This window comes from Pseudomonas sp. TE3644 (assembly GCF_056278815.1).
In genome coordinates this window covers 6,552,501-6,610,171 of the sequence record NZ_JBWBQF010000001.1, presented here as the reverse complement: position 1 = coordinate 6,610,171, position 57,671 = coordinate 6,552,501, and the positions used below count along the sequence as shown (strand labels likewise).

At 63.4% G+C, this 57,671-nt stretch carries 40 protein-coding genes, 1 tRNA gene, 3 rRNA genes and 1 pseudogene (2 of these 45 cut by a window edge); 17 read left to right on the top strand and 28 right to left on the bottom strand.

Going from position 1 to position 57,671, the window contains the following annotated elements:
* Positions 1-104, top strand: the 3' portion of a protein-coding gene (gene uraH, locus ACZ9GA_RS29410) for a hydroxyisourate hydrolase (protein ID WP_457358790.1). Its footprint begins 307 nt before the window's first position; only the last 104 of its 411 coding nucleotides appear in the window; its start codon lies beyond the left edge, outside the window; its stop codon occupies positions 102-104.
* Between the two features lie 101 nt (positions 105-205).
* On the opposite strand, the gene ACZ9GA_RS29405 is transcribed toward uraH, so the two are convergent.
* Positions 206-895, bottom strand: coding sequence for a Crp/Fnr family transcriptional regulator (locus ACZ9GA_RS29405; protein WP_457358792.1), 690 nt, complete (start codon positions 893-895; stop codon positions 206-208).
* 91 nt (positions 896-986) lie between these two features.
* On the opposite strand from ACZ9GA_RS29405, the gene ACZ9GA_RS29400 reads away from it, so the two are divergent.
* The gene (locus tag ACZ9GA_RS29400) at positions 987-1,508 is read left to right on the top strand and encodes an Mpo1 family 2-hydroxy fatty acid dioxygenase (RefSeq protein WP_457358793.1); all 522 of its coding nucleotides are present in this window, start codon (positions 987-989) and stop codon (positions 1,506-1,508) included.
* 65 nt (positions 1,509-1,573) lie between these two features.
* On the opposite strand, the gene ACZ9GA_RS29395 is transcribed toward ACZ9GA_RS29400, so the two are convergent.
* The 6 genes from ACZ9GA_RS29395 to dibA form a co-directional block, all read right to left on the bottom strand.
* Positions 1,574-2,563, bottom strand: a complete 990-nt coding sequence (locus ACZ9GA_RS29395; RefSeq protein WP_027980027.1) for a sulfate/molybdate ABC transporter ATP-binding protein — start codon at positions 2,561-2,563, stop codon at positions 1,574-1,576.
* 3 nt (positions 2,564-2,566) lie between these two features.
* The gene (cysW, locus tag ACZ9GA_RS29390; RefSeq protein ID WP_457358795.1) at positions 2,567-3,436 is read right to left on the bottom strand and encodes a sulfate ABC transporter permease subunit CysW; all 870 of its coding nucleotides are present in this window, start codon (positions 3,434-3,436) and stop codon (positions 2,567-2,569) included.
* Between the two features lie 14 nt (positions 3,437-3,450).
* The gene (cysT, locus tag ACZ9GA_RS29385; protein WP_457358797.1) at positions 3,451-4,269 is read right to left on the bottom strand and encodes a sulfate ABC transporter permease subunit CysT; all 819 of its coding nucleotides are present in this window, start codon (positions 4,267-4,269) and stop codon (positions 3,451-3,453) included.
* 135 nt (positions 4,270-4,404) lie between these two features.
* The gene (locus ACZ9GA_RS29380; RefSeq protein WP_457358798.1) at positions 4,405-5,418 is read right to left on the bottom strand and encodes a sulfate ABC transporter substrate-binding protein; all 1,014 of its coding nucleotides are present in this window, start codon (positions 5,416-5,418) and stop codon (positions 4,405-4,407) included.
* Positions 5,419-5,475: 57 nt separating this feature from the next.
* Positions 5,476-5,658, bottom strand: coding sequence for a sulfur starvation response protein OscA (gene oscA, locus ACZ9GA_RS29375; RefSeq protein ID WP_007941032.1), 183 nt, complete (start codon positions 5,656-5,658; stop codon positions 5,476-5,478).
* Positions 5,659-5,885: 227 nt separating this feature from the next.
* Positions 5,886-7,778, bottom strand: coding sequence for a phosphodiesterase DibA (dibA, locus tag ACZ9GA_RS29370; RefSeq protein ID WP_457358800.1), 1,893 nt, complete (start codon positions 7,776-7,778; stop codon positions 5,886-5,888).
* Between the two features lie 147 nt (positions 7,779-7,925).
* On the opposite strand from dibA, the gene desA reads away from it, so the two are divergent.
* Both desA and ACZ9GA_RS29360 read left to right on the top strand, forming a co-directional pair.
* On the top strand, positions 7,926-9,110 hold the full coding sequence (gene desA, locus ACZ9GA_RS29365; RefSeq protein WP_457358802.1) for a delta-9 fatty acid desaturase DesA: 1,185 nt from the start codon (positions 7,926-7,928) through the stop codon (positions 9,108-9,110).
* A gap of 148 nt (positions 9,111-9,258) precedes the next feature.
* Positions 9,259-10,248, top strand: coding sequence for a GGDEF domain-containing protein (locus ACZ9GA_RS29360; protein WP_457363626.1), 990 nt, complete (start codon positions 9,259-9,261; stop codon positions 10,246-10,248).
* A gap of 96 nt (positions 10,249-10,344) precedes the next feature.
* Here the strand turns inward: ACZ9GA_RS29360 and ACZ9GA_RS29355 are convergent, their stop codons facing one another.
* From ACZ9GA_RS29355 to gabD, 3 genes are all read right to left on the bottom strand, one after another.
* Positions 10,345-11,553, bottom strand: coding sequence for an HDOD domain-containing protein (locus ACZ9GA_RS29355; RefSeq protein WP_457358804.1), 1,209 nt, complete (start codon positions 11,551-11,553; stop codon positions 10,345-10,347).
* A gap of 257 nt (positions 11,554-11,810) precedes the next feature.
* Positions 11,811-13,091 carry a 4-aminobutyrate--2-oxoglutarate transaminase gene (gabT, locus tag ACZ9GA_RS29350; RefSeq protein WP_457358806.1) on the bottom strand — a complete coding sequence of 427 codons (1,281 nt, stop codon included), beginning with the start codon at positions 13,089-13,091 and terminating at the stop codon, positions 11,811-11,813.
* A gap of 183 nt (positions 13,092-13,274) precedes the next feature.
* The gene (gene gabD, locus ACZ9GA_RS29345) at positions 13,275-14,717 is read right to left on the bottom strand and encodes an NADP-dependent succinate-semialdehyde dehydrogenase (RefSeq protein ID WP_457358807.1); all 1,443 of its coding nucleotides are present in this window, start codon (positions 14,715-14,717) and stop codon (positions 13,275-13,277) included.
* Positions 14,718-15,066: 349 nt separating this feature from the next.
* Between gabD and ACZ9GA_RS29340 the strand changes: the two genes are divergently transcribed.
* Positions 15,067-15,143: transfer RNA gene (locus ACZ9GA_RS29340), tRNA-Arg, on the top strand.
* A 390-nt stretch (positions 15,144-15,533) separates the two neighbouring features.
* Here the strand turns inward: ACZ9GA_RS29340 and ACZ9GA_RS29335 are convergent.
* The 15 genes and pseudogenes from ACZ9GA_RS29335 to tssA form a co-directional block, all read right to left on the bottom strand.
* A complete protein-coding gene (locus ACZ9GA_RS29335) occupies positions 15,534-17,921 on the bottom strand; it encodes a hypothetical protein (protein ID WP_457358809.1) in 2,388 nt (795 codons plus the stop codon).
* Positions 17,908-19,110: a DUF3142 domain-containing protein gene (locus ACZ9GA_RS29330; RefSeq protein ID WP_457358811.1), complete on the bottom strand. Its 1,203-nt coding sequence runs from the start codon at positions 19,108-19,110 to the stop codon at positions 17,908-17,910. Before ACZ9GA_RS29330 ends, ACZ9GA_RS29335 begins: the two co-directional genes overlap by 14 nt.
* A 158-nt stretch (positions 19,111-19,268) precedes the next feature.
* Positions 19,269-20,294 carry a tetratricopeptide repeat protein gene (locus tag ACZ9GA_RS29325; protein ID WP_457358812.1) on the bottom strand — a complete coding sequence of 342 codons (1,026 nt, stop codon included), beginning with the start codon at positions 20,292-20,294 and terminating at the stop codon, positions 19,269-19,271.
* Between the two features lie 64 nt (positions 20,295-20,358).
* The gene (locus ACZ9GA_RS29320; protein ID WP_457358814.1) at positions 20,359-20,823 is read right to left on the bottom strand and encodes a hypothetical protein; all 465 of its coding nucleotides are present in this window, start codon (positions 20,821-20,823) and stop codon (positions 20,359-20,361) included.
* Positions 20,824-21,194: 371 nt separating this feature from the next.
* Positions 21,195-25,224, bottom strand: a pseudogene (locus tag ACZ9GA_RS29315) (RHS repeat-associated core domain-containing protein); the annotation flags it as partial.
* A 12-nt stretch (positions 25,225-25,236) separates the two neighbouring features.
* A complete protein-coding gene (locus ACZ9GA_RS29310; RefSeq protein WP_457358818.1) occupies positions 25,237-25,671 on the bottom strand; it encodes a DcrB-related protein in 435 nt (144 codons plus the stop codon).
* Positions 25,671-27,614 (bottom strand): type VI secretion system Vgr family protein, encoded by a 1,944-nt coding sequence (locus ACZ9GA_RS29305; RefSeq protein ID WP_457358820.1) that lies wholly within the window; start codon positions 27,612-27,614, stop codon positions 25,671-25,673. The genes ACZ9GA_RS29310 and ACZ9GA_RS29305 overlap by 1 nt, the downstream gene beginning before the upstream one ends.
* Before the next feature lie 2 nt (positions 27,615-27,616).
* A complete protein-coding gene (gene tssH, locus ACZ9GA_RS29300) occupies positions 27,617-30,283 on the bottom strand; it encodes a type VI secretion system ATPase TssH (RefSeq protein WP_457358821.1) in 2,667 nt (888 codons plus the stop codon).
* A complete protein-coding gene (gene tssG / locus ACZ9GA_RS29295; protein ID WP_457358823.1) occupies positions 30,276-31,316 on the bottom strand; it encodes a type VI secretion system baseplate subunit TssG in 1,041 nt (346 codons plus the stop codon). Before tssG ends, tssH begins: the two co-directional genes overlap by 8 nt.
* Positions 31,280-33,139, bottom strand: a complete 1,860-nt coding sequence (tssF, locus tag ACZ9GA_RS29290) for a type VI secretion system baseplate subunit TssF (RefSeq protein WP_457358825.1) — start codon at positions 33,137-33,139, stop codon at positions 31,280-31,282. The genes tssG and tssF overlap by 37 nt, the downstream gene beginning before the upstream one ends.
* A complete protein-coding gene (tssE, locus tag ACZ9GA_RS29285; protein ID WP_457358827.1) occupies positions 33,136-33,657 on the bottom strand; it encodes a type VI secretion system baseplate subunit TssE in 522 nt (173 codons plus the stop codon). Before tssE ends, tssF begins: the two co-directional genes overlap by 4 nt.
* A gap of 68 nt (positions 33,658-33,725) precedes the next feature.
* On the bottom strand, positions 33,726-34,214 hold the full coding sequence (locus tag ACZ9GA_RS29280) for an Hcp family type VI secretion system effector (RefSeq protein WP_457358828.1): 489 nt from the start codon (positions 34,212-34,214) through the stop codon (positions 33,726-33,728).
* Between the two features lie 70 nt (positions 34,215-34,284).
* The gene (tssC, locus tag ACZ9GA_RS29275; RefSeq protein ID WP_457358830.1) at positions 34,285-35,778 is read right to left on the bottom strand and encodes a type VI secretion system contractile sheath large subunit; all 1,494 of its coding nucleotides are present in this window, start codon (positions 35,776-35,778) and stop codon (positions 34,285-34,287) included.
* Positions 35,779-35,792: 14 nt separating this feature from the next.
* Positions 35,793-36,308, bottom strand: a complete 516-nt coding sequence (gene tssB, locus ACZ9GA_RS29270) for a type VI secretion system contractile sheath small subunit (protein ID WP_027980003.1) — start codon at positions 36,306-36,308, stop codon at positions 35,793-35,795.
* Positions 36,309-36,395: 87 nt separating this feature from the next.
* Positions 36,396-37,409: a type VI secretion system protein TssA gene (gene tssA, locus ACZ9GA_RS29265; protein WP_457363627.1), complete on the bottom strand. Its 1,014-nt coding sequence runs from the start codon at positions 37,407-37,409 to the stop codon at positions 36,396-36,398.
* Between the two features lie 333 nt (positions 37,410-37,742).
* Between tssA and tagH the strand changes: the two genes are divergently transcribed.
* From tagH to tagQ, 12 genes are all read left to right on the top strand, one after another.
* On the top strand, positions 37,743-39,032 hold the full coding sequence (tagH, locus tag ACZ9GA_RS29260; RefSeq protein WP_457358832.1) for a type VI secretion system-associated FHA domain protein TagH: 1,290 nt from the start codon (positions 37,743-37,745) through the stop codon (positions 39,030-39,032).
* Positions 39,033-39,079: 47 nt separating this feature from the next.
* The gene (gene tssJ / locus ACZ9GA_RS29255; protein ID WP_457358834.1) at positions 39,080-39,562 is read left to right on the top strand and encodes a type VI secretion system lipoprotein TssJ; all 483 of its coding nucleotides are present in this window, start codon (positions 39,080-39,082) and stop codon (positions 39,560-39,562) included.
* A gap of 14 nt (positions 39,563-39,576) precedes the next feature.
* Positions 39,577-40,911 (top strand): type VI secretion system baseplate subunit TssK, encoded by a 1,335-nt coding sequence (gene tssK, locus ACZ9GA_RS29250; protein WP_457358836.1) that lies wholly within the window; start codon positions 39,577-39,579, stop codon positions 40,909-40,911.
* Between the two features lie 6 nt (positions 40,912-40,917).
* Positions 40,918-42,198, top strand: a complete 1,281-nt coding sequence (locus tag ACZ9GA_RS29245; protein WP_457358838.1) for a DotU family type VI secretion system protein — start codon at positions 40,918-40,920, stop codon at positions 42,196-42,198.
* Complete coding sequence (gene tssM / locus ACZ9GA_RS29240) at positions 42,195-45,695, top strand: type VI secretion system membrane subunit TssM (protein ID WP_457358840.1); 3,501 nt, start codon at positions 42,195-42,197, stop codon at positions 45,693-45,695. Before ACZ9GA_RS29245 ends, tssM begins: the two co-directional genes overlap by 4 nt.
* Complete coding sequence (gene tagF, locus ACZ9GA_RS29235) at positions 45,692-46,345, top strand: type VI secretion system-associated protein TagF (RefSeq protein WP_457358841.1); 654 nt, start codon at positions 45,692-45,694, stop codon at positions 46,343-46,345. Before tssM ends, tagF begins: the two co-directional genes overlap by 4 nt.
* Positions 46,345-47,073, top strand: a complete 729-nt coding sequence (locus tag ACZ9GA_RS29230; RefSeq protein WP_457358843.1) for a PP2C family protein-serine/threonine phosphatase — start codon at positions 46,345-46,347, stop codon at positions 47,071-47,073. The genes tagF and ACZ9GA_RS29230 overlap by 1 nt, the downstream gene beginning before the upstream one ends.
* Before the next feature lie 14 nt (positions 47,074-47,087).
* Positions 47,088-49,970 (top strand): serine/threonine-protein kinase, encoded by a 2,883-nt coding sequence (locus ACZ9GA_RS29225; protein ID WP_457358844.1) that lies wholly within the window; start codon positions 47,088-47,090, stop codon positions 49,968-49,970.
* Positions 49,970-50,671, top strand: a complete 702-nt coding sequence (locus tag ACZ9GA_RS29220) for an ABC transporter ATP-binding protein (RefSeq protein WP_457363628.1) — start codon at positions 49,970-49,972, stop codon at positions 50,669-50,671. The genes ACZ9GA_RS29225 and ACZ9GA_RS29220 overlap by 1 nt, the downstream gene beginning before the upstream one ends.
* Complete coding sequence (locus ACZ9GA_RS29215; protein ID WP_457358845.1) at positions 50,671-51,852, top strand: ABC transporter permease; 1,182 nt, start codon at positions 50,671-50,673, stop codon at positions 51,850-51,852. Before ACZ9GA_RS29220 ends, ACZ9GA_RS29215 begins: the two co-directional genes overlap by 1 nt.
* Positions 51,845-53,548, top strand: coding sequence for a formylglycine-generating enzyme family protein (locus tag ACZ9GA_RS29210; protein WP_457358847.1), 1,704 nt, complete (start codon positions 51,845-51,847; stop codon positions 53,546-53,548). The genes ACZ9GA_RS29215 and ACZ9GA_RS29210 overlap by 8 nt, the downstream gene beginning before the upstream one ends.
* Before the next feature lie 87 nt (positions 53,549-53,635).
* Positions 53,636-54,550 (top strand): type VI secretion system-associated lipoprotein TagQ, encoded by a 915-nt coding sequence (tagQ, locus tag ACZ9GA_RS29205; RefSeq protein WP_457358849.1) that lies wholly within the window; start codon positions 53,636-53,638, stop codon positions 54,548-54,550.
* A 279-nt stretch (positions 54,551-54,829) separates the two neighbouring features.
* On the opposite strand, the gene rrf (ACZ9GA_RS29200) is transcribed toward tagQ, so the two are convergent.
* The 3 genes from rrf (ACZ9GA_RS29200) to ACZ9GA_RS29190 all read right to left on the bottom strand — a co-directional run.
* Positions 54,830-54,945 (bottom strand): 5S ribosomal RNA (gene rrf, locus ACZ9GA_RS29200).
* A gap of 112 nt (positions 54,946-55,057) precedes the next feature.
* Positions 55,058-55,173, bottom strand: a 5S ribosomal RNA gene (gene rrf / locus ACZ9GA_RS29195).
* Positions 55,174-55,313: 140 nt separating this feature from the next.
* A 23S ribosomal RNA gene (locus ACZ9GA_RS29190) occupies positions 55,314-57,671 on the bottom strand; it runs 534 nt beyond the window's last position.

Genomic DNA, 57,671 nt, shown 5'->3' with positions numbered 1-57,671 from the left:
TCCCGGAGATCCCGGTGATTTTCCAGGTGAAGCAGACGGACCAGCATTACCACATTCCGCTGCTGCTGAGCCCTTATGGCTTCAGCACTTACCGCGGTTCGTAAAAAGCGCCCCTACCCTCTGTAGCAGCGGCCGCCAGGCCGCGTCACAGGCACCGCGGTGTAGCTGATAGTCCGCGTGGGCCCGACGCCGCCTTCGGCAGCTGCTACAGGGTTGCGGCGTGCTTGAGGGCGTTGAGGTCGAGGATTTCGATTTCGCCGTAGCTGAGCCGTAGCACTCCCTGCAGCTCAAGCTCTTTCAGGATCTGGTTGGTGGTCTGCCGCGACAGCGACAACATCATCGCCAACTGCTCCTGCCCCAGCCGAATAATCCGCCGCGCGCCCTCCACCTCGCCATACCCCTGGGCAATCATCAACAGCCGATGCGCCAGCCGTGGCGCCGCCGCCAGCAGGCTTTGCTGCTCCAGCATGACAAACGCCAACCGCAGCTTCTGGCTCATCAGCAAGGCAACGTCGCGCCACCAGCCAGGTGTTGCTGCCAACAGCGCCAGCAGCGCCCCCTGGGGCACCCACACCAGCACGCAGTCGTCCTCGGCGTAGGCATCGTGGGTACGCGGCTGGCCGTCGAACAGGGCGATCTCGCCGAACCACTGCGGCGCTTCCACCAGCGCCAGCAACGCCTCCTTGCCCTGGGCATTCACCGCGCCGATGCGCATCGAACCTTCCACCACGGCGTACAACCCACACGGCGCATCGCCGCGCTGGAACAGGCAGGCGCCGGCCGGCACCCGGCGCAGGCGGGCGGCTGCCAGCACACTATCCTGAAGGGAGGGTGGCAATTGCGCGAACCAGTGCCCGGTCAGCAGGCGCGGGCGCCAGGCGTTGACGTCGTTCATGAAGCCTCTCGTGCGGGTTTGTCGGCTAGCCGACAGAGCATGGGCCAGCGAAAGCGCATGATCAATCATCACCCAACCTGAGGGCACAACAATGAAAAACCTCGTGCAGCACCTGAGCCAATACGCCGCCTACCACCGCGACCCGCGAAATATCGCCAGCCATTTCGTTGGCATCCCGCTGATTGTGGTGGCGGTCACGGTGCTGCTGTCGCGGCCCGGAAGCTGGGTAGCCGGTTTGTGGGTAAGCCCTGCGCTATTCGCGGCATTGGCATCGGCGTGGTTTTACCTGCGCCTGGATCGGCGGTTTGGGGTGGTGATGACGGTGTTGCTGGGGCTGTGCCTGTGGGCCGGGCAGGCACTGGCGGTGCAGACGACGGCGGTGTGGCTGAGTGCAGGGTTGGGATTGTTTGTGGTGGGGTGGGCGATTCAGTTCGTCGGGCATTACTGGGAGGGGCGCAAGCCGGCGTTTGTGGATGATGTGATGGGGTTGATTGTGGGGCCGTTGTTTGTGGTGGCGGAGATGGGGTTTCTAATGGGAATGCGACAAGAGCTGAACCAGCAGATTGAACTCAATGTGGGAGCGGGCTCTGCCCGCGAAAAGGGCACCGCGTAACAACAGACTCTACGCGGTGATCTTTTCGCGGGCAGAGCCCGCTCCCACAGACTGATTCAATCCTTTCAGATCGCGGCTACCTTCTGCCAGACCTTGGGCTTGAAGAACAGCGTTTCGCCCTTCGCCAGGTTGGTCAGGCTGTCGTGGTCTTTCACCACTTCAGCTTCGATCAGGTCAGGCTGGCCTTCCACTTTCAGGGTGACCCGGGTGGTGGCGCCCAGCGGACGAATGTCGCGTACTTCGGCGGCATGGTGGCCTTCCACCTCCGAACGTGACAACGACACCTCGTGCGGCCGGAACAGCACGTGGTTGTCCTCGCCCAGGTGCAGGCGGTTGGAATCACCGAGGAAGTGGTAAACGAAATCGCTGGCCGGGTTCTCGTACACCTGGCCCGGCGAGCCGATCTGCTCGATCACGCCCTTGTTCATCACCACGATGCGATCAGCCACTTCCATGGCCTCTTCCTGGTCGTGGGTCACGAATACCGAGGTCAGGTTGATGTCTTCGTGCAGGCGCGCCAGCCAGCGGCGCAGTTCTTTGCGCACCTTGGCGTCGAGGGCGCCGAACGGCTCGTCCAGCAGCAGTACCTTGGGCTCCACCGCTAGGGCGCGGGCCAGGGCGATACGCTGGCGCTGGCCACCGGACAGCTGCTCGGGGTAGCGGTCGGCCAGCCAGTCCAGTTGCACCATGTTCAGCAACTCGTGGACCTTCTCGGCAATGCGTGTCTCGTTGGGGCGCTCGCCCTTGGGCTTCATGCGCAGGCCGAAGGCGACGTTGTCGAACACGGTCATGTGGCGGAACAGGGCGTAGTGCTGGAACACGAAACCCACGTTGCGGTTGCGCACATCGGTGCCCGACACGTCTTCGCCATGGAAAACGATGCTGCCATCGTCCGGGGTTTCCAGCCCGGCGATGATGCGCAACAGGGTGGTCTTGCCACAACCGGACGGGCCCAGCAGGGCCACCAACTCGCCACTCTGGATGTCCAGATTGATGGAGTTCAGGGCCTGGAAGGCGTTGAAGCGCTTGCTGACATTACGAACTTCGATCGACATGAATTATTCCTCCGCAGCGCTGTTGCGCAGGCGGTTAATACGGTTCTCGCTCCACTGCTTGAGCAGCAGGATGAAGAGCGCCATGACCAGCAGAAGGCTCGCGACCGCGAAGGCGGCGACGTGGTTGTATTCGTTGTAGAGGATCTCGACGTGCAGCGGCAGGGTGTTGGTGACGCCACGGATGTGCCCCGACACCACCGACACCGCGCCGAACTCGCCCATGGCCCGGGCGGTACACAGCACCACGCCATAGATCAGGCCCCATTTGATGTTGGGCACGGTGACGTGCCAGAACATCTGCCAGCCGTTGGCGCCCAGCAGGCGCGCGGCTTCCTCTTCCTGGGTGCCCTGCTCCTGCATCAGCGGGATCAGTTCGCGGGCGACGAAGGGCACGGTGACGAAGATGGTGGCCAGCACGATGCCCGGCAGGGCGAAGACGATCTGGATGTCATGGTCGGCCAGCCACGGGCCGAACAGGCCCTGGGCGCCAAACATCAGCACGTAGACCAGGCCGGCAATGACCGGCGACACCGAGAACGGCAAGTCGATCAGCGTCACCAGGATGGCCTTGCCACGGAACGAGTATTTGCTCACGCACCAGGCGGCACTGACGCCGAACACCACGTTGAGCGGTACCGAGATCACCACGGCGATCACCGTGAGTTTCAGCGCCGACAGCGCGTCGGGTTCCAGGATCGCGGTGAAGAACTCGCCCACGCCCTTGCTCAGCCCTTGGGACACCACGATGAACAGCGGCAACAGCAGAAACACGGCAAACACCAGCCAGCCCAGGCTGATCAGCACCGTGCGCGACCAGGCGCTGCCACGGCGGGCGGCGTTGGCGCTGGTAGCAGCAATTGAAGATGCAGACATATTCAGCGCCTCCTTCAAGGGGTTTCGATGCGCCGCTGCAACAAGTTGATCAGCAGCAACAGAATGAAGGAAACCACCAGCATCATCACGCCGATGGCGGTGGCGCCGGTGTAGTCGTACTGGTCCAGCTTGACCATGATCAGCAGCGGCAGGATCTCGGTTTTCATCGGCATGTTGCCGGCGATGAAGATCACAGAACCGTACTCGCCCACGCCACGGGCGAACGCCAGGGCGAAGCCGGTGAGCCAGGCGGGCAGCAGCGCCGGCGCCAGGATGTAGCGGAACACCTGCAGCGGCTTGGCGCCCAGGCAGGCGGCGGCCTCTTCGACTTCACGGGGGATGTCGGCCAGCACCGGCTGCACCGTGCGCACCACGAACGGCAGGGTCACGAAGGTCAGCGCCAGGGTGATGCCCAGGGGGGTGTAGGCGATCTTGAAGCCCAGGCTTTCGGCGAACTGGCCGACCAGGCCGTTGGGGGTGTACAGCGCCGTCAGGGCAATGCCCGCCACGGCGGTGGGCAGCGCGAACGGCAGGTCGATCATGGCATCGATGATCTTGCGGCCGGGGAAGGTGTAGCGCACCAGTACCCAGGCCAGCAGCGTGCCGATGATGCCGTTGATGATGGCGGCGCACAGGGCGGTGCCGAAGCTCAGCTTGAGGGCCGCCAAGGTGCGCGGCGAGCTGACGATGGCCCAGAACTGGTCGAAGGTAAGCTGGGCGGCGTGGACAAACATTACCGCCAGCGGGATCAGCACAATCAGGCTGAGGTACACCAAGGTGTAGCCCAGCGTCAGCCCGAAGCCGGGTATGACGGGGGAGATACGACGCGACATAAGTGTCCTTGGTACAAGGTTTTAAACGTCATTGGCCCCTTCGCGGGCAGAGCCCGCTCCCACGCCAGATCCTGTGCACAGGTCCATTGTGGGAGCGGGCTCTGCCCGCGAAGAGGCCAGTTAGCTATCAGATCCTTACTGCGCCTGGTAGATCTGGTCGAACACGCCGCCGTCATTGAAGAACTTGGGCTGCGCGGTTTTCCAGCCGCCGAAGTCCTTGTCGATGGTGGCCAGGCTCTTCACTTCCTGGAACTGCTTGGAATACTGGGCAGCCACTTCCTTGTCACGCGGACGGTAGAAGTTCTTGGCGGCGATTTCCTGGCCTTCCTTGCTGTACAGGTGCTCCAGGTACGCCTTGGCGATGGCTTCGTTGCCTTTCTTCTCGGCGTTCTTATCAACCACAGCCACCGGCGGCTCGGCGAGGATCGACACGGACGGCACGACGATGTCGAACTTGTCCTTGCCGCCGTCTTCCTTCAGTGCCAGATAGGCTTCGTTTTCCCAGGCCAGCAACACGTCGCCCTGGCCGTTGTTGACGAAGGTGATGGTCGAACCGCGGGCGCCGGTGTCCAGCACGGGCACGTGCTTGAACAGGGTCTGCACGTAGGCTTTGGCCTTGCCTTCGTCACCGCCGTTGGCTTTCAGGCCGTAGGCCCAGGCCGCCAGGAAGTTCCAGCGCGCGCCACCCGAGGTTTTCGGGTTGGGGGTGATCACCGAAACGCCGTCCTTGATCAGGTCGTTCCAGTCATGGATGCCCTTGGGGTTGCCCTTGCGCACCAGGAACACGATGGTCGAGGTGTAGGGGGTGCTGGCGTCCGGCAGTTTGGTTTGCCAGTTGTCCGGCAGGGTCTTGCCCAGCTTGGCGATTTCGTCGATGTCGCCGGCCAGGGCCAGGGTCACCACGTCGGCACGCAGGCCGTCGATCACGGCGCGGCCTTGCTTGCCCGAGCCACCGTGGGACTGCTTGATGTCGACCTTGTCGTCGGGGTGGGCTTTTTTCCAGAAGTTCACGAACTCGGCGTTGTAGTCCTGGTACAGCTCACGCGTCGGGTCGTAGGAAACGTTAAGCAGCTCATAGTCCTTGGCGACCGCAGAGCCTGCAAACAGCGCGCTGGCGAGCGCCGCCAGAGCGTAATGACGGATAGACATGGTGAAGCTCCTGGATGACTCTTGATTATTATATTGGCGTTTTTATAGCAGAATCATTTAGCTGGGCTTGTTGCCCGGATTCTGCAGGCGGAATTTTTCCTTCCGCTCGATTTGCACCACTTGGGCGTTGTGGACAGTGATTTCCACGGCCCCGAAGCGCAGGTCACGCAGCGCGCTCTGGATTTCGCGCAGAATGGTTGCTTCGTCCTGACCGTCGACGCTACGCAGAGATGCGCTCATGATCATGCTCCTTGAAGTGAGAGTTGCCTTGAGCGCCATAGTAGATAGGCCGGGTTATACTTAAAAATACTATTTAAGAATGCCCATATAACCAAAAAACCGACCCCCCCCACATTACCGTAGCAGCTGCCGAAGGCTGCGTCAGACGGCACGCGGTGTACCTGACTCAACGCGGCGCTTGGGACGCGGCCTACGGCCGCTGCTACAGGACGGTGTAGGAGGCGGCGTCAGCCGAAAGACAGATCAGCAGCAGGCATGGGGCGGCCATACCAGTAACCCTGCCCCAGCTCACAACCCTGCTCGCGCAGAAACTGCGCCTGCTCCGGCTGCTCGATGCCTTCGGCATGGATCTGCATGCCCATGCTGCGCCCCAGGGCAATGATCACCCGCACAATCGCTGCATCGTCTTCATCCAGCGGCAAGCCCGCCACAAAGCCCTGGTCGATCTTGAGCTTCTGCACCGGCAGGCGCTTGAGGCGCAGCAGCGATGAATAACCGGTGCCGAAGTCATCGATGGACAGGCGCAGGCCCAGCTCACGCAGGCGGTGCATCTGCTCCAGCGCCGACTCGGGGTCTTCCATCACCGCACTCTCGGTGACTTCCAGTTCCAGCCGCGCCGGGTTTAAACCAGTATCAGCGAGGATGCGCGCCACCTGCTGGTACAGCTCGCGGTGGCCGAACAGGCGGCTGGAAACGTTGACGGCGATGAAGTCCAGCTCATGGCCCTGGGCTTGCCATGCGCACATCTGCCGACAGGATTGGGTCATCACCCAGGCGTCGATGTCGGCGATCAGGCCGGTGCGCTCGGCGATCGGGATGAATTCGCCCGGCGGGATCAGACCGCGCTCGGGGTGCAGCCAGCGCACCAGCGCCTCGACGCCCACCAGCTGGCCGCTGGCCAGGTCGTGCACCGGCTGGTAGTACACGCGCAATTCTTCCTGGGCCAGGGCGCGCTGCAGTTCGGCGGTCATCTCCACGCGTTGTTGGGCGTGGGCGGTCAGTTCTTCGGTGTACAGCGCATAACCGCCACGGCCGTTGCCCTTGGCCTTGAACAGGGCCGAGTCCGCGTTGCGCAGCAGCTGCTCGGCGCCCGGCGCGTCACTTGGAAACAGGCTGATGCCAACGCTGGCGCTGATGAACAGGGTGTGGCCTTCGAGCAGGAACGGGCCCTTGAGGCCGTCGATGATGGCCTGCGCCACGGTCGCCGCGTGCGCCGCCTGGGGCGAGTCTTCCAGCAACACTGCGAACTCGTCGCCGCCCATGCGCGCCAGGGTCACGCCCGGTTCCAGCAGGCCTTGCAGGCGTTGCACCACAGCCTTGATCAGCTGGTCGCCGATGCTGTGGCCCAGGCTGTCGTTGATGCTCTGGAAGTGGTCCAGGTCCAGCAACAACAGCGCGCAACCGCGCTTGTTGGCCTGGGCGGCGGCCAGGGCCTGTTCGGCACGGTCGTGGAACAGCAGGCGGTTGGGCAGTTCGGTCAGCGGGTCGTGCTGGATCAGGTGGGCGCGCTCGCGCTCTGAATGCTTGCTGGCGCTGATGTCGGAGAACACCGCCACGTAATGGCTGGTGTGGCCGGCGTCATTGCAGATGGTGCGGATGGTCTGCCACTGCGGGTAGATCTCACCGCTTTTGCGCCGGTTCCAGATCTCGCCGCTCCAGCGCCCCTGGTGATCGAGGGTATGGAACATCTGCCGGTAGAAATCGGCATCGTGACGCCCGGATTTGAATTTGCTGGGGTTGTGGCCCAGCACTTCGTCCTCACGGTAGCCGGTGATGTCCATGAACGCGCGGTTGACGTGCACGATGTTGCCCAGCCGGTTGGTCACCAACACACCTTCCAAAGTGCTGTCGAACACCGCCGCGGCCATGCGCAGGCGCTCGCGCTGGATACGGCCCTGGTCACCCAGGCCAAAGCAGCGCAGCAGACGGGCGCGGGCCAGGAAAATCAGCAGCGCGGTGGCGGCAACCCAGACATAACCGTTGATCAGCTGCCAACGCAGCACTTGCGTCGAATCATCGAAAAGGCTGCTCAATATTTGATCAGCCAGCACCAGCCATACCACCGAGGCCAGCAGGTAGAGCAAGGCCGCGCGCAAGGCGCCGCGAGAAGATCCAGGCATAAAATTGGCGAAGCCCACGCGAAAAGTCGGGATTATAGAGCAGAAACATTCAGCCACTCTTATCTAAAAGCCGGACTGGTTTTATCTGCCAGCATGCCGATAATGCGGCATGCTGTTACTTTTTCTTTGACGAGGGCCCTGCAGCCTATGTGGTACAACGGTTTTCTCGACCTGTCAGCCTGGCAACTGGTGGCGGTCACCCTGTTGATGACCCATGTGACGATTGTCAGTGTCACCATCTACCTACACCGCTATTCCTCCCACCGTTCGCTGGAACTCAACGGCGGCCTCAAACACTTTTTCCGCTTCTGGCTGTGGCTGACCACGGCGCAGAACACCCGCGAGTGGACCGCCATCCACCGCAAGCACCACGCCAAATGCGAAACCGTGGACGACCCGCACAGCCCGGTGATCAAGGGCCTGGGCACGGTACTGGGCCGCGGCGCCGAGCTGTACCGCGCCGAGGCGCAAAACGCCGAGACCCTGCGCATCTATGGCAAGAACTGCCCCGAGGACTGGATCGAGCGCAACCTGTACTCGCGCTATCGCCTGCTGGGCGTGTTCCTGATGCTGGGCATCGACCTGGCCTGCTTCGGCGCCATCGGCCTGACCGTGTGGGCCATCCAGATGATGTGGATTCCGTTCTGGGCCGCCGGCGTGGTCAACGGCCTGGGCCATGCTGTGGGCTACCGCAACTTCGAATGCCGTGATGCAGCCACCAACCTGGTGCCCTGGGGCATCATCATTGGCGGCGAAGAACTGCACAACAATCACCACACCTACCCCAACTCGGCCAAGCTGTCGGTGCGCAAGTGGGAGTTCGACATGGGCTGGATGTGGATTCGCATCCTGTCGTTCCTGCGCCTGGCCAAGGTGCAGCGCATCGCGCCCATCGCCCACCGCGTGGAAGGCAAGGGCCATCTGGACATGGACACAGCCATGGCCATCCTCAACAACCGTTTCCAGATCATGGCCCAGTACCGCAAGCTGGTGATCGCGCCCCTGGTCACCCAGGAGCTGGCCCGCGTCGATGCCTCGGTGCGCCACCAATTCCGCCGCGCCAAGCGCCTGCTGTCGCGGGAAACCAGCCTGCTGGATGACCGCCACCATGTGCGCATCCAGACCATGCTGGAGCACAGCCAAGCGCTGAAGGTGATCTACGAGAAACGCCTGGCGCTGCAACAGATCTGGGCGCGCACCAGTTCCAACGGCCACGACATGCTGGCCGCCATGAAAGACTGGATTCACGAAGCCGAAGCCAGCGGTATCCAGTCGCTGCGCGACTTCGCCGCCCAGCTCAAAACCTACTCGCTGCGCCCCGCCACCGCCTGACGCCGTCCATCGGCACGCTTTCGCAAGGGGCGTGCCGTTTGGAACTTCATTACAAATTATTAATCCTACGAGTGATCGCCTACGCGGCGGGACCTTGCGCGTGCGCACGCCAGGGCCCGGCCCCCGTGACATTCGAGATTTCGTGATGATGGTCAACAAACTACCGCAGTCACCTGCCTTTGCCCCCATGCCGGCTGCCGCCGAGACGCTGCTGGCGCTGATGCACGCCCAGGGCGAAGTGGCACGGCTGAGTGAACGTGAACAGCTGTTCAGCTCGCTGCTGGTCAGCGTCAATGCGGTGTTGTGGGCCTTCGACTGGGAAGCCCAGCGCATGATCTACGTCAGCCCCGCCTACGAGCGCATCTTCGGGCGCTCGGCCGGGCTGCTGCTGGCCGACTACAACGAATGGCGCGACAGCATCTACCCCGACGACCTGGACTACGCCGAGCGCAGCCTGGCCGAGGTGCTGGAAAAGGGCGCCGTGGAAGACCGCGAGTACCGCATCATCAGCGCCGACGGCCAAGTGCGCTGGCTCAGCGACAAGTGCTTTATCAACCAGCAGACCAGCCCGGACCAGCGTGTGATCGTGGTCGGCATTGCCGAAGACATCACCGAGAAGAAACACCTGGAAGGTGAGCTGCAACGGTTGGCGACCATTGACGTGCTGACCCAGAGCAGCAACCGTCGGCACTTCTTCGAGTGCGCCCACCGCGAGTTCGAACAGGCGCGCCTGCAAAGCTCGAACTTCTCGTTTCTGTTGCTCGATATCGATGACTTCAAGGTGATCAACGACACCTACGGGCACCAGGAAGGTGACGTGGTGCTGCAACGCATCGCCGAGACGGGGCGTTCGGTGTTGCGCCGGGGCGATCTGTTTGGGCGCATTGGTGGCGAGGAGTTTGCGGCCGTGTTCCCCGGTTGCTCGCCGGAAGTGGCGCGGCAGATTGCCGAGCGCTTGCAGCGCGAGATTCAGCGATTGAGTTTCAACCATGAAGGTGAGGTGTACGGGGTGACTGTCAGCCAGGGGCTGACGGGGCTCACCGAGGGTGATGATTTGCTGGATACGCTGTTTGCGCGGGCGGATGCTGCGATGTATCAGGCCAAGCGGCAGGGCAAGAATCAGATTGTTCTAGGCTGACTGTAGCCGCTGCCGCCAGGCTGCGCTGGCCGGTGTTAGCCCTGAAGATCTGCAGGGCGGTACCGGCCAGCGCAGCCTGGCGGCAGCGGCTACAGGTCAGTTGCGACGCAGGCGGGTAAGCTCAGGCAGGGTCATTTTCAGCAAACGCGCAGTCTTGCCATTGGCAATCGGCTCCAGGCTTTCCCCCGGATCAAGCCGCGCCAGCTGCCCCGCCAGGTTCATGGCCAGGGTATCGCGCCCATACACCCCACCCCCCAGTTGATAGATCGCCGCGATCAATTCCCGCAGCTCCAGCGGCAACCGCCAGCGGGTGCGCAGGGCTGAACCATACGCCGCGCCGAATTCCTTCAGCGCCTTGTCCACCGCGCCCTCCTCCAGCAAGCCACCGGCCAGCCGCCATTCCTGCAACGCCCTCAGCAACGCCAGGTCGCCCAGACAATGCAGCAGCCCTGCGCAATAGCAGCGCTCCTGATCCACGTCCAGGTTGCGCGCCAGGGTGCGGGCGTATTCGGCGGCATGCAGGGAATGGCTCCAGAAGCGCTCGGCATGGCCCGACAGCTCCGGGTCCGACAACCGCGCGCTGCGCTTGAGGGTCAGGCCCAGGATCAGGTTCATGCTTTGCTTGGCGCCCAGCTTGGTCAGGGCTTGCATCAGCGTTTGTGCTGGCGCGTCGCGGTGGTGCGCGGCGCTGTTGGCCGCGGCGATCAGCACCGCAGTGATCTGCGGATCGGTGCGTACCTCTTCTTCCAGCTGGCGCAGGTTGAGGCCCTGGGGGTTGAGCGCACGCTTGACCGCCACCTGTACGTCGGTCAGCAACGGCCCGCCGTCGGAGTGCTGGCGGCGCTCTTCCAGGTAAGCCTCCAGGCGGATGCCCGGGGCCAGGGCCGGTATTTCGCACACCACGTTCTGGCCGACCTCCAGCAGCAACGCGTGCAAGCGCTCCTTGAGCGAGTCCAGGTTCAACGGTTTGGACAAATAGGCCGTAGGGTGCAGGGGCACGGCTTCGCGCACGCTGGCAACATCGCTGCGGTCGCTGATGAGGATGAAGGGGATGGTCTTGCGCTGGCTTTTCTGCCGCACGGCACGCAGCAGGTCCAGGCCGTCGAAGCCCGGCAGTTCGCGGGCGGCGATCACCAGGTCGGGATTGCGCATGAGCAATTGCCGGGCGTCCTGGCCGTCGGTGCATACGTCCAAGTGAGCGTCGCAGCGTACGCTCAGCAACATTTGCGTCAGCAGGTCCCGGGTCCAGGGGTCTGCTTCGGCGATCAATACCCGTGGAATTGCCGGGCTATCCTGCGCACTCATGGCTCTTACTCCGAAGGCATTGGTTACAGGTTATCCAGACATTGGGCTGTGCGCTTGGTTTCAGCGAAAAAAACGTGCTGTGGATCACATTTTCTGCTGACCCTGTAGCCGCTGCCGCCAGGCTGCGCTGGCCCTTCCATACACCCGAGAATGCTCGATTGGAATACCGGCCAGCGCAGCCTGGCGGCAGCGGCTACAGGGATGGCAGCGGAAAAAAAAACCCGCCGAGGCGGGTTTTTCTGTGTATCGAGGGGGACTTACGCCAGTTCGGCGAAGCACTCTTCGATGATGGCCAGGCCCTTGTCCATCTGCTCGTCAGGCGCGGTCAGCGGAACCAGGATGCGCAGCACGTTACCGTAGGTGCCGCACGACAGCAGGATCAGGCCCTTGTCGCGAGCCTTGGCAACCACCGAGGCAACGGCAGCAGCGTTAGGCTTGTGGTTGTCGGCGCCTTCGAACACTTCAACAGCAATCATGGCGCCCAGCGCACGCACGTCACCGATGATCGGGTGCTTGGCCTGGATGGCACGCAGGCCGGTCACCAGGCGCTCGCCCACGGCCTTGCTGCGGTCCAGCAGGTTTTCTTCTTCGAACACTTCCATCACGGCCAGGGCCGCGGCGCAGGCGATCGGGCTGCCGGCATAAGTGCCGCCCAGGCCGCCCGGGGCGATGGCGTCCATGTACTCGGCCTTGCCGCACACACCGGCCAGCGGGAAGCCGCCAGCGATGGATTTGGCGAAGGTGGTCAGGTCAGGCGCGACGCCCATCTGTTCCATGGCGAAGAAGGTGCCGGTACGGCCAGCGCCAGTCTGTACTTCGTCGGCGATCAGCAGGATGCCGTGCTGGTCGCACAGGGCGCGCAGGCGCACCATGAACTCTTTCGGCGCGACGTAGAAACCGCCTTCGCCCTGCACCGGTTCCAGGATGATGGCTGCGATGTCACGCGGCTCGGCGTCGTTCTTGAACACGCGCTCGATGCTGGCGATCGAATCGTCGACGCTCACACCGTGCAGTTCGTTCGGGTACAGGGCGCGGAACACGCCGCCTGGCATCAGGCCCATGCCGGCCGAGTAAGGCACGACTTTACCGGTCAGGCCCAGGGTCATCATGGTGCGGCCGTGGTAGGCGCCGGTGAAGGCGATCACGCCAGCACGGCCGGTGGCGGCACGGGCGATCTTGACGGCGTTCTCGACCGCTTCCGAACCGGTGGTCACCAGCAGGGTCTTCTTGGCGAAGTCGCCAGGCACGCGAGCGTTGATTTTCTCGCACACTTCCACGTATGGCTCGTAGGCCAGCACCTGGAAGCAGGTATGGGTGAGCTTGTGCAGCTGAGCTTCGACGGCGGCGATGATTTTCGGGTGCACGTGACCGGTGTTCAGCACGGCGATACCGCCGGCGAAGTCGATGAACTCGCGACCTTCAACGTCGGTGACGGTAGCGTTCTTGGCCGACTCGGCGAAGATCGGGTGGATCTGGCCAACGCCACGTGGAACGGCTGCCTGGCGGCGTTGCATCAAGGATTCGTTAGTCTTGCTCATGGTTTCCTCATTCACCGCTCATCGGGCGGCGTGGTTCAAGGATCAAGCGGCGGGGGTCAACGGCGACAGCATACGATGATCGACTGTCACGGCCTCCCGGCCACGAAAAGGGGTTGCTTGGGTGCTGCATAAAGCCGCCGGGACGTCGCTCTCGCGCCCCGGCGGCTGCAATACCGCTGCTTATCAGACCGAAATGCAGAGGTATTTGATTTCCAGGTAGTCTTCGATGCCGTACTTGGAGCCTTCACGGCCCAGGCCCGAAGCCTTGATGCCGCCGAACGGCGCCACTTCGTTGGAGATCAGGCCGGTGTTGATACCCACCATGCCGTATTCCAGGGCTTCGGCAACGCGGAACACGCGGCTCATGTCACGGGCGTAGAAGTACGACGCCAGGCCGAACTCGGTGTCGTTGGACATGGCGATCACTTCGGCTTCGTCCTGGAAGCGGAACAGTGGCGCCAGCGGGCCGAAGGTTTCTTCCTTGGCCACGGCAGCGGTCTTCGGCACGTTGACCAGTACGGTCGGCTCGAAGAAGTTGCCTTCCATCGCGTTGCCGCCGGTCAGCACGGTAGCGCCTTTGCTCAGGGCGTCGGCGATGTGTTCCTTGACCTTGGCCACGGCTTTTTCATCGATCAGCGGGCCAGTGGTGGTGCCTTCTTCCAGACCGTTGCCGATCTTCAGCTTGTTGACGGCCACTTTCAGCTTCTCGGCGAACGCGTCGTACACGCCGTCCTGCACGTAGATGCGGTTGGCACACACGCAGGTCTGGCCGTTGTTGCGGTACTTGGAGATGATCGCGCCTTCGACGGCCTTATCCAGGTCGGCGTCGTCGAACACGATGAACGGCGCGTTGCCGCCCAGTTCCAGGGACACTTTCTTGATGTCCTTGGCGCATTCGGACATCAGCTGGCGACCGATTTCGGTCGAGCCGGTGAACGACAGTTTGCGCACGATCGGGTTGCCGGTCAGCTCGCTGCCGATGTCGCCGGCGCTGCCGGTGACTACGCTGAACACGCCTTTAGGGATGCCGGCGCGCTCGGCCAGTTCGGCCAGTGCCAGGGCGGAGTACGGGGTCTGCGAAGCAGGCTTGAGCACCATGGTGCAGCCAGCGGCCAGGGCCGGGCCGGCTTTACGGGTGATCATGGCAGCCGGGAAGTTCCACGGGGTGATGGCCGCGGTAACGCCGATTGGCTGCTTGATGACGATCAGGCGCTTGTCTGGCTGGTGGCCAGGGATGGTGTCACCGTAGACGCGCTTGGCTTCTTCGGCGAACCACTCGATGAACGAGGCGGCGTAGCCGATTTCGCCCTTGGCTTCGGCCAATGGCTTGCCTTGTTCCAGGGTCATCAGGCGCGCCAGGTCGTCCTGGTTTTCGATCATCAGTTCGAACCAGCGGCGCAGCTTGTTGGAGCGCTCCTTGGCGGTCAGTGCACGCCAGGCCGGCAGCGCCTTGTCGGCGGCTTCGATGGCGCGGCGGGTTTCTGCGGCGCCCATCTTAGGCACGGTACCCAGGACTTCTCCCGTGGCCGGGTTGGTGACCTTGATGGTCTGGCCGTTGTCCGCGTCAGCCCAAACACCGTCGAGGTAGGCTTGTTGGCGGAACAACTGAGCGTCTTTAAGCTGCATGTCGGCTTCCTTAACAGCACCGTGCATACACGGGGCAAATTGTTGATGTTGGTTAGGCGTTCCTGGTGGAACTGCCGTCAGGAAATCATACGCCGGGCAAAACACCAAATGCGCACAGGATATTACCCGTGCGAGCGCAGCACCGGACTGAGGAGCGTTTGAAATCTCAAACGAATCCTAGGAGCAATGGGGGTAAAGGACAATAGGCTGTTCGGAAAAAAGAACAAAATTCCCCCAGACGGTGCAGTTTTCAGACTGACGTAGGGGCTGCACCGCAAACTGTGCGAAATCATCCACACATCACCGCATAGACGCCCACCCCTCAGATGGGTATCATGGCGCCCGCGTTGCACTTGTAGCTCAGCTGGATAGAGTACTGCCCTCCGAAGGCAGGGGTCGTGGGTTCGAATCCCGCCAAGTGCGCCATATAAAAGAAAAGCCCCGGGGTTAGCGCCCCGGGGCTTTTTGCGTTTCGGGCCTCAACAGCACCCGCACCTGTAGCAGCTGCCGCCAGGCTGCGTCGCGCCGCGCACGCGGCGCTCGATCCAGAGGGCGCCTATACCCCATCGCCTGGCGCCTGGCCGCCTCAACGTGTCCTTCAGTGAGCATCGTCGGAGAAAGCATCATGGCTGGAAGGCGCGCGTCATGACCTTTCTGGCGCTCTGGAGACCGAGCGCCGCCCGCGCGGCGCGACGCAGCCTGGCGGCAGCTGCTACATTTGTTGCAACGTGCCATTGGCTGTCGGATAGGCGTCGCCAGCCTTGTTTGCCCGCTTTGGATCAGCTGGGCGCCTGTCTTTTCTTCAGCCACTTCATCTCAGGCCTTTTTGCGCCGAACTCGCCAGCCAATCAGCCCTGCACCACCGAGCACCAGCACGGCGATCACGGCGTAGCGATACTGCCGCAACCACGACCGTGCATCCCGCCACGCATGCACATACGGGAAGCGCGCCGCGGCATCGAAGTCCGGCTCCACGCACTGGTGGCCGAAGTCCTCGGCAAAGGCCACGGCTGCGCCTTCTTTGACGTAGCGCAGGTACACCTTCTCCGCTCGCGCCTGGTCGTTCTGCACGAAGTGCGTGGCCTGGCACAGCACGGCCGCAAACGCCTGAGAGCGTGCAGGCACGTTGTCCGCCGCTTTCAGCGCATGCTCCACGGCCACATAGCGGTAGTGGAAACGCTGTGGAAGTGGCTCGGTGGCGGCATAGCGCTGACGCTCACCGTCGCTGACCAGCGGGCCCGGCAGATCGGAGACGGCGCGCTGCTCGGCGGTATCGCGTGGCAGCGGCTTGCCGTCGGCACCGTTGCGAGGATAGCTGTAGCGGCCTGCGCCATAGGTGAACGCGCCGCCGAACTCAGCGAAGTCCGGGGCCTGTTCGTAGCCCATGATTTCCATGCCGTGCTGCCGCGCCAGCGTGGCGGCCGCATACCAGGCGCGGGCGCGGGTGGTGTCGCGCCAGCCGTGCTCGGCGTCCTCCAGGGCATCGCCGTAGGCCTTGGCCCAACCGCGCGCGGTGGTGGTGGCGAGGTAGTTTTTTTCGGCTGCCTCATCGTAGGCGGTATCGACATTGCGCGGGTCGCTGTCCTCCGGGAAGTAAGGCAGGGCCTGCTGTACACGGCCTTCACGCACCAGGCGCCGTGCAAGCAGCGAACGCAAGCGGTCGCCTTGGGTGAAATGCGGGTAAGCGTTCTGCGTGCTCCAGGTGGAAAACTCCTGCTGGCTGAAGTCCTTGAACCCGGCCGGCGTGACCGGTGCAGCGGAGGCGGACACATGCTGGTCGACGTACGCCTTGAGTTCATCGACGGTCAGCACGCGCTCGGCCACGTAGGCCATATCGCCGTAGTAATCACCGCCGCTGTATTGGCTGCCGCCGGCCGCAATCTGCGCCGCCATGTAGAACTGATCCAGCGCCTGCACGTAATCGCCACGCGACAGGGTCAGCACGCCCTGCTCACCCTTGATCTGCGCGCCCACCACCGGCTCGACGCTGTTATCCAGCGTGGGGAACGACTGGGACGCCTGCGCGTAGGCCTGCGCGGCGGCGGGTGTATTGCCCTGGCGCAGGGCGAGCTTGGCCCGCACCCAGCCGGCCAAAGCGCTGGACTGCTTGTCGACCAGGGCCTGGGCCATGCTGTAATCACCCACGCGGTAGGCCAGCGCGGCCAGGCGGTCGGCGCCTTGCACTTGCTGTAGATCTTTTTTGCGGATCGCCTCGACCAGCGTCTTCAGCACAGCATTGCTGGTGTAGTCGGCGGGGGTGTCGGCGTTTTCGCCCAGCACATCACTGGCTCGCCCGATGGCGTAGGCCACCAGCAGCCGTTGACTCAGCGGATCAGCGATCACCGACGCGGCAGTATCGCCATCGCTGAGCAGCCACTCGGCGAGGATGCGCAACGACTGCAGGCCGATATCCGAGCCACGCGCGGCTTGCTCGGCATACAGCGCGATGGCGCGCTGCAAGTTGGCGGGCGTGATGCCGGTGGGGCATTCAGTGCCATTGGTGAAGTCCGTGTAATCGCAGCGTTGCTGGGCGTTTACCAGGTACAGGCGGGCTTCTTCACCGTAACTGCTGACCGCCAGGCCCCAAGGATCTGGAGCGCCAGCGATTGCCAGGGTGCGGGCTTGTTTGAACGCCTCGGCTGCGGCGGCTTGCTCGCCACGCTCCGCATGCAATCGACCCAACGCATAAGCCGCCCACACCGAGCGGGCCGCGCCCTGCTCGGCAGGCAGGTCCAGCACCGCCTGGAAACGCTGTGCGGCCAGGGCCTGCAATTCATCCACACAACCTTGGGCCTCTGCCGCACAGTGCTGCGCCGCCTTCAGGTCCACCGCACCGGTGGTGTACAGCCGCAAGGCAGGCGGCAGCGCGCTGCCCAAGGCGTACGCCGCGCCATCGCTGTCGGCCTGACGCATCGCTTGCAGGGCGGCCCATTGCGCTGCGGGCAACGAAGCCTGATCAGGCTTGTCCGGGGTGACGGGTTCGCCATAAGGGTTGTTGTCGCGCTCACTGGCCTTGAGCGCATCCGCAGGTGTAATCCAATGCGTCACCTCGAAGGCGAACGAATTGCCCGGCGGTGACGCCAACGCCTGCGCACGATCATCCAGCACCTGCAGCGGAAAGAACGGCCCGCAGGCCATCACGGCCACGGTGCCGGTCGACAGGGCGACGGCAATGACCGTCGCCAGTTTTTTACGATTCCACATGCAGCGATTCCTTTCCTTGTTCACAACGAAGCCAACCGATAGGGCGCTGCCGGCCAGGCCGAAGCAGCCCGGGTTCGCGCGCCTGGAACACCAACCCATCGGCATTGCGCTCCATGAAATAACCATTGATGGCGTCTGCTGCCGCGCAGCGCCCCGAGACTTTTATCGTGGCCGGCGGCGTGCCGTCGCCCACACCGGTATTGGCCAGCACCAGATCGAACAACTGCGGGTCATTGGTGCTGCGCAGTTGCGCGGAGATGACCGGGTCGATCGGCGCATGCGTGAGCACCGCGCGCCAGGTTGCCGGGCTCCAGGCGCGGGCGTCCTGTTCGGTGGGCAGGCGAAACCAGACGATGCCAGCCAGGTCCTGGGGCGGGTCAGCAGCAAGCTGACGGGTGAAATCCTGAAGGTTTTGCGGATCGGCCATCAGCTCGTGAGACTCCATGCCAGTGACCAGCATGGCGCGCTCGCTCTCGATGCTGATCACGCGTCCGTCACGGTCCCAGGCCACGCGGCTGCCGTAGGCGGGCAACGCCACGCGCCAGGGTTTGTGCATATGGTCGGCGAAAGTGTCGAGCCAGGTGCGCGCTGCCTGCGGGTCGAACAACCCTACCCTGGGGTTCTGCACGGCGTGCACCTGGAGCACCGCTTCGTCGACCTGGGCCAGCACGGCGTCCAATGCGTTGCTGTTCAGCCAGGTGGGCAAGGCGGTGATCGACAGATGCTCGTTGCCGTGCAGCGTGGCGCGCAGGTTGGCCAGCCAGTGCGCGTAGGCTGGGAGCCGGGCAGTGGCGCAGTCGTGGTCGATTTCTATCCCGGCCAGGGGGACACCGCTGGCGCGCCATGGCTGCAGGGTACTTTCGACTTGTTGCAGCAGGACCTTTTCATCGAATCTGGCGAGCTGGCCGTCGATGCGTATGACGGCGATGATCGGTTTGCCGCTGGCCTTCAGTGCAGCCCAGTCCGGTGCCGTGGTTTGCCACTGCCCGTTGGCATCGGCCTGCGCGGCCAGCACGCGCCAGTGGCTGATGATGTCGGCGTTGGACTGCACGGCAGCCACTAACGCGGGCGTCCACTGGCGTTGCCAGATATAGGCGTCGTTGGGCAATACCACCGGCGGGCGCGAACAGCCCTGGGCGATGGTAAGCAGCAGCGTGGCCAGGGCCAGGCGAACGAGGGATAGGGGCATGATGGGGAGAGGCGAATGCCGTGTCGCGGGGTGGGGAGTTTACCGCATGCGCTGGGTGCACGGTCAGCCCCGTAGCCGCTGCCGACAGGCTGCGCTGGCCCTCATGTGCGCTGGAGATATGCAGTGAGGCATAGGGCCAGCGCAGCCTTCGGCAGCGGCTACGGGTTCGCTGTCAGGCAGGGTGCCGATGCATCGTCCTTCACACCGCGGGACAACAGCCGATCAATGGACGCTTGGGCCTCGGCCTCACCTGCCTGCAATGCTGCCCGGTAGCACGCCAAAGCGCGTGGCGGGTTCATCGCAATCAGGTCGCCCGCCCCGAGCGCCTCGGCTAGATCGTGAAGCCCTCTCGCGCTTCCGGACATTGCCGCCGCTTCCAGCACACCCTGCGCTTTCTGCGGCGCAACGCATGCACCTTCACGCGGCGTATCGCCCCCATTGCAGTAGAAAGTGGCCAGCACCAATGTCGCATCCGGGATGGTCTTGGCCGCCGCCTTGAAAAGCCGCTCCGTCTCGGCATAGCCCGGATACGCCGCCATGCCAGAAAGCCCCAGGCCTGCGGCACCATAACTTGACTCCGGGTCCCCGGATGCGGCTGCGCAGACAAGGTAATCCATGGACGCCTGAAAAAACTCGGCCGTCAGTGGATAACGTTCCGGGCCGCCCAATTGACCGTACAAGTCTGCTCGGGCCGCACAACGCTGCTCGACAGGGGACATGCCTGGTCTGTCGGGCAGGGTTAGTTGGGCATCGCGGACGGACCAGTCTTCAATGCCTGACAGCAGCCAGCAGGTGTTGCTGTGCTGGAACGTGTAGATCTTGATGTTGCCCAGCCCGCCGCGTTTGTCGGTGTAGGTGGCTGAGTTGCCGTCCGGGCTGATGACGACTGACGTCACGGATGGCTCGGCGGCAGGCATCAGGGGGTAATGCAGCGCGCGGGAGTCCACCATCGGCTGGTAGGGAAGCAGGGGGCCGCTGGGGGATTTGAGTAGGGTGAGTTTGCGGATGTAGTGTTGGTGGTAGTTGGATTGGAGGGTTGTGTTGGTGGAGAAGGCGGTTAGGAACTGGTTGAAGTTTTGGGAGGGGCATTGAGTTTGGGCGGGGTTGGCGTGCGCGGCTAACGAAAATGTGGTCACCAGTAGGGGCACTAAAGCGAAGCAGCTCCGGCATTTGGTCTTATTCAAACAATATCTCCATCCTTCATTAACGGACTGAAGCGCTTCATGTGAACCTTATCCGCCCGATGATCTAACCAAGCAGGTTGCCTACATACAGCTGCTCAAAGACAATATCCTCTGGTAGATCCGAGAACCTTTCAAAATCATCATACCCGTCTGGCAGACTTAGGTAAATTTGATGATTGTTATCTAGAACCAGATACCCGTAACATTCCTCTTGGTGACGCGAGACCTTAGCTATCTCCGCGGCCGTCATACCTGGGCCAATTCGCCCATCGAATAGCCCTCTATAAGGTTTCCTGCACCTGACATCCAGAATCACTCCATCTTCATCCGCAGTAAGTGATACTGCCCCGTCATAAAAACAGTACCACATCAGGCTCCTTCCATCAGGCGCAAAAAAATAATCCGAGGAAACCGGACAATCTTCAGCCAAGCACGAAAGTACAGTATCGATATCGTCGCCAATACGGATACCCCCAATCGACAGCCCCTGCAGAATCTCAGCTTTCATGTCTGGAAAGCGATTCGTCATTCCCTACTCCAAGCATTCATCAAGACACCTTCCGCATAAACAGGAGAATTTTTGATCCGGTCATACTTTTGAAAGCCGGCCCCACCGATCCGACCATAAACCTTATCGACACTGTCACCAGGCTTTTTAATCTTCCAATAAGGGCCGCCGTGCAGGTCGCCCTTAGGGTTATAGTCTAGAATATATTCCCCCCTAGTGAATAATACGTGCTGCGTCTTTAATGGCTCCGCGGAATAAGGATAAGATTTTACCCACCCTTTACTTTGAAGATGTCCCGACAAATCATCCGCAGACTTGCCGGTCAGCAACGGGACAAAACGCTTCGTAATATTGTCTCTCTTGTTGAACCTTTTTTGGGAGTTTTCCCGGCACCAGCCCAGAGGATCTATCCAACCTGTTGGGTTATTACCGTATGCGTAGAGATTAGTTCCACCCGCCAACCCAATCGGATCCGGCGAAACAAACCGCCCCACATCCGGATCATAAAACCGAAACGTGTTGTAGTGCAGCCCCGTCTCCCGGTCCAGGTACTGCCCCTGAAACCGCAGGTTCTGCTCTTCAATGTAGTACGGCTCCCGCACCTCCTCGACCGTGTTGCCCCACACCTGATACTTGGCCCGCCACACGGTATGGCCGTCAGCTTCGGTGAGTTGTTCAGGCAGCCCGTTCAGGTCGTTGTGGTAATAGCGAATCCGCGCCTCGGGCCCAATGCCATCCACCCGCGCCAGCGGGTCGTAGCTGCCTTCGCTGGAGTAGAGGTAGAGGCTGCTCTGCCCATGCCGGTGCTCCTGCAACAGCCGCAGCCCGTCCCAATCAAACCGCGTCTCGCCCAGCGGAAAGCCCTTGGCGTCATGCTCGCTTTTGCCAATCCGCCGACCCAACGGGTCGTACGTCATGCGCAAAACAGTCTCGCGGTGCCCATCCTGCGTCCGAATCTCTTTGATGCGATGCTCAGCGTCATAGCTGAACCGCTGCACCACATGGCTCCCCTTGCGCTTCTCGATCAGCCGGCCAAACCCATCGTAGCGGTAGCGTTTGTCCTGATAGGTGAGCAGTTTGTTGTGCACCACCAATCCTGCGCCCACACCCGGGCCGTCGAGCAGGTTGGCGGCCGCGTCGTACGCGAAGGTCTCGGTGCGGGCGCCGGATTGGGCAGCCATGATTCGGCCGGTGGCGTCGTAGTGCAGCAGGTCCTGGCGGCGCTCATCGTTTTGCTGGTCGAAGCGGCCGATCAGGTTGTCGCTGGGGTCGTATTCGTAGCGCTTCTGTACCGCCGCCGGCAGCACGGCCGGCAGGTTTCTTACCCGGCGTTTGCGGCTGAGCAAACGGCCGCTGCGGTCGTAATCGCTGCGGGTATCGAGTTGGCCTTGGGTGCGCAGCACTTCGCGGTGCAGCCGGTCGCGCTCGAAGTCGCTGATTACGCGACCGTCGAGGTTGAGCTGGTGCAGGTGGCCGCTGCCGTAGTACAGGCGGTTGAGCCAGCGGCCGTCCGGGAGCTGGGTCTGGATGAGGTTGCCGAGCTCGTCGTAGTGATGCTGCAAGGTACCGGCGGCGCTGGTGTCTTCCCGCAACTGGCCAAGGGCGTCGTAGACGAAGCTCAAGGTCTGTTCGCTGCCATCCCAACCGGTGAATCCGATGTCGGTGAGCTGACCGACAGGGTCGTAGGTATAGGCGGTGCGACCATCGTCGGTCAGCTTGGTGCGCAGCTGGCCGATGGCGTCACGCTGCAGCCAATGCATTACAGGTGCGCCGTCCTCGACCAAGGCCAGCCCCGCGCCATGCGGCGCCGGACGATATTGCACGGCAATCACGCTGTTCATGGCGTCGTAACCATAGCGACGGGCGCTACCGTCCAGGTCCTGCTGCTCGATCAGACGATCGGCCGCGTCCCAGGTGAAACGATAGCTTTCGCCGTTTTCGTTGGTCAGCGCCTGCAGGCGGCCGTAGGGGTCATAGCTGAACTGTACCTGGCGATTCAGCGGGTCAATGCGCTGCCGCACCTGGCCACGATGGTCGCGCTGGTAGCGGGTGGTGTGCCCGGCTGGGTCGGTGTAAGCCAGCAGTTGCCCGCCGACATCACGCGCGAACTGCTCGGTGCGGCCATCGGGCAGTTCGCTGCGGATCAGCCGGCCGAGGGCGTCGTGGTGGTACACCGAGCGCTCGCCCAAAGCATCAGTGACGGCTTGCAGATGGCCGCGCTTGTCGTACGCGAACTCCGTAGGGTAGCTGGAGCAATCGATGTGCTGGATGATTTGCCCGGCATTGTTCCAGCGCAGTTTTTTCGACTTACCGGTGGCGTCGATGATTTCCACCACCTGGCCACGGCGGTCGTGGATGTAGCGGGTGACGTGACCCAGCGGGTCGGTCTCTTCGCTGAGGTTGCCACGCGTGTCGTAGCGATAGCGCCAACTGTTGCCGGCTGCGTCGGTCTCGGCCTGGGGCAGTGACCAGTGCTCGAGCCAGACCGTACTTTGAGTTTGGCCCAGGGCATTGGTGGACGAGGCCAGGTTGCCGGATTCGTCGTAAGCAAACGACCATTGGCCACCTTTCGGGTCGACGGCACCCATCAATTGGCGCTCGTCATTCCAGTCGAAGTGCCAGGTGTGGCCAAGGTTGTCGATGGAGCGGATGATCTGGAACTGCGGGTTCCACTGGCGGGTGCTGGTGCGCCCCAGGCCATCGGTGATTTGGGTAAGGCCCTGCTCCAGGTCATAGTCGAACTGGTACTGCTCGCCATCGTCGGTCCAACTGCGCACTACCCGCCAGTCGCCGTCCGTGAAATGTGCCCACTCGTAGAAGCAGCGCAAACCGCCGGGCAATTGGTGCTCTACCATGCGTCGGCCGGCATCGTAGGCGAACTGGCGCACTACCCGTGCCTCGGCATCGCTGACCACCGTCAGGTCGCCGGCGTGATCATAGCGGTACTCGGCGAGGCGTTCGCGGCTGTGGTCCGGGTAGATGCGGTCCACGGCGGCTACCCGTCGGGGCCACTGCAGATCGTACAGAAGCTCGGCCTGCACCACATCCAAGTCATCATGCAAGCGCGCCAACCGACCCAGATCGTCATAGGTCAGGTACAGGCGATTGTCGTTGCGGTCACCCCACTGGCTCAGGCGCAACAGCGTCGGGTTCGAGCGGCGAAGGGTCGAACAGGCGGTACAGGCCGTCTTCGCTCTCGATCAACAATTGCCCATTGATGTGCCGACGCACACTCAGCCCTTCGCCCGCACTGAACACGGCGCTGCCGGGCGCGATGGCGCCCATCTCGATACGCCGGCCCTGCTCATCGGTGTAGATCAGCTGCTCGCCGCCGTCCGGGTGCGGCAGCACTTGGACCTGGACCTCGAATGGCACGCTCCACCCGGCACCGAACAGGCCGTCGCGGCGCAGATCGGCGCTGCTGTAGAAGCGCCGCCACTCCAGGGGCATGATCCCCGGCAGGACGAAGTCGGTGTCGTCGTCGCCGTTGAGCACCTTGCCGCCGGTCGCAGCATGCACCGGGTGCGGCGAGCCGACGATGGCGTTGACCGCTGCACCAATGGCCTGATCGACCGTCCAGCCACGTACCAAGCCCAGCGCCAGGCAAGGCAGTCGGCTGAAAAACTTGCCTCTGTTGCCGCGCAGGGCCATCAGCACGGTAATCGCCAAGCCGACGCCGGGCGTCTTGCCGCTGCGAATGTCCCGTACCACCACCGCACCGCCACCGATGCGCACGTTCGGCGAAATCAGCCCGGAGCTGGCCACCGTGGCCTCGCAGGTGCTGCGGTCACCGCTGCGCACAGCAGGCTGGCCGTTGATGCTGACCTTGCTTGAGCCCTCGGCCAGAAATTGCGGTGCGCCTGGCGGGTGCTTGGTACAGATGATCATGTCATCCGGACACGGTACCGCCAGGGGCGAAGCCATGGCTACCGTGGGCCGCCATAGCTGCGAAAAAAAGCCCATGGCCATGTCGAGGTAGCTGCCTTCCTCGGGCTCGGGCTGTGGGGTACAGACATCGGTACCCGGCGCGGCGGCGCTGCCCAGGGCACCCGCAGCACGGGCCGCAGGCTTGCCGTTGATGAAGGTATTGCTGGAGCCTGTGAGGATGTTGGCTTGCACCACTGGCGGAAAGATCGCCGTGGCAATGCTGTCGCAAAAACCGCTCAACCGCTCGCCCAGACCGGTGCCGTTCATGGTGACGCCAACCACGATGCCGACCGCCGCGTTCAGTACGCAGCCACCCGCCAGTGCGGCTACAGCGCCCAGGCCGGCAACGGCAAGAAGAGGTCCTGCCGCCATGGTGACCAGGGTTCCCACCGCCGCATAAGCTGCGACCTCAAGCACCCCGCCGAGGATGTCGGCCATCATGCTCGAGTGCATCAGTGCATCGCCCTCGCGGGCGGCCCATAGGGCGTCAGACATGGATAGGGGAACTCAAACGGAGGGATTGATGATGAGGGTGTTCTTGATCAGCGCCCAATGGGCCAGTTCGGCATCGCCCAGCGGCTGGGGCTTCACATAGCTGAGGGCGAGCATCTGTCGGGTGCCAGGCATCACCAACACCAGCTGACACTGGAAAACGTTTTCGTTGCCCTTGCTGAACTGGCTGCGCAGCTCGAATGCTGGAACGTCGGCGGCAGGCCCGACCATTAACGCCACCGCTGGCTGGAAACGCACGTCCTGAAGCTGCTCGCCCATGCGCTTGAGCTGCGCGTCGAAACTGGCTTGCAGGGTTTCGCCCTCCGCCAGCAGGCTGCGGCTGATCACCAGGGAGGTGCCAAGGTTGGCGAACTTGAGGATGTTGATCGATGCGTCCTGCACATCAGGATCAGGCATCTGGAATTGCAATTGCTGGGTACGGTAAGTCATCAGGATTTGCCTTCGGGCGTGGGGAACATGGCTGCCACGCTGCTTTGAATATTGGTCTGCACACCCTGGCCAGCAGGCGCTGCCCCGGCAGGGCCGCCAATGTTGAGATTGAGATTGCCGCCGGTGTTGAAGTGGGCGTCCTGGGAGGCGAAAAAATTGAAATTCTTGCCGGTCAGGTTGATGTCGCCATTGGCCTTGAGCTCCAGCACGCTGTCGCCACACACCAGACGAAATGTCTGCCCCACTTCGAGCAAATAGACGTCCGCGACGCTGTCGCGCTTGCTGTTGCCCACCATCAGCACGTCGTCTTCCTTGACCGCCCGCACACGGTTGGCACCAATGGTGACGAGCTCGCTGAAATCGACCGTCTTGGTACGGTTATGCCCCACCCAATGCGTCTCATCGTTCTCCACCTCGATGTCCTGATTGCGCTCGGCATGGATAAACAGCTGCTCCGCGCCCTTCTTGTCCTCCATGCGGATTTCATTGAAGTTGGCCGGCGTGCCGCCCTTGCTCGAACGGCTTTTGGTGCCACTTTGCGTGGCATTGGCCGGCAGGTCGTAAGGCACAGGCTGTTCGGCGTTGTACACGCGGCCGGTGATGATCGGCCGGTCGGGGTCGCCTTCCAGGAAGCTGACGATCACTTCCTGACCAATGCGCGGGATCTGCATGGACCCCCAGTTCTTGCCGGCCCAGGCCTGTGACACGCGGATCCAGCACGAGCTGTTCTCGTTGGACTGGTCGTGACGGTCCCAGTGGAAGTGCACCTTCACGCGGCCGTATTGGTCGGTCCAGATTTCCTCGTTGGCCGGCCCCACCACCACGGCGGTCTGCGGGCCGCGCACGATGGGGCGGTGGGTGACCGCCAGCGGGCGGAAGACCTGCTGGGCGTCGATGCAGCTCAGGTGGCTTTCGAATTGCAGTTGGCTGGCACCCTGCCCGGTTTCCAGGTCTTCCTGGGTGATCAGGTAGCGGTTGGCGACGATCAGGTACTCGCGGTTCTGGTCCTGGCGGGCGAAGTTGCTCAGGGTGAACAGGTGGCCGGCGCCCAGGCCGCGGGCGTTGCCGGTCAGTTCGATGCGCTCGTGCAGGCTTTGCAGGGCCTGCACGCGGGTGCGCGAGTAATGCTCGCCGTCCTGGCTTTGCACGTACGCGCCGGGGTAGTCGTACAGCGGGTAGTCGGCGTAGTCGTGGGGGCGCGGGACTTCGGCGCGCACGTCGATGCGCGCGCTGGGGCGCTGGAAGTCGTAGTCGTTGAGCTCCACCGAGCCGGACTGCACCTCCTGGGCCAGGCGCCAGTCGAACAGGTGGTCGCGCTCGCGCTGCTGGCCATCGGGCGGGTAGAACGGCACCACGCTGTAGCCCGGCGCGTTGACGTGGGCGCCGTAAGCGTCGGCCAGCACCAGGACGTGACGGTCTTTTTCGTGGCGGAAGTAGTAGTAGATGCCTTCCTTTTCCAGCAGACGGCTGACGAAGTCGAAGCTGTTTTCCCGGTACTGCACGCAGTATTCCCACTCGCGGTAGGACTGGGTCAGCTGGTCTTCGAAGTCGGAAAAGCCCAGGTCGCGGAACACCTGCTTGACGATCTGCGGCACGCTCATGTGCTGGAAGATCCGGCAGTCGGAAGTGCGCGTCAGCAGCCACAACCACGGCCGCAGGGTGACCTGATAACTGGCGAACTGGCCGCGACCGTTGACCTGGCTGCAACGCGACACCACGCCGTGGAAGTAGCGGGTGCTGCCGTTATCCAGCCCCAGGCCCAGGGCCATTGGCTTGCCCAGCAGCAGGTTGAGGTTGATGGCCGGGTCCTGGGAGGTCAGTTGCAAGTCGTAGGCGAACAGGCGCCCCAGCTCCTCCACGCCGCCCATGTCCTTGAGCAGCAGGACATTGTCGGCGAGGGGGCTGTAGACCTGGACCAGGCGCGAGCTTTGGCTGAAGAACATGGTCAGTGGACGCTACCGAAGTCGTACTGCAAGGCCTGGTCGCGCACGCTGATGCGTACGCCGGCCAGTGGCTGGCCTTCAAGCAGGCGGGTCAGGAACTCGCGGCTCATGTCCGGCAGCAGGGTGTTGGTGAGGATGGCGTCGATCATGCGTCCACCGCTTTCATTTTCGGTGCAGCGCGACACGATCAGGTCGACTACGGCGTCGTCGTAATCGAACGCCACCCTGTGGGTGGACTCCACGCGGCGCTTGATGCGGTCCAGTTGCAGCCGGGTGATGGCCTTGAGCATGTCGTCGTTGAGCGGGTAGTACGGAATGGTCACCAGCCGGCCCAACAGCGCCGGCGGGAAGATCTCCAGCAGCGGCTGGCGCAGGGCCTTGGCGATGTCGTCGGGGTCGGGGACCGCACGACCAGGCTGGCAGAGGCCGGCGATCATCTCGGTGCCGGCGTTGGTGGTCAGCAGGATCAGGGTGTTCTTGAAGTCGATGACCCGGCCTTCGCCGTCTTCCATCACGCCCTTGTCGAACACTTGGAAGAAGATTTCGTGCACATCGGGGTGGGCTTTTTCCACCTCATCGAGCAGCACCACGCTGTAGGGCTTACGGCGCACGGCCTCGGTCAGCACACCGCCTTCGCCGTAGCCGACGTAGCCGGGCGGCGCGCCCTTGAGGGTGGAGACGGTGTGAGCTTCCTGGAACTCGCTCATGTTGATGGTGATGATGTTCTGCTCGCCGCCATACAGCGCCTCGGCCAGCGCCAGCGCGGTTTCAGTCTTGCCTACGCCGGAGGTGCCGGCCAGCATGAACACGCCGATGGGTTTGCTGGGGTTGTCGAGGCCGGCGCGCGAGGTCTGGATGCGCTTGGCGATCATCTTCAGGGCATGGTCCTGGCCGATGATGCGCTTGGCCATGAGCTGGTCGAGCTTGAGCACGGTCTCGATTTCATTACGCGCCATGCGCCCCACCGGGATACCGGTCCAGTCGGCGACCACGGCGGCTACGGCCTGGTAGTCCACGGTCGGCAGGATCAGCGGCGATTCGCCCTGCAGCAGGCCCAGGCGCCGTTGCACGTCGCGCAGTTGCGCGCGCTGCGCATGGTCTTCACTGCCTTCAACCGCGCCGAGGTTTTCGCGCAGGCTGGCGCGCAGCATCAACAGCTCGTCGACCAAGTGCTTCTCCTCGGTCCAGCGCCCTTCCAGCTCGGCCAACCGGGCGCGCTCGGTGCCCAGCGCGTCGTCTACCGCTGCCTGGCGGCTGGCGACCTCGACGCCAATGGCGTGCTCGCGGGCGATGATCGACAGTTCGGTTTCCAGCGCCTCGATGCGCCGACGGCTGTCATCGACCTCGGCGGGCACTGCATGCAGGCTGGTGGCAACGCGGGCACAGGCGGTGTCCAGCAGGCTGACCGATTTGTCCGGCAGCTGGCGCGCGGGGATGTAGCGATGGGACAGCTTGACGGCGGCCTCCAGCGCTTCGTCGAGGATCTGCACCTGGTGGTGCTTTTCCATGGTCGAGGCCACGCCGCGCATCATCAGCAAGGCCTTGCCCTCGGAAGGCTCGGCCACCTGCACCACCTGGAAGCGACGGGTCAGGGCCGGGTCTTTTTCGATGTGTTTTTTGTACTCCGCCCAGGTAGTGGCGGCAACAGTGCGCAGGGTGCCGCGGGCCAGCGCCGGTTTGAGCAGGTTGGCAGCATCGCCGGTGCCGGCGGCGCCACCGGCACCAACCAGGGTGTGGGCTTCGTCGATGAACAGGATGATCGGCTTGGGCGAGGCCTGCACGTCCTCGATGACCTGGCGCAGGCGCTGCTCGAACTCGCCCTTCATGCTGGCACCGGCTTGCAGCAGGCCAACGTCCAGGCTGCGCAGTTCCACGTCCTTGAGCGCGGGCGGCACATCACCGGCGACGATGCGCAAAGCGAAACCCTCGACCACGGCGGTCTTGCCGACCCCGGCCTCGCCGGTGAGGATGGGGTTGTTCTGGCGGCGACGCATCAGGATATCCACCAGTTGGCGGATTTCGTCATCACGGCCAACGATGGGGTCCAGCTTGCCGCTGCGCGCCTGCTCGGTCAGATCGACGGTGAAGCGCTTGAGCGCTTCCTGCTTGCCCAGCGCGCTGGGCGCCAGGGCGCCGCTGGCTTCGCCCGGCACGGCACCGGCGTTGAAACCGTCGGTGGCAGCCAGGGCATTTTCCGGGGAGTCACCCACGTACTCGGCGAAGCGTTCGGTCAGGCTTTCGACCTTGAGCTTGTCGAATTCGGCACTCAGGCCCAGCAGCCCGTGGCGCAGGCTGGGGGTCTTGAGGATGCCAATCAGCAGGTAACCGCTACGCACCTGGCTTTCGCCGAACATCAGGCTGCCATACACCCAGCCGCGTTCCACGCTCTCTTCCACTTGCGATGACAGGTCGGTGATCGAGGTGGAACCGCGCGGCAGGCGATCCAGCGCTTCGGTCAGGCCCTGGGCCACGCGGGCCGGGTCCAGGTTGAACTGGCGGATGATGCGATGCAGGTCGCTGTCCTGCAGTTGCAGCAGCTGGTGGAACCAGTGCGCCAGTTCCACGTAGGGGTTGCCGCGCAGCTTGCAGAACACCGTCGCCGCTTCGATGGCCTTGTAGGCCACGCTGTTGAGTTTGCCGAACAAGGCGGCGCGGCTGATTTCACCCATGATTGGAATCCTTTGCAATGTGAGGTTCGGCGTAATGCCTTGACAGCAGCAGGTCCGCGGCATCCGCGCCGGGCCGGCCAAGCCAGGTGTTGAAACCCAGGCGGCTGTCGCCACCCAGGCTGAGGTCGGGCACGTGTTGCTGTTCCAGCACCAGGTTTAGGTCCCAGTCCAGCTCTTCGCCCTGGTATTCGCGCACCCAGGCGGCCAGCTCGATGAACAGCTGGCCACCGGGCAGCAGGGCCATGTAGCGCGCCAGTGGCAGTGGCCCCAGGCGCAGACGGAATTTGTGCTGGCGGTCCCAGACATGGCTGCCCAGGCACAGGTCTTCGCCCAGCCGGCAGTGTTCGATGCCCAGGCGATTGCGGTCCGGCAGCGCCAGCCACTGGCCTACGTATTCCTCGACTGCCACCGGTACGCCGAAGTATTCGCTGAGGATGGCGCGCAAGCCGTCGGGGTGACGGGTCTGGGCTGCCAGGTGGCCGCTGTAGTGCAGCGTGGCGTTGTCGGCGATGGGCCCCTGGCTCAGCAGGCTGTCCATGCCGCGCCCGCACAGCGCTGCCAGGCGTGCCGACCAGTAATCATCGTCGGGGCGGTCGTGGCTGGCGGTTGGCCGTGCTTCAGCCCAGGCGCGGTAGAACAGGCTGAGCAAGCGATGGTGGAACATGTCCAGAAAATGCTTGGTGGTGCTGTCGCCCTGATTGCGTTCGCGGTCGCGCACGTACTCGGTCATGGGCAACGGCATGGGCCCGTTGGGGCCGCCCAGGCCGAAGAAAAACTGCTCCAGGCGCGGCGCGCTGCCCTCTTCGCCCGGGGTCAACGCTGCCAGGGTGGACGGTGCGAAGGTGCAGTCGGCGCGTTGGCCCAGGCGCAGGGCATCCTCGCTCAGACGGCGTGAATGCCCCAGCCGTGGTAGCTCGGGGGTTTCGCACTGGAGGCGGCGCAGCGCCTGGAAAAAATCGAATTCCCAGGGTGCCGCCTGCATGGCCGATTGGCTGTTCACAGGGTGGGCCGGCAGCCGGGCTGGGCTTTCCATCGCATGATCTCGCCGCGCTCGGTGGTCTTGAGCACGGTCTCGGTAAAACTGTTGATCGATACGTAGCGGGCCAGGAAGCGCTGGAACACGGCGCCCAGCAAAAACACGCCCGCGCCGCGAAAGGCGTTTTCATCGAACGTCAGGGTTATTTCCAGGCCACGGCCAAACACGATGGGGCCGGGCATGGGCAAGCGTCGGGTGCACGGACGGGCACTGACGTCGCGCAGGCCTTCGATCTGCAATTGCAACGCCGGGTCGTTGTCATCGCCATACAGGCGCAGCATTTCGCGCAAGGCTGCCGCGCCCTGCCCCTGTTCGCACAAAGACAGGTAGTTGAGCGACAGCTGGCTGATCAGGCGCCAGGCCTTGCCGTCATGGGCGTGACTGGCGCGCGGGCGGCTGGGGCCGGCCAGGCAGCGCACCGACAACACGGGGGCGCTATCGGACAAGGTGAAGTCGGTGTTGCCGCCGCCCACGCTCATGAACAGCGGCAAGTCGCGGTTAGTGCACAGCGCGCCAACGCCCAACTGGCGCAGGTCATGGCGGTAAGGCGCCTGGCCGGCGTCCACCAGGCTGATGAAGGTTTCGCTGCCCACGTAGTTGGAACGTGGGCCGCTGCGCCGCTGGTTGCTGGACAGCACCCGCGGCTCGCGGCGCACGATGTAATACGCCTGGTCGCGCCCGTAGCGCGACGGATCGCGCACGGCGTAGAACGGCAGGAACGCCTGATCGGGGCCGGTGCCGTGGCCGCTGAGGTCAGTCAGCGAGTGCACTTCGAAATCCATCGGCCGGGTGCGGTCGGCGATCACATGGTGCTCGTTGACCCGGTCCGACAGATGAATACGGTCCAGGCGGCGCGGGAACAGGTTGATGGCCGGGGCGCAATAGGGTCGAAAATGCCCGGCATCGACCTGCCCTTCCAGGGCCTTGTCGACGTTGTTGAACAGCACGATCACTTCCAGCGTCGAGCCCTGGCAGGCGCGCACGCAGCGCTGCAGCCCGGTGAACTCAACGAACAGAAAGCGTTGCGGCAAGGCGAAATATTCCTGCAGCAGGCGATAACCCTGGAACGCCCGGGGCACCACCGGCAACGCCGCGTCGGCATCATCAAACCCCCGGGTGCGCAAGGCATCGGCGGGCAGGCGTTCGACCCGATCGCTGCCCGGCTCGCGGACAAACACCGCGCAGGCGTTGCCAAGCAACTGCTCGTACAGGCGCGACGGCTGCTCGCCCGCGCCATGCAGGTACAGTGGCAGTTCATCCAGGCCCAGTTCGCTGAAGCGTTGCTCGGCGCCCACCCGCAGGGTCAGGCGCAGGCCCGCACGGGCCTTGGGTTCGCTGGCTGCCAAACGCCCCAGTACCGCCTGCGGGTTGCCGAAGTAATCGGCCTGCGTCAGGGTTACCGGCCACAGGGTCACGGCATGAGCGGTACGGTACTCGCAGCACGTCTGACTGTCGCGCCCAAGGGTGGCGCGCAAGGCGGTGCCGCGCGGCAACGTGAACCCTGCGCTCAACGAACCCTCCTCGGTGTCCGGGTTCAGCTGCACCACCGTCATCGACGGCGTCGGCGCCAGGTAATGCGGGTAGGCGACTTCCAGCAGGTTATGGGTGAAGGTCGGGTATTCGGCGTCCAGTTTCAGTTGCACGCGCGCGGTCAGGTAGGCGAACCCTTCCAGCAGGCGTTCGACATAAGGGTCGGCGCATTCGATGCCACTGAGCGACAGCCGCCCGGCGATCTTGGGGTATTGCTGGGCGAACTCGGCCGCACCATCACGGATGTGTTGCAGCTCCTGGTTGTAGAACTCCAGCAGGCGCGGGTTCATGGGCGCCTCCGTTCGGCGTGCACCACGCGCACGTGCCCCGATTCCAGGTCCAGGTCGGTCTGCAGCAGCAAGCGTAACGGCACCGGCTGCGCCCACAGGTCGCCTTCGATGGCGAAGCTCAAGGCGTTGTGGTTCATCTCGCCAGGCGCCATGCAGGCTTTGACCCTGACGCTGGCGGCGAGGATGCGCGGCTCGAAGGTGATGATGGTTTGTCGAATCACGCGTTCCAGCGCCTCCACATCGACGTTGGACGCACTATTGCCCGCCAGCGCCGGCAACCCGTAGTTGATCACCGAGGAACCGGCCGGGGTGTTCTGGCTGGTGTCGGCGTCGAACAGACAGGTGCTGTTGAGCAGCCAGGTCAGGTCGCGCAGCACCGACTCCTTCAGCTGGCCGAGGGACAGGGCACGCTGCTCGGGCGCCTCTTGCAGCACACCCGGCCGGTCATCGCTCAGACGGTCGAGCAGCGACGGCTGCAACCGCTCGCGCGGATTGAGGACATTGGAAGGCGTGGCCATGGGTCAGGCACCGAGGGGGTAAAGGCAATCAGGCGGCAGCGGCGCCAGGGCGCCGCTGCCAAGGGGCATCAGAGCTTGACGTTCTGACGGATGTTCCAGCCGTACTTGATCTGGCCACCGTCCTTGGTGCCATCGGCTTTCTGCGGCTGGTAGTCGACCAGCACCTGGGCGAAATTGAGGGTGATGGTCTCGGTCAGACGGTCATCGTGGTTGGTGCCACCGGTGCCGATGGAAGAGACCAGCACTTCCTTGAGGGTGATGACGATGTACTCGACCTGGCTGTCGCCGCCGGCCTTGCGCACCACCAGCTTGGCTTCCGGGTAATGCTTGCCGCTGGAGCAGGCCATCATCAGGTTCGGCGACGACTTGTCGAAGTACTTGTTGAAGGTCAGGTCCTGGACGTTGACCTTGCCGGCACCGCCGCCGCTGCCAAGGTGCATGGAACCGCTCTGGGACAGGCCCCAGCCCCACGACAGAACGTCGATTTCGTCCTTGTGGGCGGTGTCCTGGGACTCGCCCTTGATATCACCGATCTTGATGAACATGTCTACTGCCATGATTCCTCCTGGAATGCGTTAGTGGCGATGACGCGGCGCGCTGGGCGCCGCGTTGCTGTGTTTGGGTGAATCAGGCGCCCTTGGCCGATGGCAGCTTGGAGACAAGCCGCAGGGAAACGGTCAGGCCTTCGAGCTGGTAGTGCGGGCGCAGGAAGAACTTGGAGTTGTAGTAACCCGGATTACCTTCCACTTCCTCCACCACCACTTCGGCTGCCGCCAGCGGGTGCTGGGCCTTGGTGGTTTCGGTTGAGTGCGCCGGGTCGCCGTCGACGTAGTTGAGAATCCAGTCCTGCAGCCAGCGCTGCATCTCGTCCTTCTCTTTGAAGGAGCCGACCTTGTCGCGCACGATGCACTTCAGGTAATGGGCGAAGCGGCAGGTGGCGAACAGGTACGGCAAACGTGCGGCCAGGTTGGCATTGGCGGTGGCATCGGGGTCGTCGTACTCGGCCGGCTTCTGCAGCGACTGGGCGCCGATGAAGGCAGCGAAGTCGGTGTTCTTCTTGTGCAGCAGCGGCATGAAGCCATTCTTGGCCAGTTCGGCTTCACGACGATCGGAAATGGCGATCTCGGTCGGGCACTTCATGTCCACGCCGCCGTCATCGGTGGGGAAGGTATGCGCCGGCAGGTTCTGCACTTCGCCACCCGACTCCACACCACGGATGCGCGAGCACCAGCCGTAATACTTGAACGAGCGATTGATGTTCACCGCCATGGCATAGGCGGCGTTGGCCCAGGTGTACTTGCTGCTGTCGGCGCCGTCGGTGTTTTCCTCGAAGGCGAACGCCTCCACCGGATCGGTCTTGGCGCCGTAAGGCAGGCGCGCCAGGAACCGCGGCATGGTCAGGCCGATGTAGCGCGAATCCTCGGACTCGCGCAGCGAGCGCCAGCCGGCGTACTCGGGGGTGGTGAAGATCTTGGTCAGGTCACGCGGGTTCGACAGTTCCTGCCACGAGCCCATGCCCATGACGGTTGGCGAGGCGGCAGCAATGAACGGCGCGTGCATGGCCGCGCAGACCTTGGACAGCTCGCCCAGCAGTTCGACGTCGGGCGGCGACTGGTCGAAGTAGTAGTCGCCCACCAGGCAGCCGTACGGCTCGCCGCCGAACTGGCCGTACTCTTCCTCGTACATCTTCTTGAAGATGGGGCTCTGGTCCCAGGCCGTGCCCTTGAATTTCTTCAGGGTCTTGTGCAGTTCCGGCTTGGCGATGTTGAGCACGCGAATCTTCAGTTGCTCATCGGATTCGGTGTTGTTGACTAGGTAGTGCAGGCCACGCCAGGCGCTTTCCAGCTGCTGGAATTCGGGGTGGTGGATGACCTGGTTGACCTGGGCGGTGAGCTTGGCGTCGATGGCGGCGATGATCGATTCGATCGACTTGATGGCGTCGTTGGACACCAGGCTGGTCTGGGCCAGGGCTTGTTCGGCCAGGGTCCGTACCGCCGTCTCGACCGCTTCGCGGGCACGCTCGGTCTTGGGTTTGAACTCTTGCAGCAACAGGGAGGCGAACTCGTTGGCCTGCTCGGTCACCGCCGGTTGCGGCTGACTGTCTTTCATCAACTCGGACATGGGGATCTTCCTGATCAGGTGGTGGGCTCGGAGTCGCTTGGCTTCGGCGCGCTGGCCAGGGCGGCGAGCAGGGCGGGGTCCTGGATGGCCTTCATGATGGCTTCCTCGGCACCGCTTTTGCCGTCCATGTAGGTCAGCAGGTTGGCCAGCTGGGTGCGAGCCTCAAGAAGCTTGTTCAGGGCATCGACCTTGCGCGCCACGGCGGCCGGGCTGAAGTCGTCCATGCTTTCGAAGGTGATATCCAGGCTCAGGTTGCCTTCACCGGTCAGCTCGTTGGGCACGTGAAAGGCCACACGTGGCTTCATGGCCTTGAGCCGCGAGTCGAAGTTGTCGACGTCGATTTCCAGGAACTTGCGCTCGGCCACTGGTGCCAGCGGCTCCTCGGGCTTGCCGGCAAGGTCGGCCATGACACCCATGACGAAGGGCAGCTGGACTTTTTTCTCGGCACCGTACAACTCTACGTCGTACTCGATCTGCACACGAGGGGCGCGGTTGCGCGCGATGAACTTCTGGGAACTGGTAGTGGCCACGTTGCTCCTCCTTGTCGCCTGGGCGACGTGTTGAGGTCATGGCCTGCCTGGGCAGCCGGCCACTGACTGTACGACGGGGTCGCGACGCTATTCGGCGTCGGGACCACGCAAATTTTCGAATTGGGACATGCCGTCGGGGATCAGATTGCGCACGATCGCCGCAAAGTCCGCGCTGACCAATTGCCGGGCGCGGTTGAGCAGTACCGGCACGGGGCTGGAGGGCTCGTGGCGGGCGTAGTAATCGAGGATGCGCTGCAGGCTTTGCTGCACATCGTCACGGTTGTCGATCTGGCCGCTGCTGCGCGGCGGCGTGGGCAGGTGGTGAACCTGGGCGGGTTCTTCGCTGGCCACTGGCGGCGCGCTGTCATCGGCTTCGCCAGACTCCGCAGCACTGCCAAGGATCTGCCGGGCCAGCTTCAACGGGCGGTCCAGGGCGCTGAGGTCTACGCCCTGTGCAACGCCCAACTGGGCGGCCACCTGCTGCTCAATGCCCTGCAGGGCCTGGCGGGCTTCGTCCAGTGCCTGGCGGGTGGCTTCCAGCTGTTCGGGATCACTGTCCTGCAAGGCGCCGCGCAACTGATCGCCGCCCAGGCTCTCGCCTTGGAAATGCTGCAGACCGCTGGCATTGGCCGCTGCGCGCAGGCTGATGGCGCCGAATGCCCGTGAGCGGATCAGTGGCGTGTCACGCAGCAGGTTCAGGGTGGTTTCACTGGCCAGCCCTACCAGCGCATTGAGGCGCAGCGTGGGGTCGTTGTCATCGTCAGCGTCAAGCAACGGGTGCAACCCGGCCCAGTGATTTTCCAACAGGCGCTGCACCAGTGACAGCGTATCGGCCAGGCCGCGCAGCCCCTCGACGGCAAGCGCACCCTGCAGCAGAAAGTGGCAGATTCGCAAGTCTTTGCTGCGTTGCAGAAGTTGTTCGCTAAGCTGGCTTATCTCACGCCATTGCGGGGGCTCGGCGGCAAGTACCGCATCGCCCATGCTGCGTTCCGGCTGCCCGACAGCGGCCCGTTCCAAGTGCAGGAACTGCGGGTCGTATTCCAAGTCTTCGCCGCAAGGCAAATCCTCGGAAACAGGGGTGAGCAGGCAGGCAACATCCACCAAGATTTGATCTCCTTATCGCCCGCAGATGTACGGGACATGGCACGGAAGTTCCAGTATCGATTTCGAACTGTTCCACTGCCAAATGAACTCGACGATATCATCGAGCCACTACTCAATTGTAGAAAGTCCGACATTTTTGGTGTAGTTAATAGCCCTTGTCAAGGTAAGCTATGGCGCCTCGTTACTACCGGGTTGCCGGACAGCGAAGAGAAAGACGACTCAAAAATAGACAAAATTGGTCTGAATTCGCAGAAAATTGCGACTATTCAGCCATGAAATGCGCATCCACGCGATGGACGGATCTATAGCGCATGGCAGCAGGGAGCCAAAATGCCACTACGGTTAAGCATTACCAGTTATCACAAGATCACGCCCGGGCAATGTTCGGAAATGACCTTGGACAGTGGCGTCCTGAATATTGGCCGTGCTCAAAATAATGACTGGGTATTACCGGACCCTGAACGACTAATATCATCTAGCCACTGCACCATTCAGTCTCGGGATGGCACATACTTTCTAACTGATAACAGTACAAATGGGGTTGAGTTTGTAACTTCATCTATCCGTTTGCGCAGAGGAAATAGCGAGCGAATCAACGACGGAGAAGTTATCCGTATTGGTGATTACGAAATGCTCGCCACGCTCGATGACCGGCTGAAAATCGACGTCACAAATGCCACCCCAAGCAATGAGGCCGTCAGTTTCGAGGCACTGATGGGCGCGCAGGCGCAACCGGCACCAGCGGTTCGGGTGCCCCCGCAATTCGAGCATGCAGCGGCCAGTGACACCCTGCCCGACCTGTTTGATTTTCTGGCACCAGCGCCGGTTGCACCCGTGACGCAACCGGACCACGTGCCGGCCCAGCAGCATGATTTCCGGGCGCCGACGCCGCCGACTGCGCAACCGGCTGGCGATGCGCCTGCCCCGATGATTCCCGAGGACTGGGACTTGCCGGGCATAGCTCAGCCTGCCCTGCCTGCCCCCGTCGAAGCGCCCGCACCGGCGGCGTCTGCACCCGCGCCCACAGCCAATGACGATCTGATGCAGGCCTTCCTGCGCGGCGCTGGCCTTGACCACTTGCGCATCGACACCGCTCAGGCCGCCGCACAGATGGGAAGCCTGGGGCGCAGCTATCGCCTGATGGTCGAAGGGTTGATTGATGTGCTGCGTGCCCGCGCCAGCCTCAAGGGTGAGTTCCGCATGCAGCAGACGCTGATCCAGCCGCTGGAGAACAACCCGCTCAAATTCGCACCCAACGCCGACGAGGCGCTGTTGCTGTTGCTGCGCCACGGCAATCAGGCGTTCATGGCGCCCGATCAGGCCATCGCCGACAGTTTCGAGGACCTGCGCGCCCACCAGCTGGCGGTGATGGCCGGGGTGCAGGCCGCTATCGGGCACTTGCTCAAACGCTTCGAGCCTGCCGCCCTGGAGGCCCGCCTGGACAGCCCTGGTGGTTTGGCAGCGCTGCTGGCCGGGTCGCGGCAGGCGCGTTACTGGCAGCAATTCACCGAGCTTTACCAGCAAATCGCCAACGAAGCAGAGGACGACTTCCAGGACCTGTTCGGGCGCGAGTTCAGCCGCGCCTACGAGGAACACATCAGCCGGCTGCGGCGACCGTAAGCAACACCAGGAACACACGGATACGTAGTTGTCATTGAGGACAAAGGATGAGGATCAGCGCTTTTCTGGCCGTTGCAGCCACCCTGCTGCTGGCGGCCTGTGCCAAGGACCCGGCACCCGCCATCGCCGACAAGACCGCCGCGCCCCTGGTGCTGCACCTGCAATCCATCGCCGGCCTCAACCCCGGCGCTGATGGCCGGCCTGCGCCCGTGCGGGTGCGCCTGTACGAGCTGAAAAATGCCGCGGTGTTTGCCCGCGCCGACTATTTCGCCTTGGCCGATCACGCCCAGGCCACGCTGGGCGCCGACCTGCTGGATCAGGACGAAGTACTGGTGCAGCCCGGCGAGTACCGCCAAGTGGTGCGCCAGCTCAACCCGGCCACCCGTCAACTGGGCCTGGTGGTGGGTTACCGCGCCCTGGACCAGGCGCTGTGGCGCGACGTGATAACGGTGTCGCCCGGTGCAGGCGGCGAATTGCAGATCAGCCTTGACGTGAACGCGGTGCGTAGCGCAGCCGTCGTCGCCCCCTAGCCGGAGAATTACCCATGTCCTGGAATAATCGAGTGGTGTGGTCGGAGGGGATGTTCCTGCGCCCGCAGCATTTCCAGCAGCACGATCGCTACCTGGAAACCCTGATCGATGCCCGTAGCCGACCGTTCGTGGCCGGCAGCTGGGGCTTCTCCGAACTGCTGATCGACCAGGCCCTGCTGGGCCAAGGCAAGCTGGCGATCCTCAGCGCCCGCGGCCTGCTGCCCGATGGCACGCCGTTCAACATCCCGGCCGATGACCCGGCGCCACCGCCGCTGGACATCGATGAGCACCTGCGTGACGGCCTGGTGTACCTGGCGCTGCCGCTCAAGCGTGCAGGCGTGCGTGACACCGCCGAAGACGGCGAGCCGGTGGGCGCGGCACGTTACCAGAGCCAGGTGCGCGAAGTGCGCGACGACAACTCGCCCTTTGAGAACCGTGCCCCGGTAGCCGTGGGCAGCCGCGCCTTGCGCCTGCTGACACGCCAGGACGGGCTGGACGACCATGCCGCCATCGGCGTGGTACGGGTAGTTGAAAAGCGCCCGGACCGCGCCCTGGTGCTCGACGAGCGCTATGTCCCGCCCCTGCTCGACGTAGCCGCCAGCAATGTACTCAGCGGTTTTACCCGTGAACTGTTGGGCCTGCTGCACCAGCGCGCCGAAGCCCTGGCAGGCCGCGTGGTGGCCAGCAATGCAGGCGGCGCCTCCGAGATTGCCGACTTCATGCTGCTGCAGCTGGTCAACCGCGCCCAGCCGCTGATCGCCCACCTGGCCCGGCTAAGCCCGTTGCACCCTGAACGTCTGTTCAGCGAGCTGCTGAGTCTGGCCGGCGAGTTCGCCACCTTCGCCAGCGAAGCGCGGCGCCCGGATGACTTCCCGCTGTACCAGCATGACGAGCTGGCGCTGAGCTTCGAACCGGTGATGCAGGCCCTGCGCACTGCCCTCTCGATGCTGATGGACAGCAAGGCGACACCTATCCCGATTGTCGAAAAAGCCTACGGCGTGCACGTGGCCATGCTGGCCGACCGCACCCTGATCGACAACGCCAGCTTCATCCTGGTAGTGCGCGCCGACGTGCCGGGCGAGACCCTGCGCGGGCGTTTCGCCCAACAGAGCAAGGTGGGCTCGGTGGAGCACATTCGCGACCTGGTCAACCTGCAACTGCCAGGCATTGGCCTGCTGCCGCTACCCGTGGCCCCTCGCCAGTTGCCCTACCACGCCGGTTCCACCTACTACGAACTGGACCGTGGCAGCGAGCACTGGCAGAAACTGCGCCAGTCAGGTGGCTTCGCCTTCCATATCGCCGGCCAGTTCCCCGGGCTGGACCTGGCGTTCTGGGCGATTCGAGGGTAAGCGGCCATGCATGACGATCGCACCATGATCATGCCGCGCCCCGGTGGCCGCGGCGCGCCGACCGACAATCCGGAACCGCCGGCGCTGCAAATGCCCAGCGCACCAGTGCTCAATGCCCAGGCGCAGGGCCTCAACCCGCTGGAGCAGGCAGCCGGCCCGTTGCTGGCGCTGCTGACCCGCCTGCGCAGCACCCTTGCCCACCCGGCACCCGCCAGCCTGCGGGCGCAGTTATTGACCTGCCTGCGCCAGTTCGAGGAACGTGCGCAGGCAGCCGGCGTGCCGCGTAACGACGTGCTACTGGCGCGCTATGTGCTATGCACCGCACTGGACGAGGCCGTATTGAGCACGCCATGGGGCAGCGCCAGCGACTGGGGCAAGCAAAGCCTGCTGATTACCGTGCACAACGAAGCCTGGGGCGGCGAGAAGGTGTTCCAGTTGCTGGACCACTGCCTGCAAAGCCCCCGCGAACGCCTCGATCTGCTGGAGTTGCTGTACCTGTGCCTGTGCCTGGGTTTCGAAGGCCGCTACCGCGTGCTGCCCGATGGCCGTAGCCAACTGGATGCCCTGCGCGAACGTACCAGCGCCGCCATCCGCACGGCCCGCGGCGAACATGAGCGCGAACTGTCGCCGCACTGGCGCGGCACACCCGTGACGCGCGTTCGCCTGGCGCAGTTCATGCCGCCCTGGGTAGGGCTGGCGATTGCCGCAGCCTTGCTGCTGCTGTTGCTGGTGGGCCTGCGCCTGAAGCTGGCCGCGGACGCAGAGCCGGTGTTCCGGCATATCCACGCCCTGGGCGAAATTCCCGTGCAAGCCATCGACCGCCCGGCACAGCAGCCAAGGATCATTGAACGACCGCGATTGGCCGGTTTCCTGGCCGATGACGTTCGCGCTGGCCGCGTGGCCGTCGAGGATGCCGTCGACCGTTCCATCGTCACCATTCGCGGTGACGAGCTGTTCCCGTCCGCCAGCGCCAGCATCAAGGACGATTTCCAGCCACTGATGCTGCGTATTGCCGAAGCCATCGGCAAGGTCAAGGGCCGTGTGCTGGTGACCGGCCACAGCGACAACCGGCCCATCGCCACGCTGCGTTTCCCGTCCAACTGGAAGCTGTCCCAGGCCCGTGCCGAGGAAGTGCGGCAGCTGTTGGCTGCGCGTACCGGTCAGGCCGAGCGCTTCAGCGCCGAAGGCCGCAGCGATACCGAGCCGCTGGCGTCCAACGCCACCGCCGAAGGCCGTGCGCGCAATCGCCGGGTTGAAATCACTGTGTTTGCGGAGGGGGTCGAGTGAAGGCCGTGCTTGCGTTTGTAGTGCGCTGGGTGATCCCGGTGCTGGGCCTGCTCGCCTTGAGCCTGGTGATTTGGTTCGTTGGGCCGCTGCTGGATTGGCTGGTGCCCGAGGGCCGGCGTTGGGCGCTGATCGCCCTGCTGTTTGCAGCATGGCTGGCCTACCGCGTGTGGCGCATTGTGCAGGCACACCGTCAGGCGGCGAACGTGCTGGCCAGCCTGGCCGCAGATACCCCGCCGGACCCGGCCAGCGTGGCCACCGCCGAGGAGCTCGCCACCCTCAAGGCACGCATGGCCGAAGCCCTGGCACTGCTGAAGAAGGTGAGCCTTGGCGGTGACGAAAAGCGCAGCCTGTACGAGCTCCCCTGGTATGTGATTATTGGCCCGCCCGGTTCGGGCAAGACCACAGCGCTGCTCAACTCCGGTCTGAATTTCCCCCTGGCCGCGCACATGGGTGCAGGCGCCGTGCAGGGCGTGGGCGGAACGCGCAACTGCGATTGGTGGTTCACCGACCAGGCCGTGCTGCTGGACACCGCTGGCCGCTACACCACCCAGGACAGCCACGCCAGTGTCGACAAGGCAGCCTGGCTGGGTTTCCTCGACCTGCTGAAAACCCAACGCCCCCGGCGGCCGGTGGACGGGGCTTTCGTTGCCATCAGCCTGTCTGACTTGCTGATGGCCAGCGAAGCCGAACGCGCCGCCCATGCCGCCGCTATTCGTACTCGTATTCAAGAGCTGTACACCCGGTTAGGGGTACGCCTGCCGATCTACCTGACGCTGACCAAGCTTGACCTGGTACCCGGCTTCATGGAGTTCTTCGACAACCTGAGCAAGGAAGAACGGACCCAGGTGTGGGGCACCACCTTCGCGCTGGACGATGGCAATCAGGGTGATGGCCCCCTGGCCAACCTGGACCGCGAGTTTGAGGCACTGGAGTTGCGCCTCAACCAGCGCCTGGTTGAACGCCTGCAACAGGAGCGCGACCCGGCGCGGCGCGATCTGATCTACGGTTTCCCGCAACAACTCGGCGCCCTGAAAGAAACCCTCAATGGCTTCCTTCAAGCGGTGTTCCGCCCCAACCCTTATGAGCAGCGTGCCCTGCTGCGTGGCGTGTATTTCACCAGCGGCACCCAGGAAGGCAGCCCCATCGACCGCCTGATCGGCGCCATGGCGCAAAGCATGAACCTGGACCGCCAACACCTGGCGCGGCAAACCGGTACCGGGCGCAGTTATTTCATCCAGCGCCTATTCACCGATGTTGCCTTCGCCGAGCGCGGCCTGGTGGGCACCAACCCGGCCGTGGAGCGCCGGCGCAAATGGCTGGCGGCCGGCGCCCTGGCCGCCAGCGTGGCGTTGCTGCTGATTGTGGGCGGGCTGTGGATTGCCAGCTACCGCGCCAATGAGGCCTACATTGCCCAGGTCGATCAGCGCGTCGAACCCCTCGGCCAGGCCGTGCAGGCGCTCACGCCCGCGCAGCGCGAGGTGCTGTCGGTGCTGCCGTTGCTCGACGCCACGCGCCATCTGGCCGATGACCCGCCCCATTGGGCGCAGGGCCTGGGCCTGTACCAGGGCGACATGCTGGAGAGCGAAGCGGGCAGCCTGTACCGCAAGCTGCTGGTGGCGGTATTCGCACCACGGTTGGTGAGCCGCGTCGAGGAACAACTGCGTGGCGGCGGCAACTCCGATTTCCGTTACGAAGGCCTCAAGGCCTATCTGATGCTGGCTGACCACGACCACTATGATCCCGCCTTCATCAAGGCCTGGATCAGCCTGGACTGGGAGCAGCACCTGCCCCGCGACCTGGCCCCCGACCAGCGCCAGGCGCTCAACGAGCACTTGCAGGCCCTGTTCGAACGCCAACCGCCCGCCGCCCGACTGGATGAACGCCTGATCGATGATCAACGCCGACAGTTGCAGCAGGTTCCGGTGGCACAACGCGTCTACGACCGGGTCAAACGCCAGAAACTGCCAGCCGGTGTCAGTGACTTCCGCATCAGCGACGCTGCCGGCCGCGATGCCGCACTGGTCATGGTGCGCAAGAGCGGCAAGGCATTGGGCGATCCGCTGAGTGGCTTCTTTACTGCCAAGGGCTATCAGCAGGCGTTCCTGCTGGGCAGCCTCAGCCAATCCACTGCCCTGGCCGAAGAGCAATGGGTACTGGGCCTGGATCAGGCACAGCAGCAGGACGCCGTGGCGCTGGCTGCCGAAGTGCGGCGCCTGTACTGGCAGGACTATATCCGCCAATGGGATGCGCTGCTGGCCGACATCGACTTCGTGCCGATCACCAACACTGCCCAGGCTGCTGATGTGCTGCGGGTCATCTCCGGCCCGACGTCGCCCTTGAAAAAGCTGCTGCAGGCCGTGGCGCGTGAGACCGATCTGGCGCACCTCGACAAGGCGTTGGCTGCCCAAGTGGCGCCGGTGGAAAACAACGTCGACAAGCTGAAGCAGAAACTCGGTTCGCTGGTGGGGCAGGCGCCTGCCGCCGCACCCCGGGCGCAAGACCTGGATGATCCGGTGACCGTGCATTTCGCCGACCTCAATGCGCTGGTGGGCAAGAGTGACGGCGACCCTGCAGCCATCGACGGCCTGCTTGCCGACCTCAACGCCTTATACGTGCAGATCAGCGCCATGGTCGGCGCCAGCGGCGATGCACTGCTGGGCGAAGCCAAGAACCAGGCCAGCGCAGCCGCCGCACGGGTCAGCCTGACTGCCGAGCGCCAACCGCCAGTGGTCCAGGGGCTGGTCAAATCGGTGGTCAGCGCCACCACCAACAGCATGATGGGCGGCGTGCGCAATCAGCTCAACGCGGCCTGGCTGAGCGAGGTGGTGAACGTCTACCGCCAGTCGCTGGCCGGGCGCTACCCGCTGGTGTCGGGCAGCAATCGCGATGCGACGCTGGATGACTTCGGTCAGTTCTTCGGCGTGGGCGGCGTGATGGACAGCTACTTCCGCAAGTACCTGCAACCCTACGTGGACACGTCGGCAGCCACCTGGCGCTGGCAACCGGGCGCAGCACAGGGCCTGGGCATCACCCCGGCGATATTGCAGACCTTCCAGCGCGCCGCTTCGATTCGCGATGCCTACTTCCGCGCCGGCGGTACCCAGCCGGTGGTGCGCTTCGAGCTCAAGCCAGTGGCCATGGACAGCAGCGTCACCCAGTTCAACCTGGACCTGGACGGTCAACAGATCAGCTACGACCACGGACCCAGCCGCCCGGTAGCGCTGCAATGGCCCAACCCCAACAGCGTTGGCGTGGTACGCATGGCCATCGAGCCGCCTGCCGCCAGTGGCCGTTCGGGCATGACGCTGGATGGCCCCTGGGCCTGGTTCCGCCTGCTGCAGCAGTCCGACCTGAGCAACGCCGGCTCGCCCGACCGCTTCACCCTGCGCCTGCGCGTCGACGGCGCCAGCATCTCCTACGAACTGCGCGCCAACAGTGCCTTCAACCCGTTCAACAACCGCCTGGTCGCAGGTTTCAGCCTGCCGGAGCGGCTATGAGTCAGGTAGGTTTTTACGGCAAGCTGGCCAGTCGCGGCGATTTCGTCAGCCGCGACCTGCCGCCAACCTTCATTCAGCCTTGGGACACGTGGTTGGCCGCAGGTTTGCGCGCCAGTCATGAACAACTGGGCCCAGCCTGGCTGGACGCTTACCTGATCAGCCCGCTGTGGCGTTTCTTGCTGGCACCCGGCGTGTGCGGCAGCCAGGCGATGGCGGGCGTGTTGATGCCCAGCGTCGATCGCGTGGGCCGCTACTTCCCCCTGACCGTGGCCGTCACACTGCCGCAAGGCTGCGATCTGACCAGCGTGGTAGGCGGGCCGCAGGACTGGTTCGAGCGTGTTGAAGACGCGTTGCTGGCGACCCTGGAGCCTCAGGCCGACCTGCCCCACTTCGAGAACGCCCTGGCCGCCCTGCCCGGCCTGGCCACGGCAGCAGCCCTGCCCGACGACGATTTCGCTGGCCTGCAACGCAGCTACGCCGACACGCCCCAGGCCCGTCAGGCAGCGCTGGGCCGTTGGGCCTGCGCCGACGCCAGTCTGTGGTGGGGCAATGGCTCGCAGCGGGTGGCCTCCGGCCTGCTGCGCTGCAGCGGCATGCCCGGCAGCGACGTGTTCACCCGCTTCCTGCAAAGCCAGGGAGGGCCGCTGTAATGGCCGCCGCTCCCGTGCGCAACCTGCACAGCGCCAGCCACAGCCATGTGGGCATGGTGCGCCAGATCAACGAAGACGCGTGCCTGGACCTGCCCGACAGCGGCCTGTGGGCAGTGGCAGACGGCATGGGCGGGCACGCTGCGGGCGACTACGTCAGCAGCCTGATTGTCGATGCACTGCGCCGTATCCCAGGCAGCCCGTCGCTGCCGGCGTACAGCAATGCGCTGCGTCACGCCCTGGTCGAAGTGAATGCCCAGGTGCGCGACCAGGCGCAATTGCGAGGCGTAGCCATGATGGGCAGTACCGTGGTGGTGCTGGCGATGCGCGGCACCCAAGGCATGTGCCTGTGGGCCGGCGACAGTCGCCTGTACCGCCTGCGCGGCGGGCAGCTGACCGCCATTACGCGAGACCACAGCTACGTCCAGGAACTGGTGGACAGCGGCCTGCTCAACGAGGCCGAAGCGCGCCTGCACCCACGCTCCAACATCGTCACCCGCGCCGTGGGCGTGGCCAACCAGCTGGAACTGGACAGCGCGTTCCTGCACATCCTGCCCGAGGACACCTATCTGCTGTGCAGCGACGGTCTGAACAAGACTGCCGAAGACCATGAGATCCGCGATGTGCTGTGCCACAGCGATGCTTACACCGTGGTGCGCAGCCTGATCCACCTGGGCCTGACCCGTGGCGCCCCCGACAACATTACTGCCGTCGTCATCAAGGCCAGCTGAAGAACTTCGACCCCATGCACATCAACATCCCTGGCTACGACATCCACGACGAAATCGGCGAAGGCGCGATGGCCACCGTGTACCTGGCCACCCAGCGCTCGCTGGAGCGCAAGGTGGCGCTCAAGGTCATGGCCGCCGCCCTGGCGGCCGACGCCACCTTCTGCGAGCGTTTCCTGCGCGAAGGTCGCACCCTGGCCCGCCTGACGCATCCCAACACGGTCACCATCCACGACATCGGCAATGTCGGCGAGTTGTACTACATGGCCATGGAGTACCTGCCCAACGGTACCCTCAAGGAGCGCCTGGCCCAGGGCCTGAGCCCTGAGCAGGGGCTGGTGTACCTGCGCCAGATCGCCTCGGCGCTGGGCTATGCGCACGCCCAGGGGCTGGTGCATCGCGACGTGAAGCCGGCCAACATTCTGTTCCGTGCCGATGGTACGGCGGTGCTGTCGGACTTCGGCATCGCCAAGGCCTTGGACGATCGCACCCAGTTCACCCAGGCCGGTTTTGCCGTGGGCACGCCCAGCTACATGAGCCCCGAGCAGGCCCGTGGCCAGGAGATCGACGGCCGTGCCGACCTCTACGCCTTGGGTGTAGTGCTGTATGAACTGCTGGCCGGCAAGCTGCCCTACGTGGGTACGGATGCCCTGTCCACGGCGCTGGCCCATCTGACCCAGCCGCTGCCGGAGTTGCCAATCACCCAGGGGCGTTATCAGGCAATCCTGACGCGGTTGCTGGCCAAGGAGCCTGCTGACCGCTTCCCCGACGCCAAGGCGCTGCTCGATGCACTGGATGGCCTGGAGGCCGACAACGAGGCGACAGTTATCAGGCCGTTTGTGGCGCCCGTAGCACTGGCGGAAAAGGCGACAGCGCCTCAGATGCCGGTGAAGAAACGACCCGTGCTGGCACTCAGCGCATTGGCCGTGGCCGTGTTGCTGGCCATGGGCGGTGGCGGGTATGCGCTGCTGGCAGGTGGCAAGTCGGTGGCCAAACCTGCCCCCACAGCGCAGGCGCCAGCCATACCAGCTGTCGCAAACGTTGCCGCCGAACAGGATGGCGGCAGCCGGCCCCTGCTGATGCCCGGCAAGAAGACTCTGTTCCAGCGCGTGCTGAGTAAACCGGACGCCACGCTGGTCGACGCCGCAGGCGCCAAGACAGGCAAGCCGCTGCCGGCGTTTTCGGTGCTTTACGTGTACCAGCGCAAGACCGTGGACGGTGCCCAGTGGCTGCGCGTGGGCGCCGGCACGGCTGGCCACAGTGACGGCTGGTTGGCCGCCGATCAGGTCAGCGACTGGAAGCAGAGCCTGGTACTCAAGTTCACCGAGCGCTCGGGGCGTGCGCCGGTGATGTTTATGCACGATGCCACCAGCGTCGAGCGCCTGCTGGCCGACCCCGCCGCGGCGCACCGCGCACTCGACCAGGCGCGGGCCGGCCAGGGCGACGGCAAGCTGGTGATGGCCCTGGAGCCTGGCGCCAGCGCTATCCCGCAGGACAAGTTCTACCTGCTGCCGATCTTCGACGCCCGCGAGAGCTTCGACGAGAACGGCCAACCAGTGCAGTTACTCAATGTCGCCTCCATTGACCCGGGCAGCAGCGGCCAAGGCCCTGCCCCGGCAGCATCGACCGATGCCTTCCGCACAGCAGTGGTGCTGGTGGTGGATACCTCGGTGTCGATGCAGCCCTATATCGATCAGGTCACCGAGGTGGTGCATCAACTGCAAAGCCAGATTGCCCAGCGCGGCGAGTTGGATAACGTCAGCTTCGGCATGGTCGGTTTCCGCAACAATGTGCAGAAGACGCCTGGCCTGCAATACCTGACCAAGACGCTGATCCCGCTGGACCAGGGGCGCGACCCCGAACGGTTCCTGGAACTGGCCCGCCAGGTCAAGGCCACCGACGTGTCCAGCCAGTCCTTCAATGAAGACGCCTTTGCCGGGGTGATGCAGGCGGTACAGGGCATGGACTGGTCGCCCTACGGCGGGCGTCTGATCCTGCTGGTCAGCGATGCCGGCGCGCTGCGCAAGGCCGACCCACTGAGCAGCACGCACATGAACGAGGCAGAGGTACGCCAGGCCGCGCTGAACAAGCAGATCAAGATTTTCGCCCTGCACCTGCGCACCGAGGCCGGCAGGAAGAACCACGCCTCCGCGGAACAGCAGTACCGCGTGCTGACCGCCGACAGCAACCCGCAGATCGGCGACCTGTATGTGCCCATCCCCGGCGGCGACGTGCAGCGCTTTGGCGAACGTGTAGGTGAGATCGGCTCGGTGTTCGCGCAACTGGTCCACCAGGTGCGCACGGAGCAACCGTCAGTACCGCTACTGGCCAAGGCACCAAGCCTGAGTGACAAGTCGGCGGCCATCGGCTACGCCATGCACATGGATTTTCTGGGCCACCGCGCCGCCAACCGCGCGCCGCAACTGGTCAGTGCCTGGACGGCCGACCGCGACCTGACCAACCCTGCCCTGCCCGCCTTCCAGGTTTGCGTACTGCTGACCAAGTTGCAGCTCAACGACCTGCAGCAGTCGCTGAAGCTGATCGTTGACGCTGCGCGCAAGACACAGACATCACCCAAGGATTTCTTCCAGGAAATCGCCAGTGCCAGTGCCTACATGAGCCGCGACCCATCGGCATTGCGCAGCGGCGGTAACCTGGCCGAGGGCGGTGTGCTGGGCGAATACCTGCAGGGGCTGCCTTACCGCAGCAAGGCGCTGACCATGACCCAGGACCTGTGGCTGTCACTGTCGGTGGCCGAGCAGCAGGATTTCCTCGACGAGCTGGAATCGAAGATCCAGCTGTATGAAACCTTCCACAACGACTTGGCCAACTGGGTGCGCTTCGGCGACGCCGAGCCGGGTGATGCCCTCTACCGTGTTCCGTTGTCGACACTGCCATGATGCTGGACGTGCGCGAATTACGCATCACGCGGGGCCAAGGCGCCCAGCGTTACAGCCTGGAGGTGGAACGGCTGCAACTGGCTGCGGGGCAGCAGTACGCGCTGGTGGGTCCCAGCGGTTGTGGCAAGAGCACCCTGCTGGATGTGCTGGCATTGGTGGCCGCGCCGCAACAGGCCGCGCACTTTCACTTCTGCGGGGAAGATGTGATCAGCGCCTGGCGCGACAATCGCCAGGACTACCTGGCCGACCTGCGCAGCCGCCACCTGGGCTATGTACTGCAGACCGGCGGCCTGCTGGGGTTCACCACGGTGCGCGGCAATATCAACCTGCCGCGTGCGTTGTTGGGGCTGCCTGACGACGGCAGCGTGCAGCGCCTGGCCGAGCACCTGGGCATTGCCGGGCAGCTGGACAAGAAACCTGCCCAGCTGTCGGTGGGGCAACGCCAGCGCGCCGGTTGCGCCCGGGCGTTGGCCCATGGCCCACGGCTGTTGTTGGCCGATGAGCCGACCGCCGCACTGGACCCGATCAACGCCGAACGGGTTATGCAGCTGCTGTTGGCCCAGGCCATGGCGCAAGGCGCTGCCCGCCTGATCGCTACCCATGACCAGGAACTGGCCAGCCGCTGTGGCTTGCCGATGTTGCACCTGCGTTCGACCCCCGACAGCGATGGCGGCGTGACTGCCCGTCTGGTAGGCCCCTGATGCGTCTCACCGTGATTGCGGGGCTGGCCTGGGACGACTGGCGCGATGAGTGGCGGCTGTCGCTGTGTGCGGTCCTGGCGCTGGTGGCCGTGATCGCGCCTTTACTGCTGTTGTTCGGGCTCAAGTTCGGCCTGATTGGCGGTTTGAGCCAACGGTTGGAGCAAGACCCGACAGTACGCGAGATCATTCCCCTGGCGGGAGGGCGTTTTAACGCTGCGGATATCTCGGCATTGGCGGCGCGGCCTGACGTGGCCTTTGCGCTGCCTCGTACGCGGCAGATCGCGGCCACGGCGGACTTGCTGGACACACGGGGCAAACCGTTGGCAGTGGAAATGATCCCAACCGCTGCGGGCGATCCACTGCTTGGCGCGACCGCCGCGCCTGCTCGCTTGCAGGACGTAGTGCTGAGCCAGACTGCCGCGCAGAAGCTGGGCGCGCAGCCGGGGCAGGATATTGAGGCGCTGATTGGCCGCCAGGACGCCGGGCAGGTTCAGGTGAGACGCCTGACGGTGAAGGTGCAAGGCGTTCTGCCGATTGAAGCCTTCCCGCGCGATGCGCTGTTTGCCCCCTTGGCGTTGCTTGAAGCCGCCGAGGACTACCGGGACGGACGCCAGGTTGCCAGCCTGGGCTGGGCCGGGAGCGCACCGACACAGGCGCGCACCTACCCGGCATTCCGGTTGTACGCCCGCGGGCTGGCCGACGTGGAGCCGTTGCGGCAGTACTTCAGCCAGCATGGACTGGCCGTGGCCACCCAGGCGGCTGCGATCCAGCAGGTACAGACACTGAACAACAGCCTGACCACCGTGTTCTGGCTGATCGCCGGGTTGGCGTGTGCCGGCGCGTTCGCCGCCATCACCGCAGGCACCCTGGCGGCGGTGGAACGCAAGCAGCGGGCGCTGTCGGTACTGCGCCTGCTGGGCTTCAAGACCTCTGCGCTGTTGGCGTTCGTGCTGTGCCAGGCCCTGTATGGCGCCGTGTGCGCTGCCATGCTGGCGGCGCTTGTGTATGCGCTGGGGGCCTTGCTGCTGAATCGGATTTTCAACCAACTGGCCAGCCACCTGCTGCCCACTCACCTGGCCCTTGCCGTGCTGGCGATTGTGCTGGTCAGCCTGCTGGCGGCCACGGCCGGCGGCTGGCGGGTCACGCGCCTGCAGGCTGCCGAAGGAATTCGTGATGTTTAGACACTGGGCATGCGCTGCCTTGCTGGCCGCCAGTTCGCTGGTCGTGGCCGACGACAACAAGCTCGACAACCCCAAGCCGCTGGCCGATGACGTCAGCCTGCCGCTGCCATGCGATGGCGAGATGGTGTTCCGCTATGTCTACGTGCTGGCCAACGGGCCGCTGGACGATCGCGAGATCAACCTCGGCTACCCCTTCAGCGAGGGTGAGGCCGGGTATAAGCAGTCGTTCATTTCCGGCTACCGTCGCGACTACATCAACGGCCAGTTCACCCTCAATGACCTGGGCGCGGACTGGCGCAAGACACTGTCGCCCCTGCTGCCCAAGAGCGGCCCGGGCAACCCGCTCAAGCCGATGCTGTACTTCATTGGCAAGTATGAGGTCACCGCACGCCAGTACGCGCAGGTCATGGCGCAGGCGCAATCCCTGGCCAGCGGTGAGCCGGCCCCCGCCTGTGAAGCCGATGCAGCAATGACCGGGCGCTTGCCCAAGGTCAGCCTGTCGCACTTCGAGGCCGAGCGCTTTGCGGCGGTGTACAGCGCGTGGCTGATGAAGTACCACCGGGAGCTGCTGCCTGTCAGCGGCCGTGGTACCAGTGCCGAGGATGGCGGCCTGGGCTTCGTGCGGTTGCCCACGGAAGTCGAGTGGGAGTACGCGGCGCGCGGCGGCCAGGCGGTCAGCCGCCAGGAACTGGAGGGGCGTCTGTTCCCCCGGCATACCGAGGGTAGCGACGAAGATGCGCCGCTGGCCGATTACGCCGTGTTCAGCCAGGTGGCCGGCGGCACGGGACAAGGGGCACGGTTGATGCCCATTGGTACCAAGCTGCCTAATCCGATTGGCCTGTTTGATGTGATCGGAAATGCCGCCGAGATGGTCCAGGAGTCGTTCCAGCTGGTCAGCGCCGGACGTCGACAGGGCACCTACGGCGGTTTCGTGGTCAAGGGCGGCAACTACCTGGAAGGTGAAATGACCTTGTTCACGGGCATGCGCCGTGAGTACCCGCTGTTTGCCGCCGACGGCACCGAACAGCGCAACGAGACCACCGGTTTCCGCGTCGCCCTGGGCGCCCTGGCAGCCCCACGCTCGCGCTACAGCGAGCTATTCAATCAGTGGCAGAAGGAAGGCCGCCTGGCCTCCCTGACCGACGCCATCGATGACGCCCAGGACCCTACCAAGCGCCTGGACAGCATCATCGCCGCCAGTGTCGATCCGCGCCTGCAATCGGAGCTGGGGCTGGTCAACGAGGAGCTCAAGCGCAATGTTTCCCTGATTGCCAAGCAGCGCGAGGAAGCTGCCGGCAACCTGATCCAATCATCGGCGCTGGTGGCCGAGACCATCAATAACTACAACATTCGCCTCACCAACCTGCGCACTACGCGGGAAAAGGCCCTGGCCATGAAAGACCAGGCCAGCGCCGACCTGATCGGGTCGGCCATCGACAACGGCCGCAGCGCCCTGGATGGCGCCGTGGCGATCTACATCGACAACCTGGCAACCGGCACCCGTTATACCGACGCGGTGATCCAGGCGCAGTTTCAACGAGTCAAGGAAGAACTGGGGCGCAAGCCGGTACTGGGCAAGAGCCTGGTAGCGCGCGCCACATTGTTCGTCACCCACGTCGGCAATTACCGCAAGCAACAGCGGGCCGACCCAGAGGTGATTTTGAAGGAACTGCTCGCCCCGTCCGGGAAGAAGTAAACCTGGATGACGAGCGAGCGAGCAAGGGCGGGCAGCCATGGTGGCAGCCCAGCCAGGATAGATAAACCAAAGGAAGAGACACTTATCATGCGTTCGACCCTCAACACGTTCACGGCCGCCGGTGCGCGCCGCAGTGCCCTGCTGATCGCTACCAGCTTCACCCTGGTGCTGGGCGGCTGTGCCAGTGCACCGACCTCCAAAGTGGCCCAGACCACCAAGGTCGAGTTCTACCCGACCTGCTACGAGCCAGTAGAGCACTTGCGCAGCACCAATTCGGATGTCACCAAATCGGTCGCCACCGGCGCCGTGGTTGGCGGCTTGCTGGGCGGCGTTACGGGTGCCCTGGCCGGCGACAAGGAGAAGATGGGCCGTAATGCTGCCATTGGTCTTGCCGGCGGTGCCTTGGCGGGCGGAGCGGTAGGCTACTACACCGAGAAGCAGAAGCAGATTACCGATGACAAACAGCGCATTGGTTCCTATGCCTCTGACCTGGATGGCAGCACCCAGTCCCTGGATCGCAACATTGCCTACGCCAAGGCTTCCCAGACTTGCTACCAGGCTGAATTTGATCGCCTGATCTCGGCCCGCAAGGCCAAGACCATCAATGATGCTGAAGGCCGTCGCCGTTTGGCTGAAATCGTCTCGGGCCTGCGTGAGAGCAACCAACTGATCGTCGCCGCCAATGGCAAGGCCACCCAGGACGTCGACTCTTACTCCCAGGCGTATGAGAAGGATCTGCAGCAAGTAGGTGTGCAACGTCAGGACGTAGTGACTGTTGCTACCGCAGAGAGCACCTCGGTGAAGCCAACCAAGACCAAGGTCAAGGTGAAGAAGCCTGCCAACGTGCCGACTGAAGCGGTAAGCACCGAGAAGAGCCTGCAGAAGGCTCAGACCAAGCAGGTTGAAGCCAAGCAAGTGGCTGCCAACGGCCAGAGCCTGATGGCCAAGGTGTGCAGCAGCCCTGACATGGGTGACTGGGCGCCGGACAGCTGCAAGGCTTGATCTGAGGCTGGTTTGACCAACCCCTGGCTGCTTGCAGCCAGGGGTTTTTTATTGCCCTGTAGCCGCTGCCGCCAGGCTGCGCTGGCCCTAGCGTGCCCTGGAGATCTTTGGTGGGGGGTCGTTGTGGGACCGGGCGCAGCTCGGGAAGGGGCCAGCAGGGTAATCGAGTCGTTCGCTTCCCGAGCTTCGCCCGGTCCCACAGGGGCGGGGGGGGTATTTTCCAGGTGCTTAAACGACAAAACCCCCAGCTGCGTGGCAGCTGGGGGTTTCGGAATTCAATCTTGACGATGACCTACTCTCACATGGGGAAACCCCACACTACCATCGGCGATGCATCGTTTCACTGCTGAGTTCGGGATGGGATCAGGTGGTTCCAATGCTCTATGGTCGTCAAGAAACTCTGTGTGCCGATCCGTCACCGCGGTGACGTGCCAGCCGAAAATGTTGGAGCTTCTACTAAAGACAAAACCCCCACCTGCTTTCGCAAGTGGGGGTTTCGGAATTTAATCTTGACGATGACCTACTCTCACATGGGGAAACCCCACACTACCATCGGCGATGCATCGTTTCACTGCTGAGTTCGGGATGGGATCAGGTGGTTCCAATGCTCTATGGTCGTCAAGAAATTCTGTAGCCAGGATGCCCTTTGGGAGGCACTCCAGCGAATCGGGTATGTGATGGTATTTGTGAATCGCAAACTTTCGGTTCGTATCATCTTCACAACACCGCAATCTGGCTTCCGCTCAAATTGCTTGGGTGTTATATGGTCAAGCCTCACGGGCAATTAGTATTGGTTAGCTCAACGCCTCACAGCGCTTACACACCCAACCTATCAACGTCGTAGTCTTCGACGGCCCTTCAGGGAACTCAAGGTTCCAGTGAGATCTCATCTTGAGGCAAGTTTCCCGCTTAGATGCTTTCAGCGGTTATCTTTTCCGAACATAGCTACCCGGCAATGCCACTGGCGTGACAACCGGAACACCAGAGGTTCGTCCACTCCGGTCCTCTCGTACTAGGAGCAGCCCCTCTCAAATCTCAAACGTCCACGGCAGATAGGGACCGAACTGTCTCACGACGTTCTAAACCCAGCTCGCGTACCACTTTAAATGGCGAACAGCCATACCCTTGGGACCGGCTTCAGCCCCAGGATGTGATGAGCCGACATCGAGGTGCCAAACACCGCCGTCGATATGAACTCTTGGGCGGTATCAGCCTGTTATCCCCGGAGTACCTTTTATCCGTTGAGCGATGGCCCTTCCATACAGAACCACCGGATCACTAAGACCTACTTTCGTACCTGCTCGACGTGTCTGTCTCGCAGTCAAGCGCGCTTTTGCCTTTATACTCTACGACCGATTTCCGACCGGTCTGAGCGCACCTTCGTACTCCTCCGTTACTCTTTAGGAGGAGACCGCCCCAGTCAAACTACCCACCATACACTGTCCTCGATCCGGATAACGGACCTGAGTTAGAACCTCAAAGTTGCCAGGGTGGTATTTCAAGGATGGCTCCACGCGAACTGGCGTCCACGCTTCAAAGCCTCCCACCTATCCTACACAAGCAAATTCAAAGTCCAGTGCAAAGCTATAGTAAAGGTTCACGGGGTCTTTCCGTCTAGCCGCGGATACACTGCATCTTCACAGCGATTTCAATTTCACTGAGTCTCGGGTGGAGACAGCGCCGCCATCGTTACGCCATTCGTGCAGGTCGGAACTTACCCGACAAGGAATTTCGCTACCTTAGGACCGTTATAGTTACGGCCGCCGTTTACCGGGGCTTCGATCAAGAGCTTCGCGTTAGCTAACCCCATCAATTAACCTTCCGGCACCGGGCAGGCGTCACACCCTATACGTCCACTTTCGTGTTTGCAGAGTGCTGTGTTTTTAATAAACAGTCGCAGCGGCCTGGTATCTTCGACCGGCATGAGCTTACGGAGCAAGTCCTTCACCCTCACCGGCGCACCTTCTCCCGAAGTTACGGTGCCATTTTGCCTAGTTCCTTCACCCGAGTTCTCTCAAGCGCCTTGGTATTCTCTACCCAACCACCTGTGTCGGTTTGGGGTACGGTTCCTGGTTACCTGAAGCTTAGAAGCTTTTCTTGGAAGCATGGCATCAACCACTTCGTCGTCTAAAGACAACTCGTCATCAGCTCTCGGCCTTAGAATCCCGGATTTACCTAAGATTCCAGCCTACCACCTTAAACTTGGACAACCAACGCCAAGCTGGCCTAGCCTTCTCCGTCCCTCCATCGCAATAACCAGAAGTACAGGAATATTAACCTGTTTTCCATCGACTACGCTTTTCAGCCTCGCCTTAGGGACCGACTAACCCTGCGTCGATTAACGTTGCGCAGGAAACCTTGGTCTTTCGGCGTGGGTGTTTTTCACACCCATTGTCGTTACTCATGTCAGCATTCGCACTTCTGATACCTCCAGCAAGCTTCTCAACTCACCTTCACAGGCTTACAGAACGCTCCTCTACCGCATCACCAAAAGGTGATACCCGTAGCTTCGGTGCATGGTTTGAGCCCCGTTACATCTTCCGCGCAGGCCGACTCGACTAGTGAGCTATTACGCTTTCTTTAAAGGGTGGCTGCTTCTAAGCCAACCTCCTAGCTGTCTAAGCCTTCCCACATCGTTTCCCACTTAACCATGACTTTGGGACCTTAGCTGACGGTCTGGGTTGTTTCCCTTTTCACGACGGACGTTAGCACCCGCCGTGTGTCTCCCATGCTCGGCACTTGTAGGTATTCGGAGTTTGCATCGGTTTGGTAAGTCGGGATGACCCCCTAGCCGAAACAGTGCTCTACCCCCTACAGTGATACATGAGGCGCTACCTAAATAGCTTTCGAGGAGAACCAGCTATCTCCGAGCTTGATTAGCCTTTCACTCCGATCCACAGGTCATCCGCTAACTTTTCAACGGTAGTCGGTTCGGTCCTCCAGTTAGTGTTACCCAACCTTCAACCTGCCCATGGATAGATCGCCCGGTTTCGGGTCTATACCCAGCGACTAAACGCGCTATTAACACTCGCTTTCGCTACGCCTCCCCTATTCGGTTAAGCTCGCCACTGAATATAAGTCGCTGACCCATTATACAAAAGGTACGCAGTCACAGAACAAG

Excerpts from the sequence above, each read along its gene's own strand:
- ACZ9GA_RS29405 (WP_457358792.1), bottom strand. The coding sequence starts at position 895 with ATGAACGACGTCAACGCCTGGCGCCCGCGCCTGCTGACCGGGCACTGG.
- ACZ9GA_RS29400 (WP_457358793.1), top strand. The coding sequence starts at position 987 with ATGAAAAACCTCGTGCAGCACCTGAGCCAATACGCCGCCTACCACCGC.
- ACZ9GA_RS29395 (WP_027980027.1), bottom strand. The coding sequence starts at position 2,563 with ATGTCGATCGAAGTTCGTAATGTCAGCAAGCGCTTCAACGCCTTCCAG.
- cysW (WP_457358795.1), bottom strand. The coding sequence starts at position 3,436 with ATGTCTGCATCTTCAATTGCTGCTACCAGCGCCAACGCCGCCCGCCGT.
- cysT (WP_457358797.1), bottom strand. The coding sequence starts at position 4,269 with ATGTCGCGTCGTATCTCCCCCGTCATACCCGGCTTCGGGCTGACGCTG.
- ACZ9GA_RS29380 (WP_457358798.1), bottom strand. The coding sequence starts at position 5,418 with ATGTCTATCCGTCATTACGCTCTGGCGGCGCTCGCCAGCGCGCTGTTT.
- oscA (WP_007941032.1), bottom strand. The coding sequence starts at position 5,658 with ATGAGCGCATCTCTGCGTAGCGTCGACGGTCAGGACGAAGCAACCATT.
- dibA (WP_457358800.1), bottom strand. The coding sequence starts at position 7,778 with ATGCCTGGATCTTCTCGCGGCGCCTTGCGCGCGGCCTTGCTCTACCTG.
- desA (WP_457358802.1), top strand. The coding sequence starts at position 7,926 with ATGTGGTACAACGGTTTTCTCGACCTGTCAGCCTGGCAACTGGTGGCG.
- ACZ9GA_RS29360 (WP_457363626.1), top strand. The coding sequence starts at position 9,259 with ATGGTCAACAAACTACCGCAGTCACCTGCCTTTGCCCCCATGCCGGCT.
- ACZ9GA_RS29355 (WP_457358804.1), bottom strand. The coding sequence starts at position 11,553 with ATGAGTGCGCAGGATAGCCCGGCAATTCCACGGGTATTGATCGCCGAA.
- gabT (WP_457358806.1), bottom strand. The coding sequence starts at position 13,091 with ATGAGCAAGACTAACGAATCCTTGATGCAACGCCGCCAGGCAGCCGTT.
- gabD (WP_457358807.1), bottom strand. The coding sequence starts at position 14,717 with ATGCAGCTTAAAGACGCTCAGTTGTTCCGCCAACAAGCCTACCTCGAC.
- ACZ9GA_RS29335 (WP_457358809.1), bottom strand. The coding sequence starts at position 17,921 with ATGTGGAATCGTAAAAAACTGGCGACGGTCATTGCCGTCGCCCTGTCG.
- ACZ9GA_RS29330 (WP_457358811.1), bottom strand. The coding sequence starts at position 19,110 with ATGCCCCTATCCCTCGTTCGCCTGGCCCTGGCCACGCTGCTGCTTACC.
- ACZ9GA_RS29320 (WP_457358814.1), bottom strand. The coding sequence starts at position 20,823 with ATGACGAATCGCTTTCCAGACATGAAAGCTGAGATTCTGCAGGGGCTG.
- ACZ9GA_RS29310 (WP_457358818.1), bottom strand. The coding sequence starts at position 25,671 with ATGACTTACCGTACCCAGCAATTGCAATTCCAGATGCCTGATCCTGAT.
- ACZ9GA_RS29305 (WP_457358820.1), bottom strand. The coding sequence starts at position 27,614 with ATGTTCTTCAGCCAAAGCTCGCGCCTGGTCCAGGTCTACAGCCCCCTC.
- tssH (WP_457358821.1), bottom strand. The coding sequence starts at position 30,283 with ATGGGTGAAATCAGCCGCGCCGCCTTGTTCGGCAAACTCAACAGCGTG.
- tssG (WP_457358823.1), bottom strand. The coding sequence starts at position 31,316 with ATGGAAAGCCCAGCCCGGCTGCCGGCCCACCCTGTGAACAGCCAATCG.
- tssF (WP_457358825.1), bottom strand. The coding sequence starts at position 33,139 with ATGAACCCGCGCCTGCTGGAGTTCTACAACCAGGAGCTGCAACACATC.
- tssE (WP_457358827.1), bottom strand. The coding sequence starts at position 33,657 with ATGGCCACGCCTTCCAATGTCCTCAATCCGCGCGAGCGGTTGCAGCCG.
- ACZ9GA_RS29280 (WP_457358828.1), bottom strand. The coding sequence starts at position 34,214 with ATGGCAGTAGACATGTTCATCAAGATCGGTGATATCAAGGGCGAGTCC.
- tssC (WP_457358830.1), bottom strand. The coding sequence starts at position 35,778 with ATGTCCGAGTTGATGAAAGACAGTCAGCCGCAACCGGCGGTGACCGAG.
- tagH (WP_457358832.1), top strand. The coding sequence starts at position 37,743 with ATGCCACTACGGTTAAGCATTACCAGTTATCACAAGATCACGCCCGGG.
- tssJ (WP_457358834.1), top strand. The coding sequence starts at position 39,080 with ATGAGGATCAGCGCTTTTCTGGCCGTTGCAGCCACCCTGCTGCTGGCG.
- tssK (WP_457358836.1), top strand. The coding sequence starts at position 39,577 with ATGTCCTGGAATAATCGAGTGGTGTGGTCGGAGGGGATGTTCCTGCGC.
- ACZ9GA_RS29245 (WP_457358838.1), top strand. The coding sequence starts at position 40,918 with ATGCATGACGATCGCACCATGATCATGCCGCGCCCCGGTGGCCGCGGC.
- tagF (WP_457358841.1), top strand. The coding sequence starts at position 45,692 with ATGAGTCAGGTAGGTTTTTACGGCAAGCTGGCCAGTCGCGGCGATTTC.
- ACZ9GA_RS29230 (WP_457358843.1), top strand. The coding sequence starts at position 46,345 with ATGGCCGCCGCTCCCGTGCGCAACCTGCACAGCGCCAGCCACAGCCAT.
- ACZ9GA_RS29225 (WP_457358844.1), top strand. The coding sequence starts at position 47,088 with ATGCACATCAACATCCCTGGCTACGACATCCACGACGAAATCGGCGAA.
- ACZ9GA_RS29220 (WP_457363628.1), top strand. The coding sequence starts at position 49,970 with ATGCTGGACGTGCGCGAATTACGCATCACGCGGGGCCAAGGCGCCCAG.
- ACZ9GA_RS29215 (WP_457358845.1), top strand. The coding sequence starts at position 50,671 with ATGCGTCTCACCGTGATTGCGGGGCTGGCCTGGGACGACTGGCGCGAT.
- ACZ9GA_RS29210 (WP_457358847.1), top strand. The coding sequence starts at position 51,845 with ATGTTTAGACACTGGGCATGCGCTGCCTTGCTGGCCGCCAGTTCGCTG.
- tagQ (WP_457358849.1), top strand. The coding sequence starts at position 53,636 with ATGCGTTCGACCCTCAACACGTTCACGGCCGCCGGTGCGCGCCGCAGT.